Source organism: Ignavibacteria bacterium (assembly GCA_025612375.1).
In the GTDB taxonomy this organism is placed as follows: domain Bacteria; phylum Bacteroidota; class Ignavibacteria; order Ignavibacteriales; family SURF-24; genus JAAXKN01.
In genome coordinates, this window is record JAAXKN010000010.1 from 51,585 (window position 1) to 109,255 (window position 57,671).

At 45.2% G+C, this 57,671-nt stretch carries 45 protein-coding genes and 1 tRNA gene (1 of these 46 only partly in view); 20 read left to right on the top strand and 26 right to left on the bottom strand.

The window, feature by feature from the left end; genetic code table 11:
• The 3 genes from HF312_08885 to HF312_08895 form a co-directional block, all read right to left on the bottom strand.
• A partial coding sequence (locus tag HF312_08885; protein ID MCU7520316.1) for a DUF480 domain-containing protein occupies window positions 1-268 on the bottom strand: 268 nt, incomplete at its 3' end.
• Between the two features lie 35 nt (window positions 269-303).
• Window positions 304-1,467: a histidine kinase gene (locus HF312_08890; protein ID MCU7520317.1), complete on the bottom strand. Its 1,164-nt coding sequence runs from the start codon at window positions 1,465-1,467 to the stop codon at window positions 304-306.
• 84 nt (window positions 1,468-1,551) lie between these two features.
• Window positions 1,552-1,911 carry an MmcQ/YjbR family DNA-binding protein gene (locus HF312_08895; protein ID MCU7520318.1) on the bottom strand — a complete coding sequence of 120 codons (360 nt, stop codon included), beginning with the start codon at window positions 1,909-1,911 and terminating at the stop codon, window positions 1,552-1,554.
• 110 nt (window positions 1,912-2,021) lie between these two features.
• Between HF312_08895 and HF312_08900 the strand changes: the two genes are divergently transcribed.
• Complete coding sequence (locus HF312_08900; protein MCU7520319.1) at window positions 2,022-2,630, top strand: thioredoxin family protein; 609 nt, start codon at window positions 2,022-2,024, stop codon at window positions 2,628-2,630.
• A 9-nt stretch (window positions 2,631-2,639) separates the two neighbouring features.
• On the opposite strand, the gene HF312_08905 is transcribed toward HF312_08900, so the two are convergent.
• The 6 genes from HF312_08905 to HF312_08930 form a co-directional block, all read right to left on the bottom strand.
• Complete coding sequence (locus tag HF312_08905) at window positions 2,640-4,349, bottom strand: HAD-IIB family hydrolase (GenBank protein MCU7520320.1); 1,710 nt, start codon at window positions 4,347-4,349, stop codon at window positions 2,640-2,642.
• Window positions 4,350-4,466: 117 nt separating this feature from the next.
• Complete coding sequence (gene cphA, locus HF312_08910) at window positions 4,467-7,133, bottom strand: cyanophycin synthetase (GenBank protein ID MCU7520321.1); 2,667 nt, start codon at window positions 7,131-7,133, stop codon at window positions 4,467-4,469.
• 109 nt (window positions 7,134-7,242) lie between these two features.
• Window positions 7,243-8,175 (bottom strand): isoaspartyl peptidase/L-asparaginase, encoded by a 933-nt coding sequence (locus HF312_08915; GenBank protein MCU7520322.1) that lies wholly within the window; start codon window positions 8,173-8,175, stop codon window positions 7,243-7,245.
• Window positions 8,176-8,277: 102 nt separating this feature from the next.
• Window positions 8,278-9,132, bottom strand: a complete 855-nt coding sequence (locus HF312_08920; GenBank protein MCU7520323.1) for a cyanophycinase — start codon at window positions 9,130-9,132, stop codon at window positions 8,278-8,280.
• A gap of 175 nt (window positions 9,133-9,307) precedes the next feature.
• The gene (locus HF312_08925; GenBank protein ID MCU7520324.1) at window positions 9,308-10,147 is read right to left on the bottom strand and encodes a cyanophycinase; all 840 of its coding nucleotides are present in this window, start codon (window positions 10,145-10,147) and stop codon (window positions 9,308-9,310) included.
• Window positions 10,148-10,273: 126 nt separating this feature from the next.
• A complete protein-coding gene (locus HF312_08930) occupies window positions 10,274-12,175 on the bottom strand; it encodes an ABC-F family ATP-binding cassette domain-containing protein (GenBank protein MCU7520325.1) in 1,902 nt (633 codons plus the stop codon).
• A gap of 176 nt (window positions 12,176-12,351) precedes the next feature.
• On the opposite strand from HF312_08930, the gene HF312_08935 reads away from it, so the two are divergent.
• From HF312_08935 to HF312_08945, 3 genes are all read left to right on the top strand, one after another.
• On the top strand, window positions 12,352-13,218 hold the full coding sequence (locus HF312_08935) for an SDR family oxidoreductase (GenBank protein ID MCU7520326.1): 867 nt from the start codon (window positions 12,352-12,354) through the stop codon (window positions 13,216-13,218).
• 210 nt (window positions 13,219-13,428) lie between these two features.
• Entirely contained in the window at window positions 13,429-14,217 is a 789-nt protein-coding gene (locus tag HF312_08940; GenBank protein ID MCU7520327.1) for an SDR family oxidoreductase, read from the top strand.
• A 59-nt stretch (window positions 14,218-14,276) separates the two neighbouring features.
• The gene (locus HF312_08945; protein ID MCU7520328.1) at window positions 14,277-15,617 is read left to right on the top strand and encodes a hypothetical protein; all 1,341 of its coding nucleotides are present in this window, start codon (window positions 14,277-14,279) and stop codon (window positions 15,615-15,617) included.
• Here HF312_08945 and HF312_08950 read toward each other — a convergent pair.
• Window positions 15,583-15,762 (bottom strand): hypothetical protein, encoded by a 180-nt coding sequence (locus HF312_08950; protein ID MCU7520329.1) that lies wholly within the window; start codon window positions 15,760-15,762, stop codon window positions 15,583-15,585. The genes HF312_08945 and HF312_08950 overlap by 35 nt on opposite strands.
• 175 nt (window positions 15,763-15,937) lie before the next feature.
• The gene (locus HF312_08955) at window positions 15,938-17,818 is read right to left on the bottom strand and encodes a CocE/NonD family hydrolase (protein ID MCU7520330.1); all 1,881 of its coding nucleotides are present in this window, start codon (window positions 17,816-17,818) and stop codon (window positions 15,938-15,940) included.
• Between the two features lie 189 nt (window positions 17,819-18,007).
• On the opposite strand from HF312_08955, the gene HF312_08960 reads away from it, so the two are divergent.
• The 6 genes from HF312_08960 to HF312_08985 all read left to right on the top strand — a co-directional run bounded on the left by HF312_08960 (window position 18,008) and on the right by HF312_08985 (window position 26,660).
• Entirely contained in the window at window positions 18,008-19,021 is a 1,014-nt protein-coding gene (locus HF312_08960; protein MCU7520331.1) for an MBL fold metallo-hydrolase, read from the top strand.
• An 89-nt stretch (window positions 19,022-19,110) separates the two neighbouring features.
• Window positions 19,111-20,181, top strand: a complete 1,071-nt coding sequence (locus HF312_08965; protein ID MCU7520332.1) for a hypothetical protein — start codon at window positions 19,111-19,113, stop codon at window positions 20,179-20,181.
• Window positions 20,182-20,508: 327 nt separating this feature from the next.
• Window positions 20,509-22,164: a peptidase gene (locus HF312_08970; GenBank protein ID MCU7520333.1), complete on the top strand. Its 1,656-nt coding sequence runs from the start codon at window positions 20,509-20,511 to the stop codon at window positions 22,162-22,164.
• A gap of 112 nt (window positions 22,165-22,276) precedes the next feature.
• On the top strand, window positions 22,277-25,312 hold the full coding sequence (locus tag HF312_08975) for a xanthan lyase (protein ID MCU7520334.1): 3,036 nt from the start codon (window positions 22,277-22,279) through the stop codon (window positions 25,310-25,312).
• A gap of 117 nt (window positions 25,313-25,429) precedes the next feature.
• Window positions 25,430-25,515: transfer RNA gene (locus tag HF312_08980), tRNA-Leu, on the top strand.
• Window positions 25,516-25,808: 293 nt separating this feature from the next.
• Window positions 25,809-26,660: a pirin family protein gene (locus tag HF312_08985; GenBank protein ID MCU7520335.1), complete on the top strand. Its 852-nt coding sequence runs from the start codon at window positions 25,809-25,811 to the stop codon at window positions 26,658-26,660.
• A 50-nt stretch (window positions 26,661-26,710) separates the two neighbouring features.
• Here the strand turns inward: HF312_08985 and HF312_08990 are convergent, their stop codons facing one another.
• Window positions 26,711-27,709, bottom strand: a complete 999-nt coding sequence (locus HF312_08990; GenBank protein MCU7520336.1) for a dihydroorotate dehydrogenase-like protein — start codon at window positions 27,707-27,709, stop codon at window positions 26,711-26,713.
• A 139-nt stretch (window positions 27,710-27,848) separates the two neighbouring features.
• Window positions 27,849-31,448: a pyruvate:ferredoxin (flavodoxin) oxidoreductase gene (gene nifJ / locus HF312_08995; protein ID MCU7520337.1), complete on the bottom strand. Its 3,600-nt coding sequence runs from the start codon at window positions 31,446-31,448 to the stop codon at window positions 27,849-27,851.
• 353 nt (window positions 31,449-31,801) lie between these two features.
• On the opposite strand from nifJ, the gene HF312_09000 reads away from it, so the two are divergent.
• Complete coding sequence (locus tag HF312_09000; GenBank protein MCU7520338.1) at window positions 31,802-32,161, top strand: DUF5335 family protein; 360 nt, start codon at window positions 31,802-31,804, stop codon at window positions 32,159-32,161.
• Between the two features lie 34 nt (window positions 32,162-32,195).
• A complete protein-coding gene (locus HF312_09005) occupies window positions 32,196-33,503 on the top strand; it encodes an Nramp family divalent metal transporter (protein MCU7520339.1) in 1,308 nt (435 codons plus the stop codon).
• A 127-nt stretch (window positions 33,504-33,630) separates the two neighbouring features.
• On the opposite strand, the gene HF312_09010 is transcribed toward HF312_09005, so the two are convergent.
• From HF312_09010 to panB, 7 genes are all read right to left on the bottom strand, one after another.
• The gene (locus HF312_09010) at window positions 33,631-34,029 is read right to left on the bottom strand and encodes a fibronectin type III domain-containing protein (protein MCU7520340.1); all 399 of its coding nucleotides are present in this window, start codon (window positions 34,027-34,029) and stop codon (window positions 33,631-33,633) included.
• Between the two features lie 17 nt (window positions 34,030-34,046).
• Window positions 34,047-35,222 carry a PEGA domain-containing protein gene (locus HF312_09015; GenBank protein MCU7520341.1) on the bottom strand — a complete coding sequence of 392 codons (1,176 nt, stop codon included), beginning with the start codon at window positions 35,220-35,222 and terminating at the stop codon, window positions 34,047-34,049.
• 135 nt (window positions 35,223-35,357) lie between these two features.
• The gene (locus HF312_09020; protein MCU7520342.1) at window positions 35,358-35,978 is read right to left on the bottom strand and encodes a DedA family protein; all 621 of its coding nucleotides are present in this window, start codon (window positions 35,976-35,978) and stop codon (window positions 35,358-35,360) included.
• 7 nt (window positions 35,979-35,985) lie between these two features.
• Window positions 35,986-38,727 (bottom strand): glycogen debranching protein, encoded by a 2,742-nt coding sequence (locus HF312_09025; protein MCU7520343.1) that lies wholly within the window; start codon window positions 38,725-38,727, stop codon window positions 35,986-35,988.
• 104 nt (window positions 38,728-38,831) lie between these two features.
• Window positions 38,832-39,017 carry a hypothetical protein gene (locus tag HF312_09030; GenBank protein ID MCU7520344.1) on the bottom strand — a complete coding sequence of 62 codons (186 nt, stop codon included), beginning with the start codon at window positions 39,015-39,017 and terminating at the stop codon, window positions 38,832-38,834.
• Between the two features lie 127 nt (window positions 39,018-39,144).
• Window positions 39,145-40,362: an alpha/beta hydrolase fold domain-containing protein gene (locus HF312_09035; GenBank protein ID MCU7520345.1), complete on the bottom strand. Its 1,218-nt coding sequence runs from the start codon at window positions 40,360-40,362 to the stop codon at window positions 39,145-39,147.
• Window positions 40,363-40,638: 276 nt separating this feature from the next.
• Window positions 40,639-41,460, bottom strand: a complete 822-nt coding sequence (gene panB, locus HF312_09040) for a 3-methyl-2-oxobutanoate hydroxymethyltransferase (GenBank protein MCU7520346.1) — start codon at window positions 41,458-41,460, stop codon at window positions 40,639-40,641.
• Window positions 41,461-41,780: 320 nt separating this feature from the next.
• Between panB and HF312_09045 the strand changes: the two genes are divergently transcribed.
• Genes HF312_09045 through HF312_09060 form a run of 4 tightly spaced genes read left to right on the top strand, consistent with a single transcriptional unit; the run spans window position 41,781 to window position 46,264 of the window.
• The gene (locus tag HF312_09045; GenBank protein MCU7520347.1) at window positions 41,781-42,689 is read left to right on the top strand and encodes an EamA family transporter; all 909 of its coding nucleotides are present in this window, start codon (window positions 41,781-41,783) and stop codon (window positions 42,687-42,689) included.
• A 44-nt stretch (window positions 42,690-42,733) separates the two neighbouring features.
• Complete coding sequence (locus HF312_09050; protein ID MCU7520348.1) at window positions 42,734-43,291, top strand: GNAT family N-acetyltransferase; 558 nt, start codon at window positions 42,734-42,736, stop codon at window positions 43,289-43,291.
• 9 nt (window positions 43,292-43,300) lie between these two features.
• A complete protein-coding gene (gene yjjX / locus HF312_09055; protein ID MCU7520349.1) occupies window positions 43,301-43,843 on the top strand; it encodes an inosine/xanthosine triphosphatase in 543 nt (180 codons plus the stop codon).
• A 57-nt stretch (window positions 43,844-43,900) separates the two neighbouring features.
• Window positions 43,901-46,264, top strand: coding sequence for a glycoside hydrolase family 92 protein (locus HF312_09060; protein ID MCU7520350.1), 2,364 nt, complete (start codon window positions 43,901-43,903; stop codon window positions 46,262-46,264).
• Window positions 46,265-46,333: 69 nt separating this feature from the next.
• Here the strand turns inward: HF312_09060 and HF312_09065 are convergent, their stop codons facing one another.
• Window positions 46,334-47,017, bottom strand: a complete 684-nt coding sequence (locus HF312_09065) for a hypothetical protein (GenBank protein ID MCU7520351.1) — start codon at window positions 47,015-47,017, stop codon at window positions 46,334-46,336.
• Window positions 47,018-47,035: 18 nt separating this feature from the next.
• Complete coding sequence (locus tag HF312_09070; protein ID MCU7520352.1) at window positions 47,036-47,761, bottom strand: hypothetical protein; 726 nt, start codon at window positions 47,759-47,761, stop codon at window positions 47,036-47,038.
• A 224-nt stretch (window positions 47,762-47,985) separates the two neighbouring features.
• On the opposite strand from HF312_09070, the gene HF312_09075 reads away from it, so the two are divergent.
• The gene (locus tag HF312_09075) at window positions 47,986-49,830 is read left to right on the top strand and encodes a PAS domain S-box protein (protein ID MCU7520353.1); all 1,845 of its coding nucleotides are present in this window, start codon (window positions 47,986-47,988) and stop codon (window positions 49,828-49,830) included.
• Window positions 49,831-49,907: 77 nt separating this feature from the next.
• Here HF312_09075 and ettA read toward each other — a convergent pair whose 3' ends face one another.
• A complete protein-coding gene (gene ettA / locus HF312_09080; protein ID MCU7520354.1) occupies window positions 49,908-51,593 on the bottom strand; it encodes an energy-dependent translational throttle protein EttA in 1,686 nt (561 codons plus the stop codon).
• Window positions 51,594-51,800: 207 nt separating this feature from the next.
• Between ettA and HF312_09085 the strand changes: the two genes are divergently transcribed.
• The 3 genes from HF312_09085 to HF312_09095 all read left to right on the top strand — a co-directional run bounded on the left by HF312_09085 (window position 51,801) and on the right by HF312_09095 (window position 54,111).
• A complete protein-coding gene (locus HF312_09085) occupies window positions 51,801-52,253 on the top strand; it encodes a hypothetical protein (GenBank protein ID MCU7520355.1) in 453 nt (150 codons plus the stop codon).
• Window positions 52,243-53,139, top strand: coding sequence for a DMT family transporter (locus HF312_09090; protein ID MCU7520356.1), 897 nt, complete (start codon window positions 52,243-52,245; stop codon window positions 53,137-53,139). Before HF312_09085 ends, HF312_09090 begins: the two co-directional genes overlap by 11 nt.
• Before the next feature lie 117 nt (window positions 53,140-53,256).
• Complete coding sequence (locus tag HF312_09095) at window positions 53,257-54,111, top strand: YihY/virulence factor BrkB family protein (protein MCU7520357.1); 855 nt, start codon at window positions 53,257-53,259, stop codon at window positions 54,109-54,111.
• 15 nt (window positions 54,112-54,126) lie between these two features.
• Here HF312_09095 and HF312_09100 read toward each other — a convergent pair whose 3' ends face one another.
• The 3 genes from HF312_09100 to HF312_09110 form a co-directional block, all read right to left on the bottom strand.
• The gene (locus tag HF312_09100; protein ID MCU7520358.1) at window positions 54,127-55,143 is read right to left on the bottom strand and encodes a hypothetical protein; all 1,017 of its coding nucleotides are present in this window, start codon (window positions 55,141-55,143) and stop codon (window positions 54,127-54,129) included.
• Window positions 55,144-55,647: 504 nt separating this feature from the next.
• The gene (locus HF312_09105) at window positions 55,648-56,988 is read right to left on the bottom strand and encodes a TldD/PmbA family protein (GenBank protein ID MCU7520359.1); all 1,341 of its coding nucleotides are present in this window, start codon (window positions 56,986-56,988) and stop codon (window positions 55,648-55,650) included.
• Between the two features lie 21 nt (window positions 56,989-57,009).
• A protein-coding gene (locus tag HF312_09110) for a twin-arginine translocation signal domain-containing protein (protein ID MCU7520360.1) crosses the window boundary here: on the bottom strand, window positions 57,010-57,671 show its end. It continues 883 nt past the right edge of the window; only the last 662 of its 1,545 coding nucleotides appear in the window; its start codon lies beyond the right edge, outside the window; the stop codon is at window positions 57,010-57,012.

Here is a 57,671-nt window from a genome sequence, read left to right on the forward strand (position 1 = left end):
GCCTTTCTTTCATTCCTGTCTGGCGTTCCAGCTTTGAAGCCAGTGCACCTTCAGCGCGGTCAGTTAAAGCCTGCAGTACTTCTTCGGTTTCCTCCAGGCTCTGAAAGTTATAGATTCTTCCCGAGCGCCCTTTTATCTCTCCCGGCGTCTGGGCACCTCTAAGCATCAGGATACACAAGGCTGCCACTTCTTTCTGGCTTAAGGCCAGCTCCTCTTTGAAAGTCTCCCTGTACTTGGCTGCCCTTCCCGTATCCTCAACCATACGCACAAGTTTCTTTTCCCTCAGTAAGCTGAGGGCCTGCTTTACCTCTTATTTCTTCCAAAGAGGAACTGCAGGGGTATGTGCAGCCTTTTTGCCCAGGCTGGTTCATTATGTTCGGCATTTTTATCATAATAAACCATGAGGTCGTCCCCTTCTTTATATCCCTTGCCTTTAAGAACACTAACCGTCTCCTCCACTCCGGGAAGGAGCCTCTTCTCCAGTCCAATGCCGCCGTTATCGATATAGATCCTGAGTTCCTTCTTAGGCCCGTTATATGAGGTAATATAGGGAAGGTAATTCAGCTCCTGTATTTTGAATGCCGGCGAAAGAGAAGCCGCCTTTGAAAACACCTCCGGGTATTCCCAGATCAGCATAAATGATATGAGCCCTCCCATGGATGAGCCCATGGTGGCAGTATTGTTCCTGTCCGGGAGTGTACGGTATGTATTGTCTATCAATGGCTTCAGCTTTTCAACAATAAAGCGCATATATGAGCGCCCGAGACCGGTATAGGAATATTCAGCCGTTCTGTCTTTCGTATTGTATATGCCTACAATTATTATCTCATCCATCTTCCCTGCTTTAATAAGGCTGTCTGAAACCTCGTCTGCCTGCCAGTCGAGGCCGAAGCTTGAGGTTTCAGGATCAATAATATTCTGTCCGTCGTGCATATAAAGAACCGGGTAGCGCTTTACAGTATCTTTTTCATAGCTGGGCGGAAGCCATACAATTACGTCACGTGCGTCGAGCCCATCCCACTTGACTGCCCTGTGATATTTAACTGTTCCTGTAATCTGCCCTTTCACTATGCGCGGCTGCTGCCCGTTCTTCCAGTTTACCACATCGTAGTTCAGGATGGTATCAGAAGTTACCGTAAGTGTATGATTGCCGGGGACAGAGCCGTCTTTATTAAGAGCCTCACTGTCCCAGCTTCCCAGGGTAAACTTAAACTCAAGCGTTTCCCCTTTCTTAAAACGCAAAGCCTTAGTCCAGGTACCTTCAGGCTTTTTTTCCAGAACTACCTTCCCGGGATTCCACGTGCCAAGAAGTACATGGCTGCCTGCAACATAGACCTTAGAGTCCTTTGGGAGGTTTTGTGAGTGAACATTAATTATAATTTCTTTTTCGTTTTGCGCCATTAGACTGTTAAATAATGAAATTGCAGAAATAAGGACAAGTATAAGAAAATTAGGAATTCTTTTCATTGTGTATTGTAAATTAGTTTATGAATTGGTCCTGTTTAAGTCATGCCTGATGTTCATTTTTATGCTTTACCTCTGAGGGTTTAGCTATTTCATAGCCTCCAGGGCTATCTTATCCGACTTTTTCAATCCCTGCACAACAAGGTCATACGAATGATCAATAAACTCCTTAAATATCTTATCAGGAATGGTATTATCCATAATAACGGTAATCCAGTACTTCTTGTTCATATGGTATCCGGGAAGTACAGATTCGTACCTTTCCCTTAACTCCACGGCCCTTTCAGGGTCACACTTTAGATTAACGCTTAAGGGGATCTTTTCAAGCGGTGTAAGTGCAAAAATTTTATTCATCACCTTAAAGACAAGCGTTTCCTCATCAAAAGGGTAATCCTCTTTAGCCCCTTTCTTTTTAAGGCAATACTCCCTGAAAGATTCAATGTTCATGCAAGCCTGCTTTCCCCTGTTTAGAACTATTAGAAGAAACTATTTTTGCTTTATAATTTACATAAAATTATGATTATATTTATAAATTAACAAAAGACAGGGTCCGGATAATGGAAGGTAATATATTAATTGAAAACAGGCTTCATAAGGCTCTTACCTATCAGCTCTACATGGAGCGTACAAAAGTAAAGGTGCTTACTTCGGATGCCACACAGTTTGATGAGGCTGTGCTGCAGAGGTTTGAATATTCAAGGCTGAACCTGCAGAGGAGCCTGAGAATTGAAAAGACATATTCAGTTTCAGATGAATTGAAAAGCATAACAACCAGCCTCCCGCAGGAGCACCTCTGGGTCGTAATTACCGAGGACTGGTGCGGCGATTCGGCACAAACCCTGCCTTATATTGCAAAAATTGCTGCCACGACACCCAAAATAGAACTTGCAATTCTTCTAAGAGATGAGAACCTGGACATAATAGACCAATACCTTACAAACGGCACCAGGAGCATACCAAAGCTGATTGGTTTTGACAGGAGCCGGAATGAGCTATATACGTGGGGACCCCGCCCTAAAGCTTTGCAGGAAATGTTCCGGAGGCTTAAGTCTGAAGGGATGCAGAAAGAGAAAATTTACGAAAACCTGCAGATCTGGTACAACCAGGACCGAGGACGGGAGCTTGAACGGGAGTTCATGGAGATGCTGAGGCCGTATCTGGTTTAAGCTTTTTAATTATTCCGGAGCCGTATAGCGTGAGAGGACTTTTGATCTGATGAGTCTGCGGCTTTCCCGGGCTGAAATTTTCTTCTCCTTCTCAATTGCCTCGGCCTCACCGGCAAGCTCATCATCTTTTATCATATTTCTGAACCAGTAGGAATAGTCGCCGTTCTTTAAGTGAAAAAGCCATGTATCGTCATCTACGCCTTCGGCCATCTGAAGGAATATCATCAGGTTCTGTGCTCTCAGGTTAAGCTTTCCCTTCGGCCCCTTGAAATAAAAGCTCCTTTCCGGAGGCAGTTCGCCCTCGGCATACTTCAGGTGATGGCGTTTTCTTTCCCTCTTTGGGGTTATTGTACGAAACAAAAACGGCTCCTTTGAAGGACTTCGCCACCATGCAATTGCCTGCCCTGCTTCAAGCACCTCTTCCGGCAGAACAGGAGGATTTTCGCCAAGCGTGGAGCTGAATTTCTTAATTGTCTTCTCCGGATTTTGCCCTATAGCAACTATTGCATTTACAATTGAGAGGACTTCAGGAGCAATATGTTCCGGGTGAATTGTAATCATCATCAGGCCTGAGAGTTCACGCGGAATTGCAAGATGCGAAGGCTCCCAGGTGGCAGGAAGAAGGTGGTGTATCTCATCAATTACAATCCAGTGCGGCCTGCCTGAGGAGGCACGTATCTTAAGAAGCGCAGGAAGAAGTTTCTCAAAAAACTCAGGCCTGTGTTCAACGCTGATCCCAACAAGGTTTATTATGCAATTCTGAGCGGGTTGTTCCAAAACATGAACTATCTCGTCAATTGTAGGCTCTCTTTTGGGGCTTCCTAAGATTACGGCATTTTCAAACTCTTCGTAGTCCCCTTCCGGATCAATTATGCAGTACTGGTACCCGGTTTCCTCAAGGCTTTCAAGAAATGCCGAGGCAAAGGTTGTCTTACCGGCTCCGGAAGTACCTGTCAGAAGGAGGCTTTCGGTGTGACGAATAAAAACTTCCTCGTCGTCTTCATCCCGTCCGATCGGGATCCTGTTTTTCTTCAGGCTGTAATCCACCTCGCCCAGGTCGTCTTTTAAGATCATCTCAATAAATTCACTGACGCCTTTGCCATGGCCTGACTTCATTACAAGGTCACTGGTTTCCTTCAGCATCGGAAGCGCATTATCGACCGAGGCCGAGCACTGGCAGAAGCTTAAGAATGCATGGTCGTTTTCCGCATCACCGATTGCCGCAACGTTGTGAGGCGAAAGCCCCAGTTCCTTAAGGCCCGCCTTAAGACCTGTAGCCTTATTTATCCCTGAGGGGAGCACCATAACGGCATCCTTATTGAATATTACCTGAAGCTCCAGCCCGAGGTCGCGTATAACTTCAAGCACAGTTGTCTCAAATGGCCTCCATGTGGCCACAATAACGCGGCCGACAGAGAGGTGTTCAATACCCCTGCGCCTGAGCTCTCCTACAAAAAGTTCAGGAGGTACCTTGCCAAGAGCCTTTTCTTCTCTTGAAGAAGGCTTATAGAGCAACGCCCCGTTTTCAGCTACAATCAGGTCGAATATATCGTGCTGCGGGAAAACTTCCATCAGTTCATCGAGTTCACGTCCTGTTGCTAAAATAAGCTTGCGCCCTGAGGCACGGAAGCGCTTAAGAGCCTCCAGAGTATGTCCGTCCACACGCCCGTCTTTAGCGAGCGTTCCGTCGTAGTCTGTTGCCAGTGCATAGTACTGCATAAGTCAGAATCCTTTATACTACCTGTGAAAAGAAAAGTACCAGCTCATATTTTCAGGTCTTACCGCTGAGTATTAGGCCTTTTTATTTGAATGAGCAGAATGCCCATAATTATAAGTTTATTTTGTCGGGATGACCAGAGGAGTCCTCCTCGCCTTTTTCAAAGCCATTTCTTTCTTTTTCTCATTAATAAGTTTCAGTACGCCCTGAACATCGTCAACCAGCACCACCATCAGTTCATTTTCCGAAGCGGTATCGAGCCCATATAAAATTGCCTCTTCCTCCTGGGGAATGCTGTGGATTTCCATGTTGGCTTTTTTGCTGTGTATTCCGTCAGTAATTATTTTAGTCATTTCGCCCGGTTTTCTGCCGCGTCTTTCCTTATCCTCTTTAATGATAATTCTTGTAAACATTCTTGATGCCATGCGGCCGAGCAGGAAAATATCCTCGTCACGCCTGTCGCCCGTACCGCCGAAGATGCCAGTTCTTACGGGATGAGGGAAACGGCAGAAGAATTTATAGAGCCCCATAAAGCCCGAAGGGTTGTGTGCATAGTCCACAAGGACTGTAAAGTTACCCATTTCAATCAGGTTCATCCTGCCGGGAACGTTTTCAGGAGTAGGCTTAAAGGAATTAAGTCCATGTTTGATCATCTTGAGATCCACGTCGTGCACAAAAGCGGCCAGAGTTGCAGCAAGCACGTTCTGCACCATGAAGGTTGCCCTGCCTGAAAATGTAAGCGGAATATTTTCAATTTTTTCCACCCTCAGCCTCAGGTCCCCCCTAGCAAGCGTTACATAGCCGTTCTCAGCAACGCAGGCAATGTTTCCACGGGCAATATGTTCCAGTATGTGGGGGTTATCTTTTTTCATGCTGAAGAGGCAGACTTTGCCCACAACATCTTTTCTCATATTATAAACCAGAGCGTCGTCTGCATTTAAGATCACGAAGCCGTCTTTTGAGACGCTCATAGGGACAACCACCTTGACCTTTGCTATATCTTCAAGAGTATAAATATCCCGTTGACCCAGGTGGTCGGCCGTAACATTTAATACAATGCCTATATTGCAGCTGTCAAATCCCAGTCCGGAGCGCAGTATGCCGCCGCGCGCGGTCTCGAGGACTGCCACTTCAACCAAGGAATCGCTAAGGACTTTTTTAGCTGATATGGGGCCTGTGTCGTCCCCTTTTTCAACAAGGTTATTGTCGATATAAATGCCGTCGGTTGTAGTAAAGCCTACCCTCTGCCCCGCATTTCTTAATATATGTGCAATCAGGCGTGTAGTAGTTGTCTTGCCGTTCGTTCCCGTAATCGATATGATAGGAATTCTTGAAGGGGCCCCCGGAGGGTAGAGCATGTCCACAATATCCTTTGCCACGTTACGTTTTTTTCCTATGGATGGGCTGATGTGCATTCTCAGGCCGGGGGCTGCATTTACTTCAACGATACCGCCGCCGTTTTCATTTAACGGGGTCGTTAAATCAGGCGCAATTATGTCCATCCCTGCAATATCAAGACCTATTATCCTTGCAACCCTTTCAAATAAAAAAACATTATACGGATGCACCTCGTCTGTGCGGTCAATTGCAGTGCCCCCGGTGGAAAGGTTTGCCGTAGATTTAAGGTAGCAGATTTCGCCTAACTTCAGGACAGTCTCCGGAGTGTAATTCTTTTCCCTGAGAATTCTTAATGTCTGCTCGTCTATGCAGATGCGTGTCAGGTTGTTCACGTGTCCGTTTCCGCGCCACGGGTCGCAGTTTACAATTTCCACGAGCTGCCAGATTGCGTGGACGCCGTCGCCGACGACATGGGCAGGAACTCTTTCGGCAGCAGCAACAAACTTATTGTTTACAACAAGCGCCCTGAAGTCGCGTCCGAGGAGCTGCTTTTCAACAATAACTCTCTCTGAAAATTCTTTTGCCTCACGGAAGGCGGTAACTACGGCTTCAAGATTCCTCAGGTTCAGTGTAATTCCCTTACCCTGATTTGAATCCAGCGGTTTTACAACAGCCGGAAAACCGGTTTGGGTAAGGGCATCCTCCAGTTCCGACTCCTCTTCTACCACTTTGCCCATTGGAACAGGAATACCGTGGAACGACAGGAGCTTCTTTGCCTGATTCTTATCGCCTGCAAGTTCGACAGGGATAATTCCTGTTCTGCTTGTGGATGCTGCTTCAATCCTCTGCTGATAGATTCCGTATCCCAGCTGTACAAGTGAGGAATCATTAAGCCTTATGTAAGGTATCCCTCTTTCCAAAGCCTCATTTACGATGGCCGAGGTACTGGGTCCGAGGCGCACTTCTTCCCTGATTTCCTTTAATTTCTTTACGTGCACTTCAATCATTTCTTTTAAGAGTTCCATAGGCATGCCTTCGGCAATAGCAAGGAAGACTTCCACGGCGGCATCAGCGGCGTATAAACCGCACTCCTCTTCGAAATAATTAAAGACTATGTTATAAATTCCCGGCGTAGCCGTAGCGCGCGTTCTGCCGAATCCTGTATCCATTCCGGAGAGAGTCTGCAGTTCCAGGGCAATGTGTTCAATAACGTGGCCAGCCCAGGTGCCTTCTGAAATTCTTCTTAAGAATCCCCCTTCCTGATAGTAGCTGCACTGGTGAAGCCGGACGGAAGGCAAAGCTTCTTCTATCCTTTCCCTGAAGCCGGGAATTATGTCTGTCGGCTTTTCTTCATAATCTTCCAGGTCCAAACGTATCAGTATGAGGTTTTTCCAGTAGGTACTCCAGTAATTTGGCCCCCTCATTGCCCTTTTTTCCAAAATTAGCATAGAATCCTCTGATAATTACACATTTTTCTTTAGACTTCACAAACAATCTCCGGCCAATCATAACAATTCACCTGTAGCAATAAGCACCCATGGAGGTGCCTCTTAAAATTTATTCAATCCTGAACTCATCTTCCCAAATTGCTAAAAATGCAGGTTCCTGATTTTTCCTGTAGCCTCTGTACATGGGGAGAGTATTATAAAACAGCTCAACATTTGCCTTTCTGTCTATAGCAATTATCCCCATTTCAGTTTTCAGATATTCGCCATTGATGCGGAATACTTCACGGATAGCTTCATGTAAATGCATATTCTTAAATTTCATCAGTGCATAAAGCAGGTGCGCAAAAACTCCTCTTATTATAAATTCCCCGTCGCCCGTGCATGAGACGGCACATGCCTCGTTGTTTGCATACGTACCGGCGCCAATAACAGGGCTGTCGCCTACCCTGCCTTTAAGCTTATTTGTCAGGCCGCCGGTGGAAGTTGCAGCTGCCAGATTGCCCTTTTTGTCGAGTGCAACCGCGCCGACTGTACCTTTGCTTTCTGTGCCCTTCAGATTTTCCTGAGCCAGTTTTTTCTTCCGCTCCTCGAGCTTTTCCTGGGTGATAAAATACTCTGCCGGGCGTAATTCCAGCCCCATCTGCCTTGCAAATTCTTCAGCTCCTGTTCCTGCCAGCATTACGTGCTCTGTAGATTCCATTACTTTCCGTGCCAGGCTTATAGGGTTCTTGATGAGTCTTATTGCAGCAACCGAGCCGGCCCTCAGGGTTTCGCCGCACATAATTGCGGCATCCTGTTCAGTCTCGCCGTCGCGGTTAATTGCACTTCCCCGTCCGGCGTTGAAAATGGGATTATCCTCCAGCGCCCTGACGGAACTTTCAACCGCGTCTAAGGCCGTGCCGTCTTCATTTAAGACCTCCCAGCCAGTAAAGAGGGCTTCTTCAATTCCCTTTTTATATGCCTCTTCCAGTTCCGGGGTAAAAGTATTCTTATCCTTATTCTGTGCCCCGCCGTGAACGGCAATAACGAAATCTTTTTTCATATTAGTTTTTCAGTTTGGGAATAAATAACGGTATTCCGCCGCAAAACTTTTGCAGCGGTAAAAACAGTCTCACCAGGACTTTTCATTTTCCCTTTTTGCACCTTATTTTACTTCCGGCATGTACTCTTTCTCCCTTAGCTTATAACCGTTGCCTTTTGCAAGTATATGCACCACAAGTCCCTCAACGCTTAAAGGAGAATCTAAATCTGCACTAAGGATATTAGTATACTTGATCTGGGAACCATCGATGATAATAGCCATACCGCTTCCAATGCACTCCATTACATTTCCCTTTGAAACAACCAATGCTGTATCCTCACCCAGACCTATACCTACACAGGTAGGATTCTGAAGAATAGTTTGTGTCAGCCTGCCGAATCTGCTTCTTTTTACAAAATGCGTATCAATGATACAGTTATCCAGAAAACCGAGTCCTGACATGAATCTCATCTCCCCCTGAAGCATCGCCTCTTTAGGCTGCCCCTGATAGATCATCACCTTTGACATTGCCATAGCCCCGGCACTGGTGCCGGCAAGTATAAACGATTCATCCTCATAGTACTTTTTTTCTATTACTGAGGCTATTTCTGTTCCGCCCAGAATTGTTGTAAGCCTGAACTGATTCCCCCCGCTGAAAAAGACGGCATGGGAGGCCACAACGACCTTAATCAACCCGGGGTCAGAGGCCTGTTCCGTTGAACTGATATTTATAATCTCAACGTTATGAAACCCGAGCCTGGAGAAGGTTTCCTTGTAGGTTTTCCCGGCATCTTCAGGATCTTTGAGAGCGGTAAGAAAAACTTTGACCGGTTTTTTGCTTTGAGAAGGCGGAAGCAATTCCTTCAGTATGGAAAAAGGCACGGAGTCCTCATTTTCCTCTGCCATTTCAGGCACAGGGCGCCCCTCCCTCTCTTCGGCACCGCCGATGATCATAATTCTCCCTTTAGGGGTTCTCATTCATCTCTCCACTTTTCCAGAGTTAAACCTTTGCTCCGGCTAATAGTATATAATGTAAATTTCCGTAAAAAATGGAAAGTGCTGAAAATTTTGTCCCTAATTTCCTGCCTTTTAAGCTATGAGAGCTGTTTTGGCGGAATAATGGAAAGGAATTGGAATGTTTTTTCTTTAATGGTTAATTGGTAACAATCGGGAAATTGTACCTGTCGCCCGACTTGAGAATTCTGATATCTATATTGCTTGAGGAGTCGGACTGGCTGGCCTCATCGTCGGGAAGCACATTAAAAACGAGCACGTTGTTCTCCCCTAAGACTTCAAAGTTTCCCTCGGGATTAACAATGATTGCGGTGGATTCGTCGATTCCGACTCCGGAAAGATATGGGTGTTCAAGCACGGCATTTATAAGGCGGTTTTTTCTGCTGCGTGTGTTGAAGTGCTGGTCTATTATGGCATTTTCAAGAAAGCCGAAGCCTTCGGAGAGCTTGACGTGCTCTCGTACAATCGGATTAAAAAGGTATGGCGATACGTCGCTGTCGTTCATGCCATCGCCGCAGATCATAACCTTGCTCATAATTGCAGCCCCGGCGCTGGTGCCGCCGATTACGCCGCCTTTAAGGTAAACCTTCTTTACATTTTCAAGAAGCCTGGTATCTTTCAGAAAAGCAACGAGCTTATTCTGGTCTCCTCCGGAGAAAAAGACAGCCTTTGCATTGCTCATCATTTCAAGATTTTCGCTCATATCGGCTTCTTCCCTCCTCAGGCAATTAATAACGCTTACGTCGCTGCATCCGGCGAGCTCCAGTTCCATCTTATGACGAAGCCCCGTTTCCTTGGGAGTAGTACTTGCAACAGGTATTATTACAATCTTCGACTGCCTGCCCCCGGCAAGTTTAATAAACCTCTCCATCATATAAGACGGCCTGGGACCTCCGCCAATAATGAACAGATGCCCTGCGCCTGAGGAATTATCGAGACGCATTTTTGAAGATTTATTTGAAAATGATACCTGGGACATTTTTATATAGTTTTAATCCTTTTCAAGTAAGATTGAATTCTGTTAAACTGACACGATGTCATATTACTATCGAAACAAATATTATATAGTTTAAAATTCCACAATTCTCTTACGAAATTTGTCCCCTTAATCTGTAATTTCGCCGTTTTTAATTTTTTCAAGCTCTTCCCATCTTTCGTAGAGCTCTTTTACCCTCTGTTTTGCCTTCTCCAGCTCCATGTTCAGCTCATTGGTCTGACGGGCATATTTTTCATAGAAGTCGCCTGAGGAGAATATGCCCTCAATTCTTGAAACTTCTCCTTCTGCAGCCATAATGTCGCCTTCAATTGCCTCAAGCTCGCGGGCTTCTTTCCATTTAAGCTTTCTGACAAGAGGCTTGGGTTTTTCAGAAGGTTTTTCCTTTGGCATCTGAGGCACGGCCTTTTGCTCAGCTTCCTTAAGCCTTAACTTTCTTTTCTCCAGATAGTAGTCGTAGTCCCCTTCGCTAAAATACACATTTCCGTCTCCCTCGAATGCAAGAATTCCGTTGCAGACGCGGTTAAGAAAATACCTGTCGTGGCTTACAACTATAACACAACCTTCAAAGGCAATTAAAGCCTCCTCCAGTATTCTGAGCGTCGGAAGGTCGAGGTCATTTGTAGGTTCATCAAGTATGAGGAAATTCCCCCCGTTTTTCAGTATACGCGCCAGAAGGAGCCTGCTTTTTTCGCCCCCCGAGAGGCGCTCAATTCTAGTGTTTATCCTGTCATCTGTAAAAAGGAAACGCCTTAAGTATTTCCAAATTGTAAGCTTTTCCTCGCCGAAATTCACAAAGTCGCGCCCATCGCCTATCTCCTGAAGCACCGTATTATTTTCATTTAGAAGGATGCGCGTCTGATCAACATAATTAAAAAATGTCCTTTCTCCCGTTTCAACCCTTCCCGACTCCGGAGCCACATCTCCCAGAATGACCTTAAGGAGTGTGGTCTTTCCAAGCCCGTTTCTTCCCACAATGCCCAGTTTTCTGCCCCGTTCAAATATGAAATTGAGGTCGTGAAAAAGCCTTTTTCCTCCCATTTCAGCCGCAAGATTTTTCATCTCAAGGATCTTTGTCCCGGGTTTTACAGCAGGCGGAATTATCATTTCCACATCCAGCTCCTTTTCAGGGGGGCCTTGTGAGGCAACTTCAAAGTAGTGGTCCAAACGGCTTTTTGCTTTTGTTCTTCTTGCCCTGGGTCCTTTTCTGACCCATTCAAGCTCGCGTCTTAAGAAAGCCTGGCGCTTGTTTTCTTCCTGCTCCTGGTTATACTCCCTTTCGGCCTTATTTATCAGGTAGTCCGTGTAATTTCCCGCGTGCGAAAAGAATCTTCCGTTCGAGAGCTCGACTATGCGGTTGGCAATACGGTCCAGGAAGTAACGGTCGTGTGTCACGAAAAGGCACGTACCTGAATAGCCGGCAAGAAATTCCTCTGTCCATTCAATTGATTCTGTGTCCAGGTGGTTTGTAGGCTCGTCAAGAATGAGAAAATCCGGGTGCGCAATAAGAGCCTTGCACATTGCAACGCGCCTTTTTTCACCTCCCGACAGGTTGCCCGTCATTTTCTGGCCATCAGGAGCATTAAGGGAATGCATTATTATATTGATCCTCTGATCCAGATTCCAGCCGTCTGCAGCTATGATCTTTTCTTCCAGGAGGTGTCTTTTGTCTGAATCGTGAGGAAGTGTTTCATATTCGTGAAGCAGCGCTTTAACGGCGCTTGCGCCTTCAAGTATATTTTCATAGACGGTCTTTTTATCCTCAAGAGTAAACTCCTGCGAAAGATAGCCCGTTCTCAAGTCGCGCTTTCTTGAGACGCCTCCAGAATCGGGCTCCAGCAGCCCGGCAATGATTTTCAGGAATGTGGATTTGCCTGAGCCGTTTCTTCCAATGAGGCCTATGCGGTCCCCTTCGTGTATCGAAAGCGAGGCCTTATCCAGTATTACCTGCTCGCCGTAATGTACTTCAAGCTCACTTGCTGTTACTATAACAGGATTTATATTATTAGACATTCTTCCCGGTTTTTCTTTGAAAAATTAAGATACCAATATAAGAAAATTCCACCTCCCAAACCCCCACTATCACAACTGCGCCGCCCTGTTTTCTTTAGCTGTAAATGTGCATTGAAATTCTATGCCCAAATTCTATATTGATTTTATTAGTTAATTTATGAGAGGAGAAGTATACTATGAGTAAAACTACAGGAAAGCCCCAGGAAGTTCCGGCACAGCAGCAGGCGGAACCCGGGCACCAGAGGAAAATGCATCCGGAGCCTGAGATTATCCGCCCTAATTATAAAGGCTCAGGAAAGCTTGAAGGCAAAGTAGCACTGATTACTGGTGGCGACTCAGGCATCGGGCGCTCGGTGGCTGTGCATTATACACGCGAGGGGGCCGAAGTGGCAATTATTTATCTTAGTGAGCATAAAGACGCTCAGGATACAAGAAAGCTGGTTGAAAAAGAAGGCAAGGAATGCCTCCTTATTGCGGGGGACGTTGGCGATAAGGAGTTCTGCAAGGACGCGGTAAAGAAAGTTATGGAGGAGTTTGGAAAGATAAATATTCTTGTCAATAATGCCGCAGAGCAGCATCCGGAAGAGGACCTGCAGGAGATGGATATGGACGAGATGGAAAAGACTTTCCGCACCAATATCTTTTCAATGTTTTACTTAAGCCAGCAGGTGTTAAAACATATGTCAAAGGGGGACTGCATCATTAACACAACCAGTGTCACAGCTTTCAGAGGGCAGAAGGTGCTTCTGGATTACTCCTCAACCAAGGGTGCAATTACCTCTTTTACACGTTCACTGAGCCTCAATCTGGCTGAAAAAGGGATCAGGGTAAACGGCGTGGCACCGGGCCCAATATGGACGCCACTAATTCCATCAACCTTTCCTGAGGACAAGGTGAAAAATTTCGGGAAGGATACCCCGTTAGGACGCCCCGGCCAGCCGAGCGAAGTGGCCACGGCCTACGTTTTCCTTGCATGCGATGACGCTTCCTATATCACGGGACAGATAATCCATCCTAACGGAGGCGAGGTAATAAATACCTGAAAATAATTTCTCAGGATGTAAAGATGCATGACTTTTTTGAGGCCATGCATCTTTATATTCAAACTGTCCGTTTTTGAGTTCATCCCTTAAATCCTGCCGCTGAACTTTTACTCCCTTATTCTTCTGTCCTCCTGCTTCCGGCTTTAATCGGGTGACTCGATTTTGTTCTTTGAACTTTGTACCTTAACATTTGAATTTTAAGGAATTTTAATGGAAACTGCACTCATTACAGGCGCTTCAGAGGGAATCGGATATGAAATGGCAAAGATCATGGCCCGCAATAATTTCAACCTTGTTGTTACAGCCAGGCGCGGGGAAGTACTCAGGGAGCTGAAAAAAGAGCTCGAGGCTTCATATGGCGTCAGCGTCAGGGTAATACCGGCGGACCTTTCAGAAATGGAATCCGTAAAAAAAATCTGTTATGAGTTAAAAAAGGATAACATCGATATAGATATACTGATTAATAATGCGGGCTTTGGCGATTACGGCTTCTTTGTTGAATCGGACTGGGATAAAAGCTATAAGATGATTGAACTGAACATTGCGGCCCTTAGCTATCTTACGCACATTTTCGGACGTGAAATGGCCGTGCGGGGCAAAGGACGCATACTGAACGTGGCTTCTACGGCAGCTTTTCAGCCGGGGCCTTTAATGGCAGTTTACTACGCCACCAAAGCATACGTCCTTTCATTTTCAGAAGCGCTTGCAAATGAACTTAAGGATAAGGGGATTACTGTGACGGCCCTCTGCCCGGGCCCGACAACATCCGGTTTCCAGAGGCGGGCAAGCCTGAAAAACGTGCGCCTGTTTGAAAAAAGCCGCTCAGCTTCTTCAGAGGAAGTTGCTCTGTACGGCTTCAGGGCGATGATGAAGGGTAAGGTGATTGCAATCCACGGACTCTTAAACAGAATTGTTGCCAACAGCGTCCGCTTCTTCCCCAGGCACCTCATCAGAGCCTCGGTCAGGTTCATCCAGGAAACCACAAAAGAGGAAATGTAAAAAGAGGAATTCTTAAAACCAGGAAACCTTAAAACAGGAATATTAACACAGGACTTTAGATGCTCAAATTGCCCACTTACCTGCGAGTTTTTAAGAAGCAGACCGTATCACTTTTAATTGTGCTTATAGTGATCTCGGAAATTCTTTATCTTTCACTCTACTTAAACTTAAGTCAGCCGATAATTGTATATACATCTGTTGCAGTCTTAAATTCACTTATTTTTATCGTAATCTGTTTTGTGCTGCTGAAAAATGAGAGCAGTACGCGCCTGGCCTATACGCTTATTGCCGTCGGGATACTGTTCCGCCTTACAGCGCTTTTCTACCCCCCTACGGCCTCAGACGACATTAACCGCTACATCTGGGACGGCAAGGTGCAGGCCAATGGCATCAATCCTTACAGGTATGCTCCGGCTGATTCGAGCCTGAATTTCCTTCACTCTGAGAACCTCCCGTCAAAGGTAAATTTTCCCAGGATGAAGTCCATTTATCCGCCCGTTGCGCAGGTTATTTTCTTTGCCTCATATAAGCTCTTTGGTGAAAGCTACCTGGGATACAAACTCTTTTTATTTATTTTTGAGATACTGTCCATAATACTTGTTCTTGTTCTCCTGAGGCAATTAAGGCGACCGGAATCATTCGTGGGCCTTTATGCCTTGTGCCCGCTGCCCGTAATGCAGTTTATGATAGACGGCCACGTGGACGCCCTCGGCATCCCTTTTCTTATACTGTCAATAATTTTATTCTTCAGGCGCAAGAAATTCTGGTTCTTCCTGGTGCTGGGTCTTTCAATTTCAACCAAGCTTATTGCAGGAATGATACTTCCCTACACCGCTTATGAGCTGGAACGCAAATGGATAAAGAAGCTTCTGGCCTGCATTATTGTGCTGCTGTTTTTTGCGCTTACATATGTGCCTTATCTAACAGGAGGCGTATTCCCGTTTGAGGCCCTTATGACTTTTAGTACCAACTGGACCTTTAACGGATCGGCCTTCAGTGTGTTTTTTGACATACTGGGCGATAACCAGAAAGCACGGCTTGTTTCGGCAGCCCTGTTTATTGTTGCAGGCGTCTACATCTTCTTCAGGCATGAGGGTGTAATGGAAAAGATGTACATGATATTCTTCGCATTTTTCCTCCTCTCCCCTACGGTTCATCCCTGGTATCTGACGTGGCTGGCAGTGCTGCTTCCTTTAAGCTTCAGGTGGAGCGGGGTTTTGTTTGTAGCGCTTGTGAGCCTGGCTAATTACGTTGTATCAGGCTACATATTAAAGGGTGTGTGGCAAATGCCGGTCTTCATTCTGCTTGCAGAATATATGCCGGTTTACATTATGCTGGTATGGGAATTCTTAAGGGGCAGAAGATTTACTTCAAAGTGGCATTTTCATCAAACTCACTGACTTCAACAAGGTCGCATTCGCCGGGTGCAATTATCGAGAGATCTTCTTCATTGGAGGCGGGCTGAGGCTTGCGGATTTTTACAATCTGCAGGACTAAAAATGTAACTATTACAAATGCAGTAATCATAATCAGCTCGGTGCTCATATCAGACATTCCTCATATAAATATATTGTCAGGTTTCTCTACCCCGAACATATAAAACGGTAAAGGCTTTGTCAAGAGCAATTAAACAGAATAAAACAAAAAATGGTGTGATTTAAGGCAAGTGAAAGCCCCGGGGCAAAAAATGTGAGCCCCGGGACTATAACAAAATTACTTATTACCTGTTTGAAATATCCTTTGCAAGCTTACCAACAATGAGCCTTGAGGGATACTTTGCTGAGTGGTAGATCCTTTCATTGGCTTTCTGGAAGTCGGAATCCTTAGCCTCATAAATATTTACGAACTTCTGAGGGTTCCTGTCCGACAAGGGGAACCATGAGCTCTGGATCTGAACCATTATCTTATGCCCTTTCTTAAAAGAGTGGTTTATATCCTGAAGAGTGAAACTGACTTTTGTAACCTTGTTTGGCACCATGGCCTCAGGCTTTTCAAAGCTGTTTCTGTAGCGTGCGCGCATTATTTCTCCGCGCACCATCATTTCGTAGCCCCCCATTTTAACGCTGCACGGCTCAGATTCATTGTCCGGCGCGTCATCCGGGAAAACATCTATGAGTTTAACCACATAATCTGCATCTGTGCCCGAAGTTGAAACGTAAAGTTCTGCCGTTATAGGCCCCGAGAGTGTAATGTCCTCCTTAAGAATCTCGCCTGTATATGCAAGAACGTCACTGCGCCTTTCAGCAAACCTCTGGTCTTCAACCATATATTCGCGGGGCATATTAGTTGATATTTTGCTGGTAAAAGGAACAGGGGCATTAGGGTCGCTTATGTATTCATCATATGAAGTACCCTTATTTTGAGGAGGATTAAAGGAGAGTCCTTTGCCGGACTGAATGTAAAGCGAAGTTTCCACTGCGCTTTTCGGAGGCCACTGCTCATAGGTCTTCCACGTGTTCGAGCCTGTTTCAAAAACAGTTGCCTCATTAGGCGTAAAAGTCCCCTTAGACTTCAGGTAAAAGTTAAAGAACGGGAGCTCAATTTCCTTAAGGAAGTAAGGGCCCGTCTTCTCCTTAAACTGCACGCTTCCAAGATGATCCCCATCCGAGCGCTCCCAGCCTCCATGGTACCAGGGTCCCATAACAAGTGAGTTTTCAATTCCGGGGTTATTTTTTTCAGCCGACTTATATACGTTTAATGCCCCGTAGAGGTCCTCGGCATCAAACCAACCTCCCACGGTGAGAATTGCGGGCTTAAGATTTATAAGGTGTGGAAGAAGGCTCCTTTCCTGCCAGAACCGGTCGTAATCAGGATGCTTAACGATGTCATTCCAGAACCTGATATCATTCTTGTAATAGTACTTATTGATATTTGAAAGAGAGCCCATATCTAGGAAAAACTTATAGCCGTCTGGTGTTTCAATTTTGTAGTCAGGAAATGTCCACTTTGTAGTCAGTTCAGGGCGCGGCTTACCGAAAACGCCCAGGAATCCGAACATGTGTGAAAGCCAGAGTGTACCGTGGCGGTGGAAGTCGTCGTCAATAAACCAGTCCGCAACCGGAGCCTGGGGTGAGACGGCTTTCAGGGCCGGGTGGCCGTCAATTGCAGCCATTGCGGCATAAAAGCCGGGGTATGAAATTCCCCATATGCCGGCCCGTCCGTTATTATGCCTGACGTTCTTCAAAAGCCAGTCAATTGTCTCGTATGTGTCGCGGCTTTCATCAAGAGAATCCGGGCTTTCCCTGTTCGGTCTTATGTCTTCATATTCCCCTTCAGACATAAAGCGCCCGCGCACGTCCTGGTATACAAAAATGTAGCCTTCTTCAGTAAACTCTTTCGAAGGCCCCAGGTGCTCCGGAAAAGAGTTTTCGCCATAAGGCCCCACACTGTATGGCGTGCGGTTTAAGAGGAACGGATAGTCCTGCGAAGTATCCTTCGGGACATAAACAGCTGTAAAAAGCCTCACGCCATCCCTCATCGGGATGCGGTATTCATATTTTGTGTAATGTTCTGCCACATAGAGCGAATCCCCGCTTTCGGCACACAAAATGCCTGAGACAGAAAAGATAATAAGAAAAAGAGCAATTACCTTGTTTTTCATTTGAAGCTTCTCCAAAGCATTACATTCTATACTGAATTAATTTAACACTACGATCAAGATAATATTTTTTTCGATTATTTACCTCCGGGTCTCACAAAGAACACTTTTTTATGCTTCATTTTCTTTTTCCCTTTTGCTTTTTCTTATTACTTTGTACTTTTTCTTTTATACTTTGAAATTTTGAGCTTCATGAGCATACAATATCAAATACTTGGGCTTCCCGGCCGAGACAATGCCATGTTTGTCTGGGTCAACAGCGGTACAAATTTTCAGCGCCTGCTCTTCGACTGCGGCGAGGGTCTTTTAAGACAGATCAGGCAGCCTGATATTAAAGCCATAGACCACCTTTTCCTCTCTCATACGCACATAGACCATATTGCGGGCTTCGATTACTTCTTCAGACGCAACTACGACCGCGAAGGTACGCCGGTTTACGTCTGGGGGCCTGAGAAGACCTCAGAGATTATACACCACAGGCTCCTCGGTTTTATCTGGAACCTCATCGGCGGAGCTCCCGGCAAGTGGTACGTTACGGATATAGGAGAGAAAGAAATGGCTTCTTTCAGCTTTAAGACTTCTGAAGGCTTTGAGTTAAAGCACCCTGAAGGGACTATGGACTTTAACGGAATAGTTCTTGAGACACCGGGATTTGTTGTTAAGGCTGCACTTTTGAACCACATAATTCCAAGTGTTGCTTACAGTGTTGAGGAAAAAGAATCGCTTAACATCAGTAAGGACAGACTTCAAGGTTCAGGATTTCCTCAGGGCCCTTGGCTTGAGAAGCTGAAGGACTTTTCACTGGATGAAAATGAGGTGATTACACTTGAAGGAAAAGATTATGCTCTAAAGGACCTGAGGAAAGAGTTGTTAATCCGGACTCCCGGCGAGAAAATAGCATATCTTACAGACTTTATCTATGATGAAGTCTCAAGGCAAAGAGCACTTTCACTTATCAGCAATTGCGATACTGTTGTCTGCGAAAGCCAGTATTCTTATCACGATGAAGATCTGGCAAAGAAAAATTATCATATGACAACCCATCAGACGGCTTCACTTGCAAAAGAGGCAAATGCAAAGAAGCTAATCTTATTCCATATTTCAGAACGCTACTCAAGGGAAGAGGACTACCCCATTTTACTCGAAGAAGCCCGGCAGATATTCCCCCAGACTTACTTTCCGGAAGAGTGGGATATTATGGAGTAACCGCCTGTTTGATCACCCTGCATTTTGTTTTAAAAAACATTATCTTTGGAGGAATTTTTCCAACTCAATTAAGCTGTTAAGAGTAATTTATGCGCGCAGTACTTGTATTTGTATTTATATTCTTATTTACTCAACCTGGCTTTTGCCAAAAGAACTATTTTTATACAGGAAAAGACTACGGCAGTGAAGCTCTTTTTAATCCTTTTACTCTCATTATAAACGGCGGCTATGACATTACACAGCTGCAGCTGGTTCCCAATACCCTTACCAGCCACCTTTACGGCAGGATGACTAAGAATGTGGTGCAAAATCTGTTCGTGCATCCTTTTCAGACTATTGATAAGTATGGCTGGAAACTTTTCCTCAGGACGGAATTTCTGCCTTTAAGTTTTAAAAAGGAAGAGCTGCAGTGGATACCGAACTACCAGCAGCACCTGATCGGCGGCGGAATGCTCTATACGGCAATGAAAGAATGGTACGAGCTTCACAACGTCCCAGTTCCATGGCTTATGTCTTCAATAACCATCATGGGGCAGCACTTTCTTAATGAGGTCATGGAAACAGGGCCTTATGAGGGCTACAGCGTTGATGAGATTTCGGATATTTACATTTTTGACTTAGGCGGAATTTTACTCTTCAGCTTTGATCCCATAAATGAATTCTTCAGCAAGACGCTTAACCTTTCCGACTGGTCGCTTCAGGCATCGGTTGCCCTTCCCGATTGGCGAGTTAATGCGGGGCAGTATTTTTCAATAAAATGGAAATTCCCGTTCTCAGAAGACTATTCCCTTTTCTACCGTTACGGTATGGGGGCTCTCTTCGGAATCTCAAAGAAAGTTAACCCGGAAGACAATCTTTCAGTCGGATTAGGCTTTAAGTCAAAACACCTTGTTGACGCCAGTAAAGAGATCCGTCAAAGGACAATTGAAACCTCCTGGCACGCAGGAGTATTCTACGACAGGAATAATTCCCTTCTGGCTTCACTTGTACTAAGCGGTGTAAAAGAATATTTCTGTATGATAGATATTTACCCGGGGATAATCAAATACCGGAATTTCTCGCCCGGCATATGGTCTGTTATAGGAAGAAACGGAGAATTTACATTCGGATTTTCAACGAGATATGTTTTTAGTTTAGGATATGAACTGAAAAATCTGTAGTATTTACTTACGATGAATAAAAAGAAATAGCGCTCAGCAGTCTTTTGCATCATTTTGCATCGGCCTGGAGAGCGCTACCAATCAGATAGGGAGGTGTTCAATAATATTTTAATTTTATATTTTCTTATAAACAAACCGTTTGCACACAATCAGATATTTTGTGCCTGAAGTCACCTTTTCTAACACCTGTGTAGATTGAAGCTTCCCTTCCTGAGTCTCACTTTTCCATTTTTACTTTTTTCCTTTCTCCCATTTCCTTTATATATTTCTACATTCGAAGTTTGATTTTATTTTAAGGAGATACAGATGAAAGCCCGTTCAATTACTATGCATCTGGCCATGCTGATGAGCTTGCTTGTAAGCCTCAGCCCATTTAATATTTTTGCACAATTTGAGGAGCCTGGTATGCTGAAAGAAAAGATACGGCAGTATGCCCCGTTTGAAATTAGATTCGATTCGAAACTGCTGAATGATAATGAGAAGATCTGCGTTGAAAAGCTCTTTGAGGCATCCCGCATAATAGACAGCATCTTCCTTAAGCAGGTCTATAGCAAAAACACGGAGATTAAAAAGCTTCTTGAGAGTGATCCCTCGGAAAAAGCAAAGCTTACGCTCGAGTACTTTAATCTCAATATGGGTCCTTTTGACCGGCTGGACCACAACAAGCCTTTCTACGGCAGTGAGGAAAAGCCGCTTGGGGCTAATTTCTATCCTGCCGATATGACAAAGGAGGAGTTTCAGGACTGGATAACGAAACATCCTGAAGACAAAGATAAATTCACCTCCGAGTTCACAATAATACGCCGCGAGGGCCAAGACCTAGTTGCTGTCCCATATACCGAAGCTTACAAACAGGATCTTACGCGCGCAGCAACTTTACTTAAAGAGGCCTCAACGTACACCGGTAACGCATCGCTTAAAAAATACCTGGAACTGAGAGCCAAGGCATTTGAGACCAACGACTACTATGAAAGCGATATGGCGTGGATGGACCTTAAGGATAACACAATTGAATTTATTATAGGCCCATATGAGGTCTATGAAGACGAGCTTTTTAACTACAAGGCGTCCTATGAAAGCTTTCTTACAATAAAAGATCCGGTTGAAAGTGAAAAGCTGGCAAAGTTCGGGAGCTACTTAAAAGCAATTGAAGAAAACCTTCCGCTCGAGGAAAAGTACAGGAATTCAAGCCGCGGACTTGAATCCCCTATCGTCGTTGTTCAGGAAGTCTATTCTGCAGGTGACACGAGAGCCGGGGTTCAGACACTGGCATTCAACCTGCCGAATGATGAAAGAGTCCGTGCAGCCAAAGGCTCAAAGAAGGTAATGCTCAAGAATGTACACGAAGCCAAATTTGAAAAGCTCTTAATTCCTATTGCACAGATAGTGCTTGACCCATCGCAGATGAAATACGTTACTTTCGACGGGTTTTTCAGCCATACGCTCATGCACGAGATGTCGCACGGCGTAGGCCCCGGTTTTATTACCGTTAAGGGAGAGAAAACCGAGGTAAAGAAAGAACTTAAGGAAACCTACTCCAAGCTTGAAGAGTGCAAGGCCGACGTACTTGGGATGTACAACAATATTTTCATGATTGAAAAAGGTGTTTACCCCAAAGAATTCGCAAATGAAACATACGTTACATTCCTTGCCGGCATTTTCCGCTCGGTACGTTTTGGCGTTAATGAAGCCCACGGCGCAGGAAATGCAATTATTTATAATTATCTGCTTGAAAATGGCGGATATGAATTCGATAGTAATACTGAAAAAGTGAAAGTAAATCTTGAAAAGATCTACCCTGCACTTAAGAGCCTTGCAGAGAAGATTCTTACTATTCAGGCAACCGGAGACTATGAGGCCTCAAAAGCCCTTATTGCCAGGTATGCAGTTAATTCACCCACAATGGACAAACTGCGTTCCAAGCTTCAGTCGCTTCCGGTAGACATCAGGCCTGTGTTTCAGATTGAAGAGCACATGAAATAGTGCCTTCTATTTCAGAGTAAATGTCAGTCAAATTCTGTTTTATTATCAGGCGCACTATTCTTAATTCCCGGGTGTGCCTGTTTTTTTGTTCAATTTATCAAATCAGGAAGCCATGCAAAAAAGATATCTGTTTAATTTACTCATTATCCTGAGTCTAATTCTTACGGCCTGTTCATCCTCCAGAGTTGAAAAGGAAACTAAAAAAGAAGAAAAGACCGCCCCTGTTAAAACAATTAAAACCAATATAAGGGACTTTCTGGCTGAAATGCGGAAAACCCGGCAGCCGATATCACTCCCCTATGGAGCAAGGGTTGATACCGTAATCAGCGATTCCGTCAGGAAAAACGTTACAGTAGTTTTTAATAAGACTTTGGAAGAAACCCCCTTCCGAACCGATAATGTAAAAGCCTTCAGCAATGCCCTGAAGGAGGCTGCGGGAAGCATCTATAAGAATTATACATTTACAGTAAAAAGCGGCGACAAAACGCTTGAAGACCTGATCCCGAACTTTTACAGGGAAAAAGGCAATTACGATCAGTCGAGGCTGGCAAAGCAAACCGTGCGCCCATTGCCTGTAGTTCAGAACACAAGCAGGCCTTATGCAATTGAATCGGGGCTTAACGACAGGAACATTGTCCTCTGGCAGAGCCACGGCTGGTATTATAACAATACTCTGGACAGGTGGGAATGGCAGCGCCCGAGGCTTTTCGAGAGCGTGGAAGACAAGGTTCCACTTTCATTTACAATACCGTACCTGATCCCGATGCTGGAAAATGCGGGTGCAAATGTCTTTGTCCCGAGAGAAAGAGATATTCAGACAAACGAGGTTGTAGTCGATAATGACACAAAGGCAAGCAAAAAGTACTATACTGAGACAGCCCGGGGCAAAAAGCTCAAATGGGCTACATCCGGAACTCCGGGATTTGCATATGGAAATCCCCCTTACCCGGAAAACTTCAACCCCTTCCTGCAGGGTACTTCACGTTACGTGGCCGTGGACACGGCTTTGACGGCCGAAGCAAGCTGGATTCCGGAGGTTCCGGAAGAAGGATACTACGGCGTTTACATTTCATATATGGGCTCAAAGGATAATGCCCAGGACGCCCTTTATTCCGTCTATCACTCGGGCATAAGAACAGATTTCCATGTAAACCAGAAAATAGGCGGAGGCACATGGATTTATCTGGGCAAATTCAAGTTTGAAAAGGGCTTTAACCCGAACACCAACAAGGTAACACTTGTAAATCAGTCACACGATAAAACGGCAAAATTCGTTTCTGCCGACGCGGTCCGCTTTGGCGGAGGCATGGGAATAGTAAGCCGTAACGGCAGGACCTCGGGCCGCCCAAAATATCTTGAAGGAAGCCGCTACTGGCTGCAGTACGCAGGAATGCCGGACACACTGGTCTACAGCCTGAATAAAAATAAAAACGATTATAACGACGACTATCAGAGCCGCGGCGAATATGCTAATTACTTAAAAGGCGCTCCCTTCGGACCCAACAGGAACAGGAATGAAAAAGGCCTGGGTATTCCAATCGACCTTTCAATGGCTTTCCATACAGATGCCGGCATTACAACAAATGACACAACCATAGGCACACTTACAATCTACAGCACAGAAGCCGCAGATGAACGCACCGTATTTGCCGACGGGGTCTCACGCATGGCAAACCGCGATCTGGCGGACATCATACAGACACAGGTAGTTCAGGATTTAAGGGCCAAGGAAGACCCGGCATGGAACCGCAGGCAGATTAAGGACTCACAGTACAGCGAATCCTACAGGCCGAACATGCCTTCAGTACTCATTGAGCTCCTTTCACACCAGAATCTTCTGGACATGAAATATTTCCTCGACCCGAGGTTCCGCTTTGACGTGGCAAGAGCTATGTATAAGGGAATGCTGAAATTCCTTGCTACACAGTATAACAGGCCGTATACCGTTCAGCCGCTTCCTGTAGACCATTTTCAGGCTTTGCTGGACAATCAGGGTAACGCGGTCTTAAAATGGCACGGTGTAACGGACACTCTTGAAACAACTGCAAAACCGGACCACTACATTGTTTATACAAGAATGGACGGAGGCGACTTTGATAACGGTCAGGTTACTAAAGATGCGCAGTTTGTTATTGAAGGCCTCAAGGCAGGCGTTATTTACAGCTTTAAGATTGCAGCAGTTAATGATGGAGGCGAAAGCTTCCCTTCTGAAATTCTTTCAGTATGCCGCATGAACAACAGCAAGGCGCCTGTACTCATTGTAAACGGGTTCGACAGAATAAGCGGCCCTGCAACAATTGAAACACCGGGATTTGCAGGCTTTGCCAATTTCATCGATGCCGGGGTTCCGGATAAGTACGACATCAGCTTCAGCGGTACGCAGTACGACTTTACTCCTTCTTCACAGTTTATTTCAAATGATGCCCCGGGTCACGGTGCTAGCCATGCCGACTATGAAACAAAGGTAATTGCAGGCAATTCATTTGACTACCCTTACGTACACGGCAAATCAATCCGCGAGGCCGGATATTCATTTTCCTCGGCAAGCAACGAAGCCGTATGGGATAACGAAGTAAATATGAACAGTTACAAATTTACAGATCTTATTCTGGGCGAGGAAAAAGAAACACCGTGGCAGAAGGCGGTAGTGGATTCCTTAAGAGGCAGACAGTTTAAGACTTTCCCACCTGCACTCCAGAAAGCCGTAACAGAATACCTCAAGGCAGGAGGCAGCATGTTTATCTCGGGCTCATATATTGGAAGTGATCTTTGCCTGAACAAAGCAAAAGACGATCCCGATGTTCTGTTTGCAAAAAAAGTGCTAAAATTCACGCTGGATACAGATCATGCCTCACATAATGGTGAAGTTTTTACGTCTCCTTCTTCAGTTGTTTCACTTCCTGAAAACTTCACGTTTAACACTGAACTAAGCTCTACAATGTATGCCGTTGAGGCTCCGGACGCCTTAAGCGCTGCAGGAGGCTCGGAAACCGTACTGCGCTACTGGGAGAACAGCTTCCCTGCCGGACTGGCTTACAAGAAGGAGTACAGGCTTGTGCTTTTCGGATTTCCATTCGAATCGGTTAAAAATGAAAATGAAAGAAACAGCATCATGTCTGGAATCTTAAATTACCTCGGTTCAAAATAACTGATTTCTATTGGGGCGCGCGGCGTCGCGCCCTGATGAAAAATGAAATTTAAATATACTGAAATGAAATAATATCTTGAAAAAAAGCGTTTTTTAGATTAACTTTGTAGTCTCAAAGCCGAAGTGGCGAAATTGGTAGACGCGCTGGACTCAAAATCCAGTCTGGCTCACCCCAGGTGCCGGTTCGAGTCCGGCCTTCGGTACTTTAAGGGCTGTCTTTAAAAAGGCGGCCCTTTTATGTTTTAAAGCGTAGCGACACATTCTTCTCAGACTCTCAGGAAGAGGATTTTCACAGGCGGCCTGGGAGTTGACTACGTGCCTCAGAATTTTGCCATACAGATCTTCTTCGTCTTTTAAGTAAGTCTATTACTTTCCAGGGCTGCAGAAGATTGCAGCCCTGAAACATATTCCTTCCGGCTGTTTTATGCAACCCTCCATTTCCCTTTTTCCCGGCCTCAAATTATATTACATATTTATAAAAGCCGGAGATAAAAAAATGAGGACAATAAAAGAAATCCATAATGCAGAATACTCTCTCGTTGGGGATCTAATAACCTATTCTCCCCTTCCGTCGGACACAGTAGATATGATAGATCCTTTTCTTCTTCTTAACCATCACGGGCCGCAGACCTACAAGGCAAATAACCGCGGAATGCCCTTCGGGCCTCATCCGCACCGGGGTATGGAAACTGTTACATTTATTCTTGAGGGCGATATACTCCACAAAGACAGCCACGGGCACGAAAGCATAATTAAGGCCGGGGGAATCCAGTGGATGACTGCGGGCCGGGGGCTCATTCATGCGGAGGTGTCCTCCGACGAGTTCAAGCGCGAGGGAGGAAAACTTGAGATACTTCAGCTGTGGATAAACCTTCCGTCCAAAAATAAAATGACAGAGCCTAAGTATTATGGTTTCCAGAAAGATGAAATACCTTCTGTAAAGACAGATGAGGGAAAAGTAAGGATTAACGTGATTTCAGGATCGTGGGGTGACACAAATGGGGTACATAATCCGATTACCCCTATATCACTGTATACAATAGAATTTCAGTCCGGAGGGGAACTAAAGGCCAGAGTGCCTAAGGATGAAAACATATTTTTATACATCGTACGGGGCGCACTTAAGATTAACAGCCAGGACACCGAAGAAAAGCAGCTCATTGAATTTAATAATGACTCTGAGGAAATACGCATGACAGCTGTTACCGGAAGCTGCATAATTTTCGGTCATGCAAGGCCAATTAGCGAGCCCGTTGTTGCCCACGGCCCATTTGTAATGAACACAATGGAAGAGATACGCCAGGCGTACGATGACTACCAATCGGGAAAGTTCGGTGTATTCAAATAAAAAAAGGCTGCCTTCGTGACGGGCAGCCTTTATATGTTTCATTTGTTTTTTTAGAGTAAGGGTCTGTAGCTCTGGAGTGTCTTCATGTAGTTGGCACGCTCGAAAGCCGCAGGTTCTTTAACTGCTTTCTGGCTCATGCTTCCCTTCATCTGTTCGACTGAAGAATATTCCTTCTCTTCCATCCAGCGCTTCATACCATCGAGCATTTGAGTAATTCTTGCAGGTCCGTGCCTTAAGAGCTCTGAACATACCATGGTTACGTCTCCGCCTGCCATCATAACCTTAATTACGTCTTCATAATCGTGCACGCCGCTTGTAGCTGCCATAGAGGCCTTGATCTTTCCGTAAAGGATTGAAATCCACCTTAAGGGCAGCCTCAGCTCCCATGGAGAACTGAGTGAAAGGTTCGGCACCACTTCCAGATTATCCAGGTCGAAATCGGGCTGATAGAAGCGGTTGAACATTACAAGCGCGTCTGCACCCGCATTGTCCAGCTTTTGGGCCACATTGGCCATTGAAGAAAAATAGGGACTTAACTTAACTGCAACCGGAATTTTAACATTTTCTTTTACGGCTTGAAGATTGTTCAAATACATCTGTTCAATCTGCGAGCCCGGGAGAACAGGATCTGTAGGAATGTAATAAACATTCAGTTCAAGCGCGTCTGCGCCCGCTTCCTCAATGTTTTTTGCATATTTCATCCATCCGCCAACGCTGACGCCGTTAAGGCTTCCGATTATTGGGATGTCAACAGCAGCTTTCAGCTTCTGGATGTGGCTGCAGTATTCCTCAGGTCCGAGCTTAAAGGATGATTGTGCCGGGAAATAACTTAAAGCCTCGGCGTGAGTATCACTTGCCTGTGTCAGGAAAAAATCCAGGGCTTTTTCTTCATATGAGATCTGTTCTTCAAATAAGGAATAAACGACAACTGCGCTTGCGCCTGCATCCTCGAGAGCTTTAACGCTATTTACTGATTCCGAAAGAGGAGAAGCTGAAGGGACAATCGGGTTTTTTAGTTTTAACCCCATGTAGGTAGTTGTTAAGTCCATCTTAATCTCGTTTTTAATTTTACAATATCGTTGTTATGTCTATAGTTTACATCATAGCTTCGGGAAATGCAAGCTTTTTCGCCTGCATTTCCCAAAAACTATTATCATAATTCAATCAGTCTTACCAAAGCCTTCTTAATTAAGCTTTAGTTTCAGCTTTAACTTCAGGCTTGGCTTCGCCGTTGCCTGTTGAAGAGGCCAGCTGTTCGTAGTATCTCCACTTCTTTTCAACTTCGGCCTGAGCAAGAGCAAGAAGTCTCTTTGACTCTTCCGGATTTGATTTCTTGAGCATTGTGTATCTGGTCTCTTTGTAAGCATACTCTTCAACCTTGATCTTCGGAGCCTTGGAATCGATCTTAAGAGGATTCTTTCCTTCGGCTGCCAGCTCTGGGTTGTATCTGAAGAGCGGCCAGTGACCCGATTCAACAGCAGCTTTCTGGCTGTCGAGGCCTTTTGCCATATCGATACCGTGAGCGATACAGTGGCTGTAGGCAATGATCAGCGAAGGACCATCGTAAGCTTCAGCTTCCTGGAAGGCTCTGATTGTCTGCAGGTCATTTGCACCCATTGCAACCTTTGCAACATAAACGTTGCCATAGCTCATAGCCATCAGTGCCAGGTCTTTCTTTGCTGTCGGCTTTCCGCCTGCGGCAAACTTGGCAACTGCACCAAGAGAGGTTGATTTGGACATCTGTCCGCCTGTATTTGAATAAACTTCTGTATCAAGAACAAGCACGTTTACGTTCTTGCCGCTGGCAAGCACGTGATCAAGACCGCCGTAACCGATGTCATAAGCCCATCCGTCACCGCCCATGATCCAAACGGATTTCTTAACCAGATAGTCAGCCAGTGACAAGAGGTCTTCAGCCTCAGGAGTTTTGATTGACTTCAAAACTTCCTTCAGTTTTGCAACTCTTTCTCTCTGGTCGTAAATGCCTGTTTCATCTTTCTGATCGGCATTCAGTAGTGCATCGGCAAATTCATTTCCGATCTGTTCTTTCAGTCTTACAACGAGTTCCGTGGCATACTGTGTATGTTTGTCAACTGCCAGTTTCATACCAAGACCGAATTCAGCGTTGTCCTCAAAGAGTGAGTTGGCCCATGCGGGACCGCGTCCTTCTTTGTTCTTTGCCCACGGAGTTGTAGGCAGGTTACCGCCGTAGATTGAAGAACAGCCTGTAGCGTTGGCAACAACCATTCTGTCGCCAAAGAGCTGTGAGGTCAGCTTTACATACGGGGTTTCGCCGCAGCCTGTGCAGGCGCCCGAGAACTCAAAGAGAGGCTGTAAGAGCTGGCATCCCTTAACTGTATTTAAGGCAGCTTTTCTTCTGTCAAATTCAGGCAGGTTAACAAAGAATTCCCAGTTCTTGCTTTCTGTTTCTCTTAACGGAAGCTGGTCGGCCATGTTGAGAGCCTTCAGCTTTACTTCTGTCTTGTTCTTTACAGGGCAGACTTCATAGCAGAGCTGGCATCCTGTACAGTCTTCAACTGAAACCTGGATGGTGTAAGCTGAGTTTGCGGGATATTCTTTTCCCTTGGCTTCCATGTGCTTGAATGTTGCAGGAGCATCCTTAAGGAGTTCTGCATCATAAACCTTGGTTCTGATTGCAGCATGCGGGCAGACCATAGCGCACTTGCCGCACTGAATACAGATTGATTCGTCCCAAACAGGAACGTCAAGAGCAATATTTCTCTTTTCCCACTGGGTTGTGCCGGTCGGGAATGTTCCGTCAACTGGCATTTCGCTAACCTTAATCTCGTCGCCGTTTCCTTCCATGATCTTTGCAAGAACCGTCTTTACATAGTCAGGAGCTTTTTCGGAAACTGTCGGCGGAAGTGCGATCTGGCTTTCTGCCTGGGCAGGAACATCAATCTTGTAAAGGTGAGCCAGTGTCTGGTCAACGGCTTCAAAGTTCTTCTTTACAATCTCATCACCCTTCTTGCCGTAAGTCTTCTTGATTGACTTTTTGATCTGCTCGATAGCTTCATCTTTTGGAAGAACGCCTGAAATGGCGAAGAAGCATGTCTGCATGATAGTGTTGATTCTGGTACCCATACCGGTTTTCTTGGCAACGTCGTAACCGTCAATTACGTAGAAGTTCAGCTTCTTGGCAATTATCTGTTCCTGAACTGTCTTAGGCAGTTTGCTCCATACGGTTTCTTTTGAATATGGGCTGTTTAAGAGAAGTGTGCCATTGGGCTCGATGTTCTTAAGAATGTCAAATTTCTCGAGGAAATTGAACTGGTGAACGCCGATAAAGGTAGCTTTCTGAACGAGGTAGCTTGATTTGATCGGCTTTTTACCAAATCTCAGGTGAGAAACTGTTGTTGAACCTGATTTCTTTGAATCGTATACGAAATAGCCCTGTGCATAGTTGTCTGTTTCTTCACCAATGATCTTAATGGTGTTCTTGTTTGCGCCAACTGTACCATCGGCACCCAGGCCGTAGAAGAGTGCGCGGTGAACTTCCTTACCTTCTGTGGTGAAGGAGGGATCGAATTCAAGGCTTGTGAATGTAACGTCATCGTTGATGCCAACGGTGAAGTGGTTCTTTGGACTGTCTTTCTTCAGTTCGTCGTAAACTGCCTTAACCATTGCCGGTGTGAATTCCTTTGAAGAAAGTCCGTATCTGCCGCCAACGATCTTGGGGCTTTTTGCAAACGGTGCATTTTCTGAAGCCATGGCTTCAGCAACTGCAGTTACTACGTCCTGATATAAAGGTTCGCCAATGCTGCCCGGTTCTTTTGTTCTGTCGAGAACTGCAATCTTTTCAACTGTTTTCGGAAGTGCCGCCAGGAAGTTTTTGACTGAGAAAGGTCTGAAAAGTCTGACTTTCAGGACACCGATCTTTTCCTCGCCCTTTGAAGAAAGGTATTCAACTGTTTCTTCAACAGCTTCGGCGCCTGAACCCATAATAACAATTACTCTTGTTGCATCTGCTGCACCGTAGTAATCGAAGAGGTTGTACTGTCTGCCTGTCAGTGAAGCAAATTTATCCATTGCTTTCTGAACGAATTCGGGGCAGGCATCATAAAACTTGTTGACTGTTTCCCTTCCCTGGAAGTAAACGTCAGGGTTCTGGGCTGTACCTCTTAAGACCGGGCGGTCAGGTGTAAGGCCTCTTGATCTGTGAGCCTTTACCATGTTATCGTCTATCATTGCCCTGAGGTCTTCAACAGCAAGCTGTTCAATTTTCATAACTTCGTGTGAAGTCCTGAAACCGTCGAAGAAGTGTACAAAAGGAATTCTTGATTCAAGAGAAGCCTTTTGTGATATAAGGGCAAAATCCATTACTTCCTGAACTGAGTTAGAAGCCAGCATTGCAAATCCGGTCTGGCGTGTAGCCATAACGTCACTGTGGTCGCCAAAAATGGAAAGAGCGGCTGCTGCAAGTGAACGGGCTGTAACATGGAATACCGTTGGGGTTAATTCCCCTGCAATCTTGTACATATTGGGAATCATTAAAAGCAATCCCTGTGAAGCGGTAAAAGTAGTCGTCAGAGCGCCGTTCTGCAGTGCTCCGTGGACTGCACCGGAAGCTCCGCCTTCACTCTGCATTTCAGTTACTGAAGGAACTGAGCCCCATATGTTTTTCTTTCCCTTTGCTGACCATTCATCCGAATGTTCACCCATCGGTGAGGAGGGAGTAATCGGATAAATTGCAATAACTTCATTGACTTGATGCGCCACATAGGCTGCGGCTTCATTTCCGTCAATGGTTACCTTTTTTCTTTCCATTTATTTAACTCCAAAATATTTTAAATAATACATAAAATCCTAATTAGGAAAGCGTAGACGATTCCCCATTTGCCCTTTTTTATATCAAAAATTAAGCCATTCCCCTTCTACTTTGACAAATGTTGAAAAACAGCCTGCTTTGCCGCTTTTAATTCTCAGTTCTTATCAATAATATCTTTTATGTGAAAAAACGGCATAAATAAATCTTAAAAATAGTAATTAATGAGGCTGAAATGTTTAAAAATTCTATAATCTGATAATTCATCCTATTATCTCTATCCCATGAAATCCTTCTGTCTTGATTTATATTCCGGAGGGCTATATTATTCATTATAACCACTATTGGAGAAGTAATGCCGAGAAGAGAAATACCCCGCGAAAACTGGATGAGTTTTTTTACTGATTTTAACAAAAGCCACAAAGAACAGATAGTTAAAATTGAAATTACAGATGATGAGGACTACAGGGTGGACTATGCTGAAAGCCTCCCCTTCCAGGGCTTGGAAATCACTTCTGTAGACGAGGAAAACACATCCGTAACCGTCTCAGCAGGAGCATCTTCTTCCTTTACCCATGTAATTGACAATGCCAGGAGCGTAATAATTGAGGAACATGAGGATCATTCCCCAAAAGCACTGCAGGTTAAATCCTCTCTCGGAAGGAGTGCTATTGTAAGGTTTCATCCTGTAAGCCCTGATGAGAATGTACGCTGAGGCTCCCAGTTTATAAATAAATTACCGGAATTTTATGAAGGATGTTATAGAAAGCAGGAAATATGATGCTCCAACACCTGCAAATGAAACTGAATCGGGATTCAGGAAAATTTTTAAGAAATTAGGGCCGGGACTTATAACGGGAGCTTCCGATGACGACCCAAGCGGAATTGCCACCTATAGCCAGATTGGCGCGCACTTCGGCTTCAGCATGCTCTGGACAATACTTCTTTCCTATCCTCTTATGGGCGCCATTCAGGAGATCAGTGCACGCATTGGACGCGTTACGGGCCGCGGCATTGCGGGCAATATCAGAAAGTATTACTCCAGATGGCTCGCCTTTCTAATTGTGGGACTCATGGTAACGGCAAACATTATAAACATTGGAGCCGATATTGCTGCCATGGGAAGCTCTCTTAAGCTCTTAATCGGGGGGCCGGCACTCCTTTATTCAGCCGTTTTCTCTCTTATTTCAATATACCTGCAGATTTTTATCCCCTACTCAAAATATGTACGCTATCTGAAATGGCTTACAATGTCACTTTTTGCTTACATAATTACTGTAATGATAGTAAAAGTGCCATGGGGCACCACAATTTTTAATACCTTTATACCCAACTTCTCACTTAATCCGGTTTACCTTACTTCTTTAATTGCGGTTCTGGGCACTACAATAAGCCCTTATCTTTTTTTCTGGCAGGCAAGCCAGGAGGTGGAAGAAATTAAAACAAAAGATGAGGATGAGGCCCTGAAGAAAGCTCCCGAGCAGGCCCAGGGGCAGATAAAGAGGATAAAAATTGACACCTACATTGGCATGGCGTTCTCAAACCTGGTTTCTTATTTCATAATTCTTGCCTCAGCCGTAACACTCCATTTAAAGCATGTAACTGAAATCAATACGGCTGCCGATGCAGCCGCGGCCCTTAAGCCTCTTGCCGGTGAATTTTCATTCCTCCTTTTCAGCGCGGGAATAATCGGAACGGGACTTCTGGCCATTCCGGTTTTAGCCGGAAGTGCGGCTTATGCCGTCGGTGAGGCTTTCCGCTGGAAGATCGGCCTGGAGCAAAAGCCCAGGAGGGCAAGGAACTTTTATTCCGTACTGGCCCTTTCTATCATCCTTGGCCTTGCAATCGATTTCACCCCGATTAACCCTATAAAAGCTCTTTTCTGGGCTGCCGTGATAAATGGAATAACAGCGGGCCCTGTAATGATAATGCTGATGCTGATGTCGGCAAACAAGAAGGTCATGGGGGACTTTACAATTTCAAGAGGGCTTAAGGTGATGGGATGGCTTTCCACGCTTGTAATGATCCTGGCTTCGGTGGGATTATTCCTTACATGAACCCGGCCTTATTTGTTACGGACCGGGTTTTCCAGTACAAGATTTGTCTTCAGGAAACCCGGTTTATTCCACTCAAGAGTAACACTATTTTGAATTTGCACTCTTAAGATTCATTACCGGGGTAAAATTACCATTGCACATGTATTTCTTTGGAGTAATTCCCACGTATATTTTTGTTGAATGAAGCGACCTGATAATAGTAAGTAACTCCGGAATGTACCTGGAACCGGTCAAAATAAGTTGTGGTCTTTGCCGGCACCTGGGCAATTTTCACTAAATCCCCTATTATTCCCTTTCTGCTGAATATCCTGAATCCATCTTCTTTCAGGCTGTTGGATTTCCAGGAAAGCATTATACCGGAATCCGCCATAACAGTTGCCGTAAGGGAGCTGGGAGCCTGGGGTTCGTATATGCTTGAAAAAGGATCATTTAAATTGTTGTAAACAACCCCGTTGTCATCGGTACAGCTTAAGCCAGCAAAGGCAAGAGCCAGTATCCCAAGGGATAAAAGAAATTTAATTTTCATACTGCTTTTTAATAATGTTAAAAATGTAAATTTACTCCCATTTCGATATTTTCCAGGCTGCCGTACTTCTCCAGCCCCTCATAAGGAAGTATCGTTCTCTTGATATAAAACCGCTGTTCTTTTGAATGAAAGATCAGCGCATCTAAAATCGTAAGACCATATGCAGCACCTAAGGCTGCGATGGATATAGAGACCTTGTTCTTTGCTGTTGTCAGATCACTGGATGCTCTTGTTAATTTTTCCCTTGCTAAAAATGCACCAGCTTCAGTTTCTGCAAGACTATATTCCAGTGTGGCCAGGTCAAGATCAGTTTTCTTCCTGTTTTTAGCGTCATTTGCCAAACAGACAAGGTAGCCCATTCCGGCTGTGCTTAAGAATTCAAGTGATCCTTTAAGGTAGCTTCCATCCAGAAACTGTCCCAGACCAGGCAACACTGCAGATAGTAATGCAGCCTTTACCGAATAGCCCTCCAGCGGGGCAGTCACTTCACTCTCGACTCTGGGTGCAATGTATATACGCTCCTGAATTGATCTGTCTATGGCAGGACTAAATACCCTTAGATCGTGCTCACCAGCCGGCAGCTTTAGTTTTGACACTCTGTCCGGGCTCATTTTTACATTGTCAATAAAGACCTCAGCACCTGAAGGCGGAACATTCAAACTAAGGAAACCGAAATTTGGTATAAGTAAGAGCTTGAGTGCTGCATTATCTCCCGGCCTCAAAGTTAAATTCATGGATAAATCCTCATAGCCGTCGAGGGAAACTCTCAGGCGATGTTTACCTGAGGAAAGCAGGAAATCATTTACCGGGGACTTGCCTGTATATGAGCTGTCAATAAAGATACTCGCATTGGCTGGAACTGTAGTAAGCTTAAACTTTGGAACTGCGTATAACGAATCGTCTATTGTCCTGGTCTGTGCTCCACGAATCTCTACGGAATTGAAGGAGGATTCAAATCCATCCTTAAGAAGGTTAAGCGAGTATTTACCAGCCGGAAGTACAAGTTTCAAAGGGGTAACTCCCCTAAGAGAACCGTCGATAAAAACTCTGGCTTCAGCAGGGCGGCTTTTTATCGTAATACTGCCAAGCGTTGAATCAATAACTGTGGATGAAACATTCTGTGAATCCTGCGGCAAAGCCCTGCTTTGGAAAAGGAGCAGGAGTAAGAATACAGAAAAAAAGCGGTTTAACATTACTCTTCCTGTTAAATATTATTGAGTAAAATTTTCGGCAAAAGTGACTGTGAAAATAAAAATTCCATACGAAAGTTACAATTAGTTTTTGGGCACTTCCAGAAAGATGCATTTGCAGAATGAGGCATTTACAGACTAATGACCCGGGTCTTTTGCAGGAATACTTTTTTTATTCAGCCAGTAATTCCTAAGAAGTATAACGCCTGTTATTACGATAATAAGTACAATTGAAGAAATTATTATATGACGATGAATGGCTTCCATAACCTTCTGCCACTTTTCACCGAAGAAATATCCAATGGAGATAAAGGTGGAGGCCCAGATAAATCCCCCCGCATAAGTGTAGAGGGCGAATTCCGGATAATTCATTTTTGTTGATCCGGCAAGAAGAGATATTACGTGCCTTACGCCGGGAATGAAATACCCGAATAACAGTGCCCACTTCCCTATCTTCTTAAACCACACATGAGCCTTCTCCAGGCGCTCCTTTGTTATATGTATGTAGTGCCCGTATTTTTCTAAGAACACCTTTCCGAAGCCCCGCCCGATAAAGTAGCTGATGGTGATCCCTGTTATACTTCCTAGAAAACCTGAGAAGAATACCGGAATAAGTGAAAGCTCCCCCTTAAATGCCAGAAAACCCGAGAGTGCAAGAAGGGTTTCATCCGGAACAGGAACTCCTACAATTCCCAGCATTAAGAGCACGTAAATGCCTCCATACCCGTAATGCTGGATCCAGTAGTTTATGGTTTCCATAAAATATTTATTTTAGTAAGATGAGGCGCATGCTGTCTAAAAGTGCACCGTTTACATCTACATTCATATTATCATCATATTCGCTGAATTTCAATGTCAGAATATGCCTGCCCTTTGACAACTCCGCTTTCAGTGAGTTTGTAAAGCCCCAGTCAGTCCAAAGATTGTCCCCCCTCTGCGGCATAACTACAGCACCCATAGTCCTGCCGTCAACAACAAGAGTCCTTATGGCACATTTGTTTTCCGTATTAATGGGGCCGTTTCCATTGGCATACCTGAAATCTATGCTGTAGAGTCCGGCTTCAGGCAAATCAACCTCAAAGCTGACTTCCCTGTTTTTACTTTTATCCAGCACCAGATAACCCGTGCCCGTAAAGCCTGAGTACTTACTCCCCTCCCTATCTGCTGTATTATCCACTGCCTGACTTTCTTCTGCCTGGAAAGTATATATTTCCCCTTCAGGTGAAATGGTAATTGTAACCGGGGCGCTAAGAAATGATTCAAGTCCGTTTTTGTCGACAGCCTTTACCTGATATTCCATATAAGGATCGTTTGGTTTTACCTCAAACTCTGTCTTATCAGTATTAAATGCCTCACTCCCGTTTTTACAGACTACATACCGGATAGCCCCACCAGTCCTGTTCCAGCTTAATTTTGTATCTTCATATTTAACCGCCGGAATCTCAGGCGCAAAGGCTACATCCTGCATGTTTACTTTCCCACCTTCAGGCAAACTGTTATTCATGAATATTTCAAGTCTATGACTACCGCTTAAAGAAGCCGGAATTGCTGCCTCAGAATAAGGCCTTCCGTCAAGCCTTACAGAGGCGATCTTATTGCCATAGCCTTCAACTGAAACCTCAAGAGCTGCACTGCGGTACTTAAGATTTTTGAGTGTTCTTTGGCCTTCATATTCTTTGGGTATAAAAGGCATGAATACGAGTGAATCGGCAGTAAAGCGCATCCCATAGATCACTCTATAGGTCAAAGCAAGGTTGCCTGAAAGACTCCAGAGCTGGCGGTCGGAATTTATTTCCGTCCCCAGGAAGTCCCCCGTTTGGGCTACAAGGTTTTCCTTGTTTGTAAGGAAAAGTGCCGCAGGCCTGTATACAGACGCCATTGCGCCTAAGACTGACTGATTGTTCCCCGTTTTGGCCGAGGCCCATGCCCAGAACGACTCGACAAAAGGCCACACGGAATTGTTATGATAAGGCGGCATGTCAGGTATTTCCGGATAAATGCACGGAAGGCCGAAGGGTGTAACCGGTACATTCTGAATGATTTTTTTCTGCCTTTGGGGAGTGCCTGCGCCATCAAAGATCACGCTTAAAGCCTCACCCAGGGCTTCACTTTTTGGAGACAGGCTTAAATAGTTCCTTCCATAGAGGTACTGCCCGTAGTAGCCTTTATCCTCCATCCAGAGATACCTGTTTATTCCATCTTTTATTCCTGCAGCAGTACTATCATATTTTTCTGTTGCTTCACCAAGGAGCTTTGCCATTTCAGAAAGGATGCGGTAGGTCTCGTAATGGACCATATTTGTGCCGAGGTTTTTCGATTTATAAATATCTTTGGGATCCATCCACCTTGGATATGTCTGCTCGCGCCAGTCGAGAAAAGAAGATTCCCCCATAAAAAGTCCTGTTGAGGTGTCGAGCACATTTTCAAGGTCGGCCCCGGCAGACTTCTTTATTATTTCGAAAGAAGTTTTAAGCCACTGTTTATCCCCTGTAGTCTTATAGACTTCCCAGGCTGCAAGGGCCCATGTCATCCTGTCCGATGAGACCGGCCAGGCTCCTCCGGTTCCTGTATCCTGAATAATAATTCCGTTTTTAACTTTTGCCATAAGGCTCGTCTTTGAGGCATCGGGGTTAACAATTGCCATTGAGAGCAGAATGCTGTAGCTGATGTCGCGTGTCCAGACACCGGTCCACTGTGCGCCTGCCATAAAAGCCCCGTCTTCTCTTACGTCCTCAAGCATCTCCTCCATTGCCTTGTTATAAAGTGCGTCGATTAAAATGTCGGGCGACTCATAGGAAGGAAATCGTGAAATGTCCTTTGAAAGCTTCCACGATTTAACGGCACTTTTTTCTTCAGAAGAATATTCTTTTGGAAAATGTATTGTAACTTCATAGATCCCGTCGCCATCCGGATCCTTCAGGCTCATTTCCGGATGATCCGGAAGTGCCGGGAAATTCCAGTTGAGAGGTTCGTTTGCTCCTGCAACGTAAACTGCCTTAAAGCTTTCAGCCGGAAGCTTTGCCTTGTCGTATGTCTCAAAATATCCTTTTTTCTTAAAGTCACTTAAAACTTCCCTCATATCCAGGCGTATTACAAGATCCTTGTCTTCATCCAGGTAAGGGTTCAAAGGATCAATCTTACTCCTTTTTTCAAGTTTATCGTGTGTAATTCCTGTATCAGGCTTGCCGAACGAAAAGTAGGCCGTATCTTTCCGGACCCCAGGGATTAAAATGAAGTGGTGATCCTGCCCCGGGGCCCTTTCATTATCCGGGCCGTTGATACTGAACTTCATTACAACTGTTCTCTGGGTTTTCTTCCTGAAGCTGCTTTTGTAATCGGAGATCAGTTCATTCCTCGTTTTAGCCAGTGCAGTAAATCCGTTCTGCACCACCCTGTCGGAATAAACGCTGTACGTATCCGACTTATATAATTGCCTTTGCGCCGGAACAGAGGTAAATAAAAAAAGTATGATAAAACTGGAAAGTAACGGCCTATAGAGTAACCGCATTTAATTCCCCGGGAAATTTCAGGATCTTAATTTTTTTTCCTGCAATTTAGTGATATTAGTGGAATCAGTCACTAAAAATTTGGAGGCTGCCTTTTTGAGCGGGTTCACTTGCCCCGTGTTGCTGCCGTATCGGTTACCGAGGGATTTCCTGAGGTGGCGGGCATCTTTCTTACGGCTACCGGCTGAGAGACAAAGTAAATTATTATTGCGACCAGAATTATGCACGAAACTATTACGGTAATCCACACCCACAGGCGCGACCTGCTCTGGTTCATATTCATTGCACTCATATAATCTTCCCGATTATTCTTACTTAAAGCTGTTAAATTCAATATACCATTCCCTTTTACTATTTCAATCCAACAATTTGTATTCAGGACCGGGGACTGGGTTCTATGGGTAATCAGAAAAGGAATGTCACTTAAAGAGAAGCATCTTTCTTGTCATTACATCTTTTCCCGCCGTCAGACGGTAGTAATAGATGCCGCTTTTTATGCCTTTGGAAGGATTAAAGCTGATGCTGTAGCTGCCGGGCAGTTCGTAGCGGTTTACAAGGCTCATTACAGAACGCCCCCTGCAGTCAAAGACCTCGAGGTTTACAAATCCCGGCCTTGCAAGGCTGTAGTTTATTATGGTAAACGGGTTAAACGGGTTCGGGTAGTTCTGATGAAGGAAAAACTTATCCTCGTATCCGGCCAGCTTATCTGTCTCCAGGACGGGAATTTTAAGGTTGCGGTCAAAGAATGCCACCACTCTTTTTAGAAGCGCGTCAGAATTAAAGGCGTTTCCGCCGTGAATTGCATCTTTTACGGGATAAAAGACTACTTCTTTTCTGTTCGTGGAAAACGCCTGCTTCAAGGCCTTATTCAGAAGATCGCTCTGGCTAAAAGGAACAACAGGATCATTAGTCCCGTGAGCTATAAAAAACGGGGGATCATCAGGGCTGACATACCTGATTGGATTAGCCAGTATGCACCTGTCTTTATTCTTACGAAGCGGTCCGCCGATAAGAAGCGCCTCATTTGATCTTGGCTGAAGATGATAGCCGTCCATTTTAAGAAAATCAGTCGGGCCGTAGAAGTCGCATACAGCCTGAATCCTGCTGCTGTATTCAAAATAGCCTCCCACGTTTCCCTCTATATTCATCGAAATGTCGCCGCTGGCTGAAGTCATTATGCCGCCGGTTGTTCCAAGCAGCGCCGAAAGGTGCCCTCCTGCCGAGGAGCCCCAGACGCCGATCCTCTCCGGATCAATGTTGTACTGGCTGGCATTCGCCCTTAAAAACCTGATTGCAGCCTTGCAGTCATTTAACTGTGCGGGAAATACCGAATCCTGGCTCAGCCGGTAATTTATTCCGGCTACAGCATAGCCTTTGGGCAGCAGGAGTTGTGCAGCCTGAATGGCGCTCGATTTGTTTCCGTATTTCCATCCCCCTCCGTGTATCCATACAACCAGAGGCAGCTTACCCTTTGGTTGCTTCGGCAGATAGATATCCAGCCTGAGGCTCCCGCCTTCTACCTTTGCATACTCAATATTTGCATAGGCTGGCTTCTGTGCGTGGAGCGTGGAACTGAAAGAGAATACAACAATACAGATACAAGCTAAATGAACTAAGAAACCAGTTGATGGCTTCATAAAAGTAGCCCCTGACTTGTATTAATGACAATTTTAAGGAAAATCCGCTTCATTTTCAATTTGGAAAAACCCGTAAAACATACAGATACGAATTTTTCCACACATCCTGATGTCTAAGGGGTTTTCAGGAGCTCTGGAAGCTCATTTCTTGTATTATCCTGCTTTTCCGTTTTTTTCCCGGCTAATCTTTTCTTCTAAACAAGCGATGATTCTAAAGAAAAAGCTCAACAACTGTACATTCATACTGCTTTTGAGCTTTCTCTTCAGAAGAATTAACTAATACTGCTCCTTGTCGTTAGGAAAACTTCTGCTTTTGACGTCTTCAATATAATGGCTTACTGCCTCCGTAATAATTGTGTGCAGGTCCGCATAACGTCTTAAGAAGCGGGGGCTGAACCCCTTATTCATACCCAGCATATCGGCATAAACCAATACCTGTCCGTCCACAGCTCCGCCGGCTCCAATGCCAATAACAGGTATTTTTAACTCCGAAGCCACGCGCTCAGCAAGCGTTGCGGGTATTTTCTCAAGCACAAGTGCAAAACAGCCTGCCTGTTCCAGAAGGTGGGCGTCACGGACAAGTTTCTCAGCCTCAGCGTCTTCTCTTGCACGGACGGCGTAAGTTCCGAATTTATTTATGCTCTGCGGCGTTAGTCCCAGGTGTCCCATTACAGGAATTCCGGAATCTATGATCTTCTTTACCATAGGGACTATTTCTTCCCCGCCTTCTAACTTCAGACCATCCGCACCGCATTCCTGCATAATTCTGATGGCATTTGTTACTGCGAGAGTTTCATTTACCTGATAGGTGCCGAACGGCATATCAACTATAACAAGCGCCCTTTTTACTCCGCGTACAACGCATTGTGCATGATATATCATCTGATCGAGCCTCATAGGCACTGTTGTCGTGTTTCCTGCCATTACATTCGAGGCGCTGTCTCCAACCAGAATTGCATCAAGTCCTGCCCCGTCAAATATCAGTGCAGTTGTGTAATCGTATGCAGTCAGCATGGAAATTATTTCACCGCGCTGCTTCATTTCAATCAGCCTGTGCGTGGTTACCTTGCGTAAATCGTTGCTAATATATCCAGTCATAACTCTTAAATTTTAATTATTAATGATATTTTATCCTGCCATAACCGCGCTACCCCAAAAAAGTTTTTTAAGCTTTCTCTATCCCGTAAAAAAAGGTGCATGCGAAATGACAGATTTATAATATACACTCCTTAATCGGGGGAATATATTATTTGCAAATTTTGCTCAGGAAAATTACTATAAAAAGCGGTTAAATACACCCCGCCTGGCAGATTTTATTGTCTCATCTGCACATTTCCTGCCAAGGGGTGCTATTTGCTTGAAGATAGCTCAAATATGGCTTATCTTAGTGATTGGAAAATTTATACTGAAACTCTTAAATGCGTAAAGAAAATTTCAAAGCATACCTTGCCTGGGTAAATGTGTGCATACTCTGGGGCACAACCTATCTGGCTATCAGAATAGGAGTCGAAGAATGGCCCCCCATGCTTTTTGCCGGCTTAAGATGGATCCTGGCAGGGATAATTCTCATTATCTTTCTTAAAGCAAAAGGCTACCAAATGCCGGGTATGAAAGATTTCCTGAATATCTCGGTTATGGGAATTCTGCTTTTGGGATTTGGAAACGGACTTATCGTCGTCAGTGAAATTACGGTCCCGAGCGGACTTGCAGCCCTCCTGATAACGACTGTCCCCTTCTGGATCGTGGGCGTTGAGGCCGCTATGCCGCATGGAATAAGGCTGAATCTGAATGTGTTGCTGGGACTTATAATAGGGCTCCTTGGAGTTGGGGTTATTTTCGGGACCGACCTGGATGCATTTACAGATCCTGCCTATATGAAAGGAATAATAGTCCTCTTAATCGGAGTTTTCCTCTGGGCTTTAGGCACACTCTACTCCAAATATAAGCGCCTCAGCGTGGCTCCCCTTACAAGCGCTGCCTTCCAGATGCTCACGGCAGGAGTTCTGCAGACCCTCTACGGCCTCATCACAGGCGAACAGCATCATATGGCGGTCGGGCTTCATGGCTGGATGGCATTCCTGTACCTTGTCAGCTTCGGCTCTCTTATAGGATATACATCATACATTTACGCAGTTACACATCTTCCGGTATCCTTTGTCTCAACTTACTCCTATATAAATCCTGTAATTGCGCTTATCTTAGGCTGGCTCGTGCTTGGTGAAAAACTCGACCTCAGCACAATAGTTGCCGCTGCCGTAATCTTTGCAGGCGTACTGCTGGTAAAAAAAGGAACCGGAGAAAGACAAAAGCTGCCGCAGGCAGATTAGAAAATAATACTTAAATTCAATTATACATATACGGGGAAATTAAAATGCGGACAGTTAAGTTTCTTGAAGGAGAAAAAATTTATTTAAGGCCCATTCAGGAGAAGGACCTTGAACTTGTGGAATTTGGGAAAAACGATACAGATGTAAGGGAAACCCTATTCCTTTTTGCACCAATGACCCAGGAGCAGGTGCGGCAGGAGATGAACTCCTGGAGTTCAAGTAAAGAGATCATGTTCTTTACCATCTGCAGCCGGACTGACGATGAGCCCGTAGGGCAGACGGCATTCGTCAGAATTGACTACGTCAGCCGTGCGGCCGTCTTCTACATTGCCATATATGACCCGCAGTTCTGGTCGAAAGGCTTTGGAGGAGAGGCTACTAAACTAATGGTGAAATATGCCTTTGAAATCCTTAACCTGAATAGAATACAGCTCCACGTCTGCAGCGAAAACTCAAAAGGCGTTAAGGCTTATGAAAAGGCGGGCTTTAAGATTGAAGGCACCTTAAGGCAGGCAATGTACCACTTCAACAGGTACATAGATTTTTATGTCATGGGTATTTTAAGGGAAGAATATTATAAAATGAAATCTGAAGCTAAATAAAGGATATATATGCTCGTTTTAGTCGGATCGGGCAACCCGGTCAAGGTAAACGCTGTTAAAGACAGCTTTTCGAAATATTTTGAAAATGTCGAAGTTAAAAGTTTCGCGACCGCCTCGGGCGTTTCAGACCAGCCTTTCGGCGAAGACACCTTTACGGGTGCCAGGAACAGGGCCATGGAACTGACTCTGATAAACAGGCGTGAAAACCTCGGCGCCGATTTCTTTGTGGGAATTGAAGGAGGCGTCCTTAATTACTTCTCGCGCTGGTTCGGTTTCGGCGTCATGTGCGTAATGGATGGTAATGGGAAAACGGGGTTCGGCACTTCCCCGCACTTCGAACTGCCGCAGGTGGTGGTTGAAGAACTCCACGCCGGAAAAGAGCTCGGAATTGTAATGGACGAGCTGACAGGCAAAATGAATACGAAGTACCATAACGGGGCGATAGGATTTTTCACCAACGGCGTTATGGATAGAAAGGACCTATACGTGCATGGAATGATCGTGGCCCTGGCACCTTTTCTGCACAGGGAGCTTTTTTTTAACCAGGGCTGAAAACTTTGTCCGGCCCTTTTTTCTTTGGTCTTAACTCACTAAAATACCGGAGAAGTTATGAGAGTTGCTGCATATGCGTTGTTTCTTATCGGTTTTCTTTTTCTGCATTCTGATGTATTCTCAAGGCCTGATGGCAAAGAGTCCGCAAAGAAGAAAACGCCCTATGATTATGTGGATCCGTTTATAGGTACAAAGGAGATGGGGCATACTTTCCCCGGCGCCTGTGTCCCGTTTGGGATGGTCCAGCTGAGCCCTGAAACAGATACGGTCCAGTTCTTAAAGGACGGGAAATATAACCCTGAGGTTTACCGCTACTGCGCAGGCTATCAGTATAACGACAAAACCATTGTGGGCTTCAGCCATACGCATTTCAGCGGAACGGGCCACTCGGATCTTGGCGACTTCCTTATTATGCCCTCAACGGGTAAACTCTATCTGAACCCCGGGACTTGGGACCACCCCGAAGAAGGCTACCGCTCCACCTTCAGCCACACAACGGAAGCTGCCTCACCCGGATACTACACTGTCAAACTGGATAAGTATAACATCAAGGCGGAGCTTACTGCTTCGAACAGAACCGGTTTCCACCAGTACACCTTCCCCAAATCCGACAGCGCCCACATCATACTCGATATGAATTACGGCATTTATAACTACGACGGCAAGGTGATCTGGAGCTCTATTAGAATTGAAAACGACACACTTGTAACTGGATACCGCATTACTGAAGGCTGGGCCCGGACGCGCTACATTTACTTTGCCATGGTTTTCTCCAAACCGTTCAAAAACTACGGCTATAAAAACAGCACCGAACCCTTGTATAAAGGCTTCTGGAGAAAGTTTAACCAGAGTGAAAATTTTCCTGAAATGGCGGGGAAAAATATTAAGGCGTATTTTGATTTCTCAACAAATGAAAATGAGAAGATTAAAGTTAAGCTCGCCATTTCATCGGTAAGTTCTGAAGGCGCCCTTAAGAATCTCGTGACTGAAGTTCCCGGATGGGACTTTGACTTTGTACGCAGCCAGGCCCGCAGGAGCTGGGAAAAAGAATTAAATAAAATTACCATTGCGGCCACAGACAGCGTTATGACAAGTTTCTACACCTCGATGTACCACGCCGATATCAGTCCCGTAACCTACAGCGACGTGGACGGATACTACAGGGGGCTTGATAACAACATACATAAGGCAGAAGGCTACACAAACTACACAACTTTCTCTTTATGGGATACATACCGGGCGCTTCATCCCCTCTTTACAATAATTCAGCAGAAGAGGACAAGCGGCATGGTGCAGTCGATGATTGACCACTACTCCCAGAGCGTGCACAAGCTTCTTCCCGTCTGGGCGCACTATGGAAACGAAAACTGGTGCATGATAGGTTACCACAGCGTGCCTGTAATTGCTGATGCGTACCTGAAGGGAATAAGGGGCTTCGATACATTAAAGGCTCTTGAGGCCTGCATAGGAACTGCCCGGAAGAGCTCCTTCCAGGGAATTGGGGACTACCAGAGGCTTGGTTATGTGCCTATGGATAAGCTCGGCCAATCGGCTTCTGTAACTCTGGAATATGCTTATGACGACTTTACAATTTCGCGGTTTGCCGGTGCCGTAAATAAAACGGCAGAAGAAAATGAGTTCACAAAAAGAGCCATGAATTACAAAAATATATTCGACACTTCAACAGGCTTTATGAGGGCAAAGGATTCCAAGGGTAACTGGAAAAGCCCGATGGATCCTTTAAGCACTGACGGGCAGGGCTTCATTGAAGGCAACGCCTGGAATTACTCACTCTACGTGCCGCAGGATATAAAGGGGTTTATTGGACTCCTTGGCGGAAAAGACAGGCTCGCCAGAAGGCTCGACTCGCTTTTTACGATGCAGCTGGACGACAAGTATTTTGAAAATACAGAAGATATCTCACGCTCGGGACTCATCGGAAACTACGTGCATGGAAACGAACCGAGCCATCACGTTCCCTATATGTACAACTGGGCGCTTCAGCCCTGGAAGACGCAGCAGAAGATTCACCTGATCATGAATTCCATGTACCGCAACGCTCCTGACGGCCTTTGCGGAAACGACGACTGCGGACAGATGTCGGCCTGGTACATCTTCAGCGCCATGGGCTTTTACCCCGTCTGCCCCGGGACAAATGAGTATGTAATAGGAAGCCCCTCGGTAAATGAGGCTAAGATTACCCTCGAGAATGGGAAATTGTTTACAATAAAGGCAGAAAATTACAATAGTAAGAATATTTACATTCAGTCTGCCGAGTTAAACGGCAGGCCGTATAACAAAAGCTACTTCATGCATGAAGACATAATGCATGGCGGAAGCCTCATATTCCACATGGGCCCAAAGCCAAATAATAAATGGGCGGCTTCTGAAGACTCCATTCCCTTTTCCATTACAAAATGAGTTTTGCCCCAAAGATGCCGGGGATCATTTCCCGGCATCTTTTGCGGGCGGGCAAATTTCTGTGAATTTTTAGTGTCCTCCTGCCAGAACCGGTTCACCCAGCGATATACCCTTCCTGTTCCTGTCAATAAAGTATCCCCATGCAACAAAAATCCACTGCATCAGGCTTCCAACTGCAACTGCCTCAGCTGATGGAGGCGGCGGACTTACCATATTTGTTACATATATGGCTAAAAGAAATATGAGAAGACTCCAGAGCCCGATCGTCCCTTTCTTATTTTCAGCCCTCGTTGAAAAAATATAAAGGGCCGCCCCGGCAATAAATATGACGCCTTCAACCAGCACTGTAAGGGAAACAAAGTTCCAGAGCCCGAGCCCCACTTTAATGCTGCTTCCCGGGTACAAAGGAAGATCCGGCACATGGGAAATCAAATCAAGTATCCAGTGGCTTAAGACAAGCGTTCCCAATATGAGGGAGCTCTTAAGGTTTTTCCTTATAAGATAATAGACACCTCCTAAGAGCAGAGCCCATATAAGGACAAAAAGCAGGCTGTGAGAAAAAGGATAATAAATAAAATTTAGCGGAGTAAATTCAGAATTACCCGGCTCAATTTTGACTTTCTCAATTCCTGTTAGCATGAGCATCGGCCACAAAAGGTCAATAAACTGCGAAGCCAGGAACATTGTGCCGAGCGACGGCTTATCGTCCAGTTTTTTTGCAGCCAGGGCTGCACCAAAATGACCAATAAACATATTGCCCCCTCTTTTATTTTAATTGAACAGTACAGTAACCCCCAGGTGTGCAGTTATAAGGTCCGTTTTCGACCTTGATGGAGTAAACAGCACCTTTCCCTGCTCAATTCTCATCGACCCTTCCTTCAGGTACTCTGCTTCCGAGCCCAGCATATAGCGTGCTTTTAAGTCTATCCATATGCCGGTAACCCTCCAGGGAGAGTTCGTTTCTTCATCATTGTTTTCCATTTCATGAACCTTTATCATCAGCCCCCCTCCTCCGCCATAGCTCCAGGCCCAGTCGTCAAAGTTTGTAGAGCTGGCTACTTCCTTGTCAAAGTTACCGCTGCTGTTGATCTGTGTCTGTGTGTAGAGATAGGAGCCTCCCCAGAGCCCTTCAATATAAGGCCTGACGTTCCCGGCCGGAGGCATAATTTGCAAAAGGAGGTGAAAGTTGACAATGTTATTTGTTCTGTTCACGCCTACCGTCACGTCCGGAATGGTCGTGCTGAAAGGTTCATTGCGCGACTCACTGCCGTAGGTCATATAGCTCCCGTCCAGGCCGAGCGTAAAAGGCATTGAAGGGTTTACAGTCCAGAGAGTTAAGAACCCCTCTGCCCCGAAGCCCATGCGGTCTATACTTTTTTTGAAATCCCCCTGCGGAAACCCCATCATAAAGTTGATGCCCGCAGACTGTGGAAGGATTTCAGGGCTTAAGCCGAACAGGAAAATAAATAATGCCGTTATGGTAAATTTTCTTCTCATCCTTTTTCCTTTGTATTTGAAAAGTTCACTATAATATTAATGAATTTCTGGAAAAATTACTATTTCCGCCGTTACGGGAAAAGGGAGTTTTCCCACACAAGCCGAACTTTTTTAACGAAAGATAAGTTATAAATAGAAAACCTGGTTATAAAAGCCGGATAATCAGCTAAGTTAAAACAAAAATGTAAATCAATTAAAGCGGCCTAAGTAAGATTTATTTTGAAATGAGAATACTACTTCTATCCGGAAATGAAAAAGAGCTGGCGGGAGTCTTAAAAGCAAGCCAGGAGAGGTTCACAGAGGAGCTCGCCCTTAAGTCTGCTTCAGATCCCTCCAGAGCACAGGGCCTGCTGAAAGAAAATGAGTTTGACCTTTTAATTGTGGACCTGGACCTGCAGGCGTTAAAAAACAGGGACACATTCTCCACGATTTTAATCTCTGCAGCAGGAATACCTGTAATATCCACAGGCAGCAGCATATCCTCCGAGGATGACTTATATTTTGGAGCAGACGACTTCCTGCCCAAAAGTGACCTGAGCCCTGCAATTCTGGAACATTCCATCAGGCATGTGCAAAAGCTCAAAAAAATGGAAAGAAAACTCAGGGAAAAAGAGGAACAGATCATCTTAACTGCCCGGCATTCCCCTGTCTTGATACTAAAGCAGGATAAAAACCTCCACTATACCTGGAGCAACAATTCATTCCTCGGATATTCTTCTGAAGAAGTAAAGGGTAAGACAGACATCGAGATTTTACCCCGGGAAGATGCCCTGGTCCTGCAGGCAATTAAAAAGCAGGTTCTCGAATCGTCCATCAAGACGCGGAAGATCGTAAAAACAAAAGCCAGGGGCAGGGATTTCTATTATGACATCGTAATTGAGCCCGATTACGATGAAAACGGCAATATGAAGGGTGTCGTCTCCACTGCACTCGATATTACAGAAAAAAAGAGTGTTGAACGGGAATTTTTAAGGGCTAAAAGCCTCCTTGAGAAGATGTTCGCAAACCTGAATGAGGCTGTTTTTGTAAGTGAAAGGTCAACCGGCAAAATAATTGCATGCAACCCTGTAGTTGAAAAAATATTCGGCTACAGACCAGCCGAGGTCATAGGCAAAACCCCTGAGTTCTTATTTTTTTCCGCCGAACATTTTGAAAACCTCAAACGCTTAGGCGACCCCCAGCTCGCAAGGGAAAACACGTTCCGGACTGAATACCAGATGAAAAAGAAAGACGGCACAACAATCGACACCGAACATACCATTAATATCCTTAAAAATTCAAAGGGCTGGGATGAAGTGCTCATTACTATTGTAATCGATATTACAGAAAGAAAAAGAACCGAGCACGCACTTATAAGCGCCAAGGAAAAAGCTGAAAAATCAGACCGGATGAAAACCGAGTTCCTGGCACAGATATCACATGAAATCAGGACTCCTGTTAATACTATACTTACCTATTCAGCTCTATTGAAAGAAGAGCTGGATTTAAGGGAGGACGACGAGCTCAGGAAGAACTTCAAGATAATTGAAAAAGCGGGCAAAAGGCTTTTCAGAACCGTAGATCTTATTGTCAATATGTCTGAACTTCAGACCGGGACCTATGAACTATATCCAAGGGAGATGGATATTTATAATGATATCCTGCGGAACCTTTATGCCGAATTCAGGAAATATGCCGCCGATAAAGGCGTTGTGATGCAGCTCGAAAACTATTCTTCTGATGCCAGTATCATTGCAGATGAATATTCCATCTCACAGGTCTTCCGCAGCCTCATCGACAACGCAGTTAAATACACGGATCAGGGAAAAATCAGGATAATCCTGGAAAAGGACGAGGAAGACAGGCTTATCGTTTCAATTGAGGATACAGGAATCGGGATTTCGGAAAGCTATCTTCCAAGGCTTTTTGAACCTTTCTCGCAGGAGGACCAGAGCTACACAAGGTCGTATCAGGGTAACGGACTGGGTTTAGCCCTGGCAAAAAAATACGCCGAGCTGAATGGGGCAGTCATTGAGGTAAAAAGCATCAAGGGCTCTGGCACTGTTTTCAGGGTAGTCTTTGACAGATAATAAATGAGGCGTCAAAAAAAACGCCCGCAGAGAAAAATTCCCGGGGCGCTTTTCTGTTTTTTAAGTCATTTCTAAAATTATCTTGTAAGCTGCCTGTACTTTATTCTGTGCGGCTGCTCGGCCAAAGCACCAAGCCTCTGGCGCTTGTTTTCCTCGTAGTCCGAGAAATTGCCTTCAAACCATACGACCTTACTTTCACCCTCAAAAGCCAGAATGTGAGTGGCAACGCGGTCCAGGAACCAGCGGTCGTGGCTTATTACAACGGCACATCCGGCAAAGTTTTCCAGAGCCTCTTCCAAAGCACGCATTGTATTGACGTCCAGGTCATTTGTAGGTTCATCCAGCAGAAGCACATTTGCGCCTGACTTCAGCATCATTGCAAGATGAACGCGGTTACGCTCGCCGCCTGAAAGAAGACCGACTTTCTTCTGCTGGTCGGCGCCCGAGAAGTTGAACTGCGCAACATAGGCTCTTGAGTTTACGCTTTTATTTCCGAGCATAAGGTTGTCCTCCCCGCCCGAGATCATCTCCCAGATGGTCTTCTCAGGATCAAGGGCTTCCCTGGACTGATCCACGTAGGCCAGCTTTACAGTTTCTCCTGTTTTAATTTCACCCAAGTCAGGGGTTTCCTTTCCTGTAATCATCTTAAAAAGTGTGGTTTTTCCGGCGCCGTTAGGGCCTATAACGCCGACAATGCCTCCCGGTGGAAGCGCGAAGTTCATATCATCAACAAGAAGCTTCTCACCGTATGCCTTATTTACGCCAGCGGCCTCAATTACATTATTGCCCAGGCGGGGTCCGGCCGGAATATAGATCTCAAGCTCCCTTTGAAGCTTTTCAGACTCCTGTTTAAGCAGGCTCTCATAAGAAGTAATTCTTGCCTTGGACTTTGCGTGGCGCCCTTTAGGAGACATCCTGATCCATTCAAGTTCCCTCTGGAGAGTCTTCTGGCGCTCTGATTCCTTCTTTTCCTCCAGAGCCAGGCGGTTCTGCTTCTGCTCGAGCCATGATGAATAATTTCCTTTCCAGGGAATTCCCTGCCCGCGGTCGAGCTCTAAGATCCAGCCTGCAACATTATCCAGGAAGTAGCGGTCGTGTGTAACAGCTATAACCGTGCCTTCATACTTCTGGAGGTGATGTTCCAGCCATGCAACAGATTCGGCATCCAGGTGGTTTGTAGGTTCATCCAGCAGAAGAATGTCCGGCTTTTTAAGCAGCAGTCTGCAGAGCGCCACCCTTCTTTTCTCTCCTCCCGAGAGAACCTTTACTGATGTTTCGCCCGGAGGGCACCTAAGGGCATCCATAGCCATTTCAAGCTTGGAATCCAGTTCCCATGCATCAAAGGCTTCGAGGCGTTCCTGGACCTTCCCCTGGCGCTCTAAAAGCTCTGTCATCTCGTCATCAGACATCGGTTCGCCAAATTTTTCATTGATTGAATCATATTCCTTTAAGAGGTCCACAACTTCCTGCACCCCTTCTTCAACAATTTCCCTTACCGTCTTAGCCTCATCCAGCTGCGGCTCCTGTTCGAGGTAGCCTATTGTATAGCCCGGAGAAAGCACGGTCTCACCGTTAAAATCCTTGTCCACCCCGGCAAGAATTTTAAGAAGCGTACTTTTTCCCGAGCCGTTCAGGCCCAGAACGCCGATCTTGGCGCCGTAGAAATATGATAAATATATATCCTTAATTACCGGTTTCTGATTATAGAACTTGCTTACCCCGATCATGGAGTAAATAACCTTGTTAGGTTCAACTGCGGCCATTCTAAATGGTTCTCCTTTTCTCGTTTTTTACGTTTTTTCAAAAATCTTCAGTCCGGTATTATAGCCCTAAAAGTCCTGATTGTCAATAAAAATCTGAATCCTGAAATCAGGCGCACTAATAGCCTTACACTGTAATTCTAAATGGAAATTTCTCTTATTTATTTTTATGTTTAAACTTATTTTTGAAGTAAAACTATCCGGGAACTTATGGAACCAAGAAAAGACTATAACCCACAGATGCATTCGGCAGAACACATATTAAACCAGACAATGGTAAGAATGTTCAGCTGCGGAAGAAGTTTCAGCGCCCATATTGAAAAGAAAAAATCCAAGTGTGACTATCATTTCGACCGTAATTTAACGGAAAACGAAATTCAGACAATTGAAGCTAAAGTAAATGAAATTATAGATTTGGACCTCCCCGTAACAGAGGAATTCTTAAGTCGCGAAGAAGCCCAAAGGACATTTAATCTGGAACGCCTCCCCGAAGACGCAGGCGACAAGGTCAGAATCGTCAGGATCGGTGACTATGACGCTTGTCCATGCATAGGCCCTCACGTCGGAAAAACAAAAGAAATAGGATCAATTAAAATAATCTCTACTGATTTTAAAAACGGTATCCTAAGAGTACGCTTTAAGAACGCCATTAATGAAAGTTAAAGTATCCAGCTTCTGGAAACCCCTGTTTGCGGTTCTCGTATGGGGAGCCTCATTTGTTGCTACAAAAATCGCTCTTGCCGAGGCTAATCCCGCTGAGATCGTCTTTACCAGGCTCATTTTCGGGATCGCCCTGCTGGCTGCCGTGGTTCTTTTTAAGGACGGGAGATTTACCGTACCAATGAGGGTGCTTAGAAATATCATTCTCCTTGCTCTAATCGCCTCTTTTCACCTTTGGATACAGGTTACAGGCTTGAAATTTACCTCAGCAGCAAACACAGGCTGGATAATAGGACTGTCGCCGGTGTTTATGGCAATTATAGGCGTAATGTTTTTCCACGAATCCCTGAATTTAATCAGGATCGGGGGCATTATGCTTTCCATGTTCGGCCTCGTGCTTTTAATCAGCAAGGGGGATTTTACAAACATTGGCCTCATTTCAAACCGGGGGGATTTCCTTGTCCTTGCAAGCGCCTTTACCTGGAGCATATATTCTGCTTTGAATAAAAAGATTTCACTGCACTTTTCCCCCCTCCTTACGATTTTCTACCTCTTCAGCTTTATGGCCCTCATTCTTTCCCCTTTTACAATCAGCCCCCGATATATCGGTTTACTTTTCCATATGTCTTTTAATGCCTGGCTGGCAATAATTTTTCTTGGCGTTTTCTGCTCCGGCATTGCCTACGTCTTCTGGGCGCAGGCCCTGAAGGAAATGGAGGCTACTACTGTGGGTGTGTTCCTTTATATTGAGCCCTTTGTAACGGTCTTCTCAGCATGGATGGTCCTTCAGGAACACATTACAATTCTTACTATCCTTAGCGGCCTAATAATTACTCTCGGCGTCTTTTTTGTCAACTGGAGGCCAAAGCCCTTGGCTTTAAAACAGTAATCTGCAGAACAAAAAAACTGAAAGCCGAGAGCCTTTCTGAGAGTGATGGCTGTGTCTTGATTTAATAATATTTTTCGATATTTTAAGATTAATACACAATAAAGCCAGGTCCGGGGTATGAAATTTAGTCTCGTCTGGAATGTTATCAAGGAAACCTTCAGCAAGTGGAGTGATGATAAGGCACCCAAGCTTGCCGCCTCACTTTCGTTTTACACGATATTCTCAATTGCGCCTATGCTCCTTTTAATAATTGCAATAGCCGGCTTTGTTTTTGGAAACGATGCCGCACAGGGAAGGATTGTCGGGCAGCTTCAGTCTTTTGTAGGAAGAGAAAGCGCAGTTTTAATCCAGAATGCAATTACGAAGTCGAGCAACATTCAGTCAGGAATAATTGCAACGGTTATAGGAGTTGTTACACTGCTTCTGGGTGCTTCGGGCGTTTTCCTGGAGCTTCAGGATTCGCTTAATATGATCTGGAAGGTAAGACGCAAGCCGGACAAAGCACTCGTAGCATTCCTTAAAAGCCGTTTAATTTCCTTTTCGCTCATTATTGCAGTGGGCTTTTTGCTGATGCTTTCGCTTATAATAAGTACCGTAATCTCTGCACTCAGCGACTTTATTGAGCGCTATATTTCAATTCCCGCCTTTGTCCTTAGCCTGACGGATTTTGTCATTTCACTCATAATTATGGTTGTGCTTTTCTCAATGATTTACAGGATATTGCCCGACGTTAAACTCTCATGGAAAGACGTAAGAATTGGGGGAATAATTACATCTCTCCTGTTCATACTGGGTAAATACCTGATCAGCCTGTATCTGGGCAGAAGCAGCGTCAGTTCGACTTTCGGGGCTGCCGGATCGCTTGCAATATTTATCATCTGGATTTACTACACTGCCCAGATACTTTTTCTTGGGGCTGAGTTTACCTATGTCTATGCCGTCAAGTTCGGCTCAGGCATAGTTCCTAAATAACTTTAAGTAATGCCCTTAATACCTGGTTTCGCTTACCCTTACGGGTACAGGGGTATCATGAGGCTCACCAAGCTTTCCTCCAAAAGCTGCGGCAACTGCCCCCAAAATAAGCCCTATAAATGCAAATATGGCGGCTTTGGACATTGCAGCTGCAACTGTATCCCCGGTCTCGCGGGCTTTCCTTTCAAGAGAATCTTTGGCCGTTGAAAGCTTCTGCTTCGACTGGTTATATGTCTGAATCCAGTTATCTACTATCTGGTTTGCCTCCTCGCGGCTTTTGCCCGTTCTTTTCATTATGACATTTACAGCTGCATCCCGGTCGGCCGCATTGGCAATATTCTGCCCCCGGCTGAAAAGACGGTCAATGAGGTTATCGGCTTCATTATCCGCAGCCTGCGGATTCTGAGCCGCATTGCCGGCGCTTCCTGTTACGTCCTGCATCGCCTCATTTCCCTGACGCCTCAGGTTCTCGGGCTGGAGCTCAGGTTTCCCGGTTTCGCGCAAGGTGCGCCGTGCCTCGGATTTCAGGTCTGCCAGGTCAATTCCCTGCTTTTGAAGCTCACTCTTGACGGCTCCTGCCACTTCAGGCGCCGCCGCCTGAATACCCTGGCCTGCCATTGAAAGTGTCTTTCCAACAAGGCTTCCTACTCCGCTTATAACGCTGCCTACTGCAGTAGTAAGCAGATAAAATGAAACAAGCGTAAATACACTGAATGCCAGTACACCATGAAGCACACTGTCGAAAGTTCTCGGAACGCCGGCCAGGCGTGAGGCGGTCATGCCCCCTAAGAAAAGAGCAATCAGCATGCTTATAACCCACCAGACCAATGCTCCGGTTCCAAGGCCTGCAAAGGGATTACTCTCCCGCATAGGCTCAATAGATCCAAAGCCTATTCCCAGACCTAAAAGACTCAGCATCAGCTGAACTACCAGGGCAACAACCACACCCGCAAAAACTGCCCCCCAGGAAATCCTCTTTAGTATTCCTGGACGCCCCTGTTCAACTGTTATATCCCTGGACCTTGGAGGAATGGGGTCCCGCTCGGGAGGAACATACCCCGGATTCATCTCTTCTGCCATGTTTTTTCTCCTTCATTTGTTGTTCATTGTTTTTCCCGGAATGCACTTCCAGCATCCCGGAAAGGTATAATCTTAAAAGCAGAACTCTTCATGGCCTTCCCCTTATTAAGATAACCGTTCCTCTTATCCACTCATTTTAATATATTACTTCATTTTTTTAATACAAGTGATAAAGAAGTCCAGCCTCCTGCACAGCCCGGACTCTTCAGGTAATGGGGCCTAACTTATTATAATTATTAATGTTGCGTGCTTTTAATATCGATTTTTGATAGCAGATAAAAGCCCGATATCTGGGAATAAAGAGAGATGATATGCCCTGTCTTGGAGAGCCGTGAAAGAGCCGGCAGAAAAATAAAAAAGGGCAGATGTTATTCCGCCCTTATTGTCACATGGCAAAACTTAAGTTATTTATTTACATCTACTTAGGTCTTACAGCTTAATTTATAATATTACTACTTAAACGCCGCTTATTGTCATCTTTTTAACTTTAATGGAAGGGCAATAAACGGAGCCTGTCTTAATCGGGTCGTCACCTATGATCTCAATATTATTCAGAATATCAAACATGGTTGAGGCAATTGTAAACTCATTTACAGGGTAGGCGACCTTACCGTTTTCAATCCACAAGCCCTGGGCTCCCCTTGAATAATCCCCCGTCTGAAGTATCTCACCGAAGCCTGAAGTGTAGGTTATAAGCACCCCGTTGTCAATTGTTTTTATCATCTCTTCCAGGCTGCTTTTCCCGCTTTCAAGATAAAGGTTGCTCACCCCGTCAGCATTTCCTGTCGTCTTCATGTTAAGCTTTCTGGCTGAATATGAGTCCAGGAGGAAGGTCTTAAGAACCCCTTTTTCAACGACAACTTTTCTCTTACTTTTTACCCCTTCGCCGTCAAAAGGACGCGAGGCAACCTGTCCTGCTATGAGCGGGTCTTCCACTATTGTAACGTTCTCCCCTGCTATTTTCTGCCCCAGCTTGTCAGTTAAGAACGACTGCTTTGTATAGATGTTCCCCCCTGTTATAGCCTGCACGAGGAATGAGAGTAATCCCCTGGCAACCGTGTTTTCAAAGATAACCGGAACCGTCTGAGTCTTCGGCTTTCTGGCTCCCCTTTTCATAATTGTACGCTTTGCAGCCTTCTCGGCTACACTTTCAACCGGGTCTAACTGGTCAAATCTGTTGGCTGCAGTATACCAGCCTCCCGACTGCTTCCTTGCCGAATTTAGGCCTTCAACGGCATCCGGGATTGCACAGGAGCTCTGCATCCCGCAGTCAGACTGCCTGTAGCCTTCGCAGAAGCCGAGTGAGTTTGCCAGGACAAAATGCCCCGAGCTGCTGCTTACAGAGGCTCCGTCGGCAATAAGGTCCTTGTCGTATTTAAGAGAAAGGCTTTCAAGCTCTTTTGCCATTTCAATACGCTTTTCAATTGTAACGGACTCTTCATTTGGGTCATACATTTTGAGATCCGCTTCCGCCATTCCAAGCTCATCTTTTTCAGGAAGCCCGTAGAACTCGTCTGCCCCCGTGTACTTTACAATTTTCATGGCATCTTTGACCAGGTTCTTCAGTGCCTCTTCGGAAAAATCGCTGGTACTTACAGCTGCCTTTTTCTTATCCTTGCTCAGCGTTAAGGAAAGCACTTTTGAATTTGACTGCGTAAGGGTGTCTATCTTCTGGTTGCGGACTGAAACCTCCTTGTCCGTCCCATAGCTGATACGGACAACTGCCGTATCCCCGCCCTGTTTTTTAACCAGATCTATGACTTCCTGAGCCAGTTTTTTATGTTCATCAAGTAACATTTTTACTCCGGATTTTTTGTTTTACATGCCGCCAACTGTGATTTCAGATACCTTAACTGTCGGGAGTCCGACTCCAACAGGAACCGACTGCCCCTTGCCGCAGGTCCACATGCCGTCGGAAAACTTAAAGTCATTTCCGACCATTGTAACCTTAGTAAGGATGTCAGGCCCGTTGCCGATCAGGGTAAAGTTTTTAACCGGATAAGTCATCTTTCCCTCCTCGATCATAAAGGCCAGCGTGGGATTGAAAACAAAGTCGCCGTTTGAGATATCCACCTGTCCGCCCGAGAAGGTTTTGCAGTAGACGCCTTTCTTAATTGAGGATATAATCTCCCCGGGGTCTGTTGTGCCGTTTTCAAGGTATGTTACCGTCATTCTGGGAATCGGGTAATATTTGTAGGATTCCCTTCTGCCGTTTCCGGTCTGCTTAACCTTATAGTAGTTTGCGCTGATTCTGTCGTGCATGTAATCTTTTAGAATTCCTTTTTCAATCAGCGTTGTTTTATTGGAAGTCACAGCCTCGTCATCAAAGTTAATGCTTCCGCGGTCATTTGGAATTGTGCCGCCGTCGTAAACCGTACAGAGCTCCGAGGCCACTTTCTGCCCTACGCGTCCGGAATAGGCCGAAGTACCCTTCCTGTTGAAATCGGCTTCCAGGGGGTGTCCTATGGCCTCATGAAGGA

Bases quoted from the DNA above. Each gene is read 5' to 3' on its own strand.
- HF312_08900 (MCU7520319.1), top strand. From the start codon at position 2,022: ATGGAAGGTAATATATTAATTGAAAACAGGCTTCATAAGGCTCTTACC.
- HF312_09010 (MCU7520340.1), bottom strand. From the start codon at position 34,029: ATGAAAATTAAATTTCTTTTATCCCTTGGGATACTGGCTCTTGCCTTT.
- HF312_08925 (MCU7520324.1), bottom strand. From the start codon at position 10,147: ATGTCCCAGGTATCATTTTCAAATAAATCTTCAAAAATGCGTCTCGAT.
- ettA (MCU7520354.1), bottom strand. From the start codon at position 51,593: ATGGCCGCAGTTGAACCTAACAAGGTTATTTACTCCATGATCGGGGTA.
- HF312_08890 (MCU7520317.1), bottom strand. From the start codon at position 1,467: ATGAAAAGAATTCCTAATTTTCTTATACTTGTCCTTATTTCTGCAATT.
- HF312_09035 (MCU7520345.1), bottom strand. From the start codon at position 40,362: ATGAAGCCATCAACTGGTTTCTTAGTTCATTTAGCTTGTATCTGTATT.
- HF312_09045 (MCU7520347.1), top strand. From the start codon at position 41,781: ATGCGTAAAGAAAATTTCAAAGCATACCTTGCCTGGGTAAATGTGTGC.
- HF312_09050 (MCU7520348.1), top strand. From the start codon at position 42,734: ATGCGGACAGTTAAGTTTCTTGAAGGAGAAAAAATTTATTTAAGGCCC.
- HF312_08895 (MCU7520318.1), bottom strand. From the start codon at position 1,911: ATGAACATTGAATCTTTCAGGGAGTATTGCCTTAAAAAGAAAGGGGCT.
- HF312_08945 (MCU7520328.1), top strand. From the start codon at position 14,277: ATGCTCAAATTGCCCACTTACCTGCGAGTTTTTAAGAAGCAGACCGTA.
- HF312_09075 (MCU7520353.1), top strand. From the start codon at position 47,986: ATGAGAATACTACTTCTATCCGGAAATGAAAAAGAGCTGGCGGGAGTC.
- HF312_09020 (MCU7520342.1), bottom strand. From the start codon at position 35,978: ATGGAAACCATAAACTACTGGATCCAGCATTACGGGTATGGAGGCATT.
- HF312_08965 (MCU7520332.1), top strand. From the start codon at position 19,111: ATGCGCGCAGTACTTGTATTTGTATTTATATTCTTATTTACTCAACCT.
- HF312_08975 (MCU7520334.1), top strand. From the start codon at position 22,277: ATGCAAAAAAGATATCTGTTTAATTTACTCATTATCCTGAGTCTAATT.
- HF312_08950 (MCU7520329.1), bottom strand. From the start codon at position 15,762: ATGAGCACCGAGCTGATTATGATTACTGCATTTGTAATAGTTACATTT.
- HF312_09030 (MCU7520344.1), bottom strand. From the start codon at position 39,017: ATGAGTGCAATGAATATGAACCAGAGCAGGTCGCGCCTGTGGGTGTGG.
- HF312_08990 (MCU7520336.1), bottom strand. From the start codon at position 27,709: ATGGACTTAACAACTACCTACATGGGGTTAAAACTAAAAAACCCGATT.
- HF312_09065 (MCU7520351.1), bottom strand. From the start codon at position 47,017: ATGTTTATTGGTCATTTTGGTGCAGCCCTGGCTGCAAAAAAACTGGAC.
- HF312_09070 (MCU7520352.1), bottom strand. From the start codon at position 47,761: ATGAGAAGAAAATTTACCATAACGGCATTATTTATTTTCCTGTTCGGC.
- panB (MCU7520346.1), bottom strand. From the start codon at position 41,460: ATGACTGGATATATTAGCAACGATTTACGCAAGGTAACCACGCACAGG.
- nifJ (MCU7520337.1), bottom strand. From the start codon at position 31,448: ATGGAAAGAAAAAAGGTAACCATTGACGGAAATGAAGCCGCAGCCTAT.
- HF312_09025 (MCU7520343.1), bottom strand. From the start codon at position 38,727: ATGCGGTTACTCTATAGGCCGTTACTTTCCAGTTTTATCATACTTTTT.
- HF312_08955 (MCU7520330.1), bottom strand. From the start codon at position 17,818: ATGAAAAACAAGGTAATTGCTCTTTTTCTTATTATCTTTTCTGTCTCA.
- HF312_09095 (MCU7520357.1), top strand. From the start codon at position 53,257: ATGAAATTTAGTCTCGTCTGGAATGTTATCAAGGAAACCTTCAGCAAG.
- HF312_09090 (MCU7520356.1), top strand. From the start codon at position 52,243: ATGAAAGTTAAAGTATCCAGCTTCTGGAAACCCCTGTTTGCGGTTCTC.
- HF312_09015 (MCU7520341.1), bottom strand. From the start codon at position 35,222: ATGTTAAACCGCTTTTTTTCTGTATTCTTACTCCTGCTCCTTTTCCAA.
- HF312_09085 (MCU7520355.1), top strand. From the start codon at position 51,801: ATGGAACCAAGAAAAGACTATAACCCACAGATGCATTCGGCAGAACAC.
- cphA (MCU7520321.1), bottom strand. From the start codon at position 7,133: ATGCTAATTTTGGAAAAAAGGGCAATGAGGGGGCCAAATTACTGGAGT.
- HF312_09105 (MCU7520359.1), bottom strand. From the start codon at position 56,988: ATGTTACTTGATGAACATAAAAAACTGGCTCAGGAAGTCATAGATCTG.
- HF312_08960 (MCU7520331.1), top strand. From the start codon at position 18,008: ATGAGCATACAATATCAAATACTTGGGCTTCCCGGCCGAGACAATGCC.
- HF312_08935 (MCU7520326.1), top strand. From the start codon at position 12,352: ATGAGTAAAACTACAGGAAAGCCCCAGGAAGTTCCGGCACAGCAGCAG.
- HF312_08920 (MCU7520323.1), bottom strand. From the start codon at position 9,132: ATGAGAACCCCTAAAGGGAGAATTATGATCATCGGCGGTGCCGAAGAG.
- HF312_09060 (MCU7520350.1), top strand. From the start codon at position 43,901: ATGAGAGTTGCTGCATATGCGTTGTTTCTTATCGGTTTTCTTTTTCTG.
- yjjX (MCU7520349.1), top strand. From the start codon at position 43,301: ATGCTCGTTTTAGTCGGATCGGGCAACCCGGTCAAGGTAAACGCTGTT.
- HF312_08985 (MCU7520335.1), top strand. From the start codon at position 25,809: ATGAGGACAATAAAAGAAATCCATAATGCAGAATACTCTCTCGTTGGG.
- HF312_09000 (MCU7520338.1), top strand. From the start codon at position 31,802: ATGCCGAGAAGAGAAATACCCCGCGAAAACTGGATGAGTTTTTTTACT.
- HF312_08930 (MCU7520325.1), bottom strand. From the start codon at position 12,175: ATGTCTAATAATATAAATCCTGTTATAGTAACAGCAAGTGAGCTTGAA.
- HF312_08940 (MCU7520327.1), top strand. From the start codon at position 13,429: ATGGAAACTGCACTCATTACAGGCGCTTCAGAGGGAATCGGATATGAA.
- HF312_08915 (MCU7520322.1), bottom strand. From the start codon at position 8,175: ATGAAAAAAGATTTCGTTATTGCCGTTCACGGCGGGGCACAGAATAAG.
- HF312_08905 (MCU7520320.1), bottom strand. From the start codon at position 4,349: ATGCAGTACTATGCACTGGCAACAGACTACGACGGAACGCTCGCTAAA.
- HF312_08970 (MCU7520333.1), top strand. From the start codon at position 20,509: ATGCATCTGGCCATGCTGATGAGCTTGCTTGTAAGCCTCAGCCCATTT.
- HF312_09005 (MCU7520339.1), top strand. From the start codon at position 32,196: ATGAAGGATGTTATAGAAAGCAGGAAATATGATGCTCCAACACCTGCA.